Origin of the sequence: Mesorhizobium sp. M1399, assembly GCF_040317735.1 — a bacterium.
GTDB lineage: Bacteria > Pseudomonadota > Alphaproteobacteria > Rhizobiales > Rhizobiaceae > Mesorhizobium.
The window spans coordinates 281,767-337,009 of record NZ_JAMYKZ010000006.1; the positions used below are offsets into that span (position 1 = coordinate 281,767).

A 55,243-nucleotide genomic window follows, 5' to 3' on the forward strand; every position below is an offset into this window, starting at 1 on the left:
TTTATTGCCGGGTTACATCGTTTTGTGACGTCAAGCTTCTGCTTCGTGCCACCCTTGCCCGACGTCGTACAGCGTATATATGCTGCATCCAGCCATCAGTTATTAAAGGCAGTCGAACAATTGCAGCTAAGCGTCCAGGAGCGCCGCGAAAAACAAAAGGCCGAACTGCGTTCCGAACTTGTCGACGCCGCGCACAAGCTTGTCCAGGAAGAAGGCTATGACGGCCTCACTATCCGCAAGCTCGCCAAGCGCGTCGGCTATGCGCCGATGTCGGTCTATTCCTATTTCGCCGACAAGCAGGACATCCTGTTCGCGTTAGCCGAAAACGCCTTCGAGACCCTGGCCAGGCGCATCGCAAATCATACGGCCGACGACCCGATCGAGGCGCTCAAGGCGGTGCTGGTCGAATATGCCGCCTTCGGGCTCGAGAATCCCAACGAATACCGCACCGTCTTCATGACCGAAAAAGTCAGGCCGCCGGCCGGCAAGACGTTCGCCGAAATGCAGAGCGGCAATCCGGCGATGAAAGTGCTGATCGAGAGGGTCGAGGCCTGCGTTGCCGCCGGCAGGCTCAAGGGCGATCCGCGCGCCATCGCCACCATGCTGTGGGCGGTCGGCCACGGCGCCATCTCGCTGCTGATCACCTTCCCGTTCTATCCGTTCGGCGACCAGACGACATTCATCACACGGATCGGCGACATCATGCTCGAAGCCATCGCCGCGCACGAGATTGCGCCGCTCGGCCCGCCGGTCAACTGCTGAGGAGCGGCGTTCCTCCCGATCTGTAGAATCTTTCTCCGAACGATCCGCGCTCCGGTGCCGAGCGTTCGGCAATTCCTGCGCCTAATTTCTCCGTACGCGTACGATTTTCGCTTGAACTCCCTCAGTCCTGGGCGTATCTGTACGCAATACCGTACATGTACGAATGCTGGAACCGGAGACAGATCATGAAGAAGGCAATTCTCACGCTCGCCGCCCTGCTGGCGCTCTCTGGCGCGGCATTTGCCGGCAGCAGTCAGCCAGCCAAGCAAGAAGCGGCCTGCATCGACACCAAGACCGATGTGAAGCTCGATTGCGCGCCGACCGGATCGCTTGAAAACGCCGATGCCGCGACCCACAAGGCCGGCAGCAAGGGCCTGAGGCTCGGCATCGGCATCGACCCGTGGATCGTGCCCAGCAGCTTCTGAGCCGACCGGCGATAATATGCGGCGATGAACCGAAAGGGCGGCAGGAATTTCCGCCCGCCCATCTTGCCGGCCTCAGCCCTGCTTATCGCGCCGTGCAGATCACTTCTTACGCTTCTGTCCCGCCACCCTCTTCGCCTTGCCGGGTCTTGCCGGCGCGCCAGGAATGGCCGTTCCGGTGATCGACACCGGATCGCTGGCCGGAAACGTATCCTCGAGGCCTTCCTCGAGTTCCTCTTCGACATCCGCCTCAGTGCGCTGCTCGTGTTCGAAAGAGCGCACGGCCGGCGTCTTGGCCGGCAACTTCGGCGCGGAGTTCGACGGCATTTGCATTCTCCCTCGGCTCGCTGTCGCAGAACTGCTGGGCGCGGCGAACATTGCTATGCTGCCGCGTCGCGCGCTGCCTCCGACAGAAAAGTAAAGACATAGTCGGAGAAGGAACGCCAGCATTCGACGCGGAACGCGTCGGCCGCCGTGCGCAACAGCACGATTTCGACCTTGCCGAGAATGGTGCGCGATGCCGCCCCGATCGGAAAGGCGTCGAGCGACAAATCCTGCGGGCAGCCGGCATTGATCGTCGTCGCGGCAGCCGGTCCGGTGACCGATACGGCGACGTTGCGGTGCGAGATGCCGACCGCCGAATGCAGCGCGGAAATCTTGGCGCAATCGGCGAGTGGATCTTTGCCGCTTTCATCGATGACCAGCCATTCGTCCGGCCCGAGCCACAAGGCGGTCCGTCCAGCCTTTGCCGCCGAGGTTTTCGGCCTTAGCGGCAGGGCGATGCCAAGTGCTTTCGAAAGTGCCGCGATCGAGGCGTCCGGCGCGCGCAGCGATATGCGTTCGGCCGGCGGCAGCACGACAAGTGTGACGCCGGTGGCGGAAAGCGACTGGCCGGCGACAGCCGGACGGCGTTCGACCGACGGCCCGGCGACGGCGGTTTTCACAGCGGCCTTAGCCATTGAGGCGCTCCCCCTTCTCGTCGAAGAACACCATACCGGTGACCTCCACCTCAATCACCCCGTTCGGCATCGGTACATAGAGCGTCTCGCCCATGCGATCGCGGCCGCCGGCGACCAGCCCCAGTGCGATCGAGCGGCCGCAATTTTGCGACCAATAGCTCGACGTGACATGGCCGATCATCTTCATCGGGATTGCCTGCTTCGGGTCCGCGACGATCTGCGCTCCCTCCTCCAGCACCACCTTGGGATCCCTGGTCTTCAGGCCGACAAGCTGCTTGCGGCCCTTGGCGACCAGATCCGGCCGCGCCATGCCGCGAATGCCGACGAAGTCGGCCTTCTTCTTGCCGACCGCCCAGTCGAGCCCGGCGTCGTTCGGCGTCACTGTGCCGTCGGTATCCTGGCCGACGATGATGTAGCCCTTTTCGGCGCGCAGCACATGCATCGACTCGGTGCCGTAGGCACAGGCGCCATGCTTCTGGCCCTCGGCCCATAGCGCTTCCCAGACCGCCTCGCCGTAATCGGCCGGCACATTGACCTCGAAGCCGCGCTCGCCGCTGAACGACATGCGAAACAGCCTGGTCGGTACGCCGCAGATCCGGCCTTCGCGCACCGACATATGCGGCAGCGCCTCATCCGACATGTCGATGCCCTCGACCAGCGGTGCGATGATGTCGCGAGACTTCGGCCCCTGCACGGCAATGACCGCCCACTGCTCGGTGATCGAGGTCAGCCAGACGTTGAGATGCGGGAACTCGGTTTGGAGATAGTCCTCCATATGGTTCATGACGCGCGGCGCGCCGCCGGTCGTCGTCGTCACGTGGAAACGGTCGGGTGCAAGCCTGCCAACGACACCGTCGTCATATATGAAACCGTCCTCGCGCAGCATGATGCCGTAGCGGCAGCGGCCGGGCTCGAGCTTCTCCCATGGATTGGTGTAGAGCAGTTCCATGAATTTGGCCGCATCCGGCCCGACCACCTCGATCTTGCCCAGCGTCGAGGCGTCGAACAGGCCGGCCGTCTTGCGCACCGTGACGCATTCGCGGTCGACGGCCGCATGTATGTCCTCGCCCGGCTTCGGGAAATACCAGGCGCGCTTCCACTGGCCGACATCCTCGAACATCGCGCCTTGACGCTCTGCCCAGGGATGGATCGCCGTCTTGCGGGTCGGGTCGAACAGGGGACCCCGCGCATGCCCGACGATCGAGCCGAACGTCACCGGCGTATAGGGCGCACGGAACGTCGTCAGCCCGACCTGCGGGATCGGCTTGCCCAACGTCTCGGCGGCAATCGCCAGGCCGTGCATGTTGGAGGTCTTGCCCTGGTCGGTCGCCATGCCGTTGGTGGTGAAGCGCTTGACGTGCTCGATCGAGCGCATGCCCTCATGCACCGCCTGGCGGATGTCCTTGGCGGTGACGTCGTTCTGGAAGTCGACGAACGCCTTTACCGTCGTTTCTGCCCCGGCGCCGGGCGCCGCACCCAGCATGCCGCGCGACCAGCTCTCGCTGGCATCGACTTTCGGCTTGGTTCCCTTGGCTGGCTTGCTGCCGGCGTCCTTGGCGCCCGCTGCATAAGCCTCGTCGATCGTCGCCGACAGCCCGTCGGTGCCGTTGCAGGCGCCGACCGATACGCAGTCCTGCGCATAAATTCCGGGCACGAAGCGCTTGGTCTCGTCGTTGAAGGCGACCTTGCCGCGCGATTGCGAGAACAGATGCACCGATGGCGTCCAGCCGGCCGACATCAGAATCGCGTCAACCGGGATGGTGCGTTCGCCGCCGCCATTCTTCGGCTGCACAGTCATTGACGACACCCGCAGCTTGCCGCCGGCGCGGATCACCGCGCGACCGAAATTAACCTCGATGCCAAGCGCCCTCGCCTCGTCGATCGCCGGCCCGGTCGGATTGTCGCGCAGATCGACGATCGCCGCCACGTTGATGCCGGCCTTCTTCAGGTCGATCGCCGCCGCATAGGCGGAATCGTTCGCCGTATAGACGCCGATATTCCTGCCGACCGCGACGCCGTAATGGTTGAGATAGGTGCGCGCCGCCGACGCCAGCATGACGCCGGGACGGTCGTTGTCGGCAAACACCATGTGGCGCTCGATGGCGCCGGTCGCCAACACCACGCGTTTGGCGCGAACCTGCCACAGCCGCTCGCGCGGCAGGTCGCGGCCGGGGCTCTGCAGATGGTCGCTGACGCGCTCAACCAGTCCGACGAAATTCTGCGCGTAATAGCCGAAGGCCGTGGTGCGCGGCAGTACGCGGACATTGTCCATCGCGCTCAACTTGGCGAGAGCGGATTGCGCCCAGGAAAAGCCGTCCTGGCCTTCGATCTTCGCCCCGCTCTCGAAGCGAAGGCTGCCGCCGAATTCCGCCTGCTCGTCGGCAAGGATGACGCGCACGCCGGTTTCGGCGGCAGCCAATGCCGCGGCAATACCCGCCGCACCACCGCCAAGCACCAGCACCTCGCAATGGGCGAAGCGCGCCGAATAATGGTCGGGATCCGGCTGGTCGGGGGCGACGCCGAGACCGGCCGCGGCCCGGATCTTAGGCTCGTAGAGGTTCTTCCACGCAGCCTTCGGCCACATGAAGGTCTTGTAGTAGAAGCCGGCCGAAAGCATCGGCGAGGCGATGCTGCTGACCGCACCGATGTCGAAGGCGAGCGACGGCCAGCGGTTCTGCGACTGTGCCGTCAGCCCGTCATAGAGTTCCTGTACCGTGGCGCGGACGTTCGGCGTCTTGCGTGCCGCGTCGCGCTTGATCTCGACCAGCGCGTTCGGCTCTTCGGCGCCGGCCGACAGGAAGCCGCGCGGCCGGTGGTATTTGAACGAGCGGCCGACGAGATGGACGCCATTGGCAAGCAGCGCCGAGGCCAGCGTGTCGCCCTCGATGCCGGTATAGGGGCGGCCGTCGAAGCTGAAGCCAGCTATCTTTGCCTGCTTGAGCCGCCCGGCGCCGGCAATGCGGAACGTCGCGCTCATTTGGCGGCTCCCGGCAGCTTCGCCGGCTTTGGCTCGCCGGCCTTGTAGGTCATCAGGAACCTGTCGCTGACGGTGTCGCGCACGGCGTTGAAGAACCGCGCGCAGCCATGCATGTGCCGCCACCGCTCATAGATGATCCCCTTGGGATTGGAGCGGATGAAGAAGAACTTTTCGAAGTCGTCGTCGCTCTCGCCGGCGATGTTTGGGGAACGCGCAATATGCGCCTCACCGGCGTTGCGGAATTCGAGCTCGGGACGCTCTTCCTCGCAATAGGGGCAGCGGATGAGAAGCATGGTTGGTCCTACAGTTCGCCGTGGCCGACGCGAGCGCCGGCAGGTTGGTCGCAAAGCCTCTGACCCATCGTGACGAAAGGCGCGACGAGCCGGATGCGCTCCTCGATGCTTGCCGCAGGGCGAAACAGAGCGCGATTGGCCATGTTGCCGATGGTCAGTTGGATTGGATCGGTGGTGACGATGACGCCGCGCGGCTGGAAAGGCTCGTCCGGATCCAGATCGGAAGGACGGGCCTCGAAGAAGAGGACGATCTTTCGCCCGCCGCTCCAGACGCAGGTCAGCATGCCGTCATCGATGGAAAACGGCCAGTCGGCCTCGTTCCCGGCGCGACTGATCGGCTGCGTGCGCACCTCGTCCGGTGACGGAAAATGAAACAGGCCTTGCTCGCCGGCGAGCATCAGCGGCATGGCGACGGCCATCTCGGTCATCATCAGTGCGCCACCGCCGCCGCCGCCGCCTCGTCGATGAGGCGGCCGGTGCGGAAGCGCTCGATGGTGAAGGGTGCGTTGATCGGGTGCGGATCGTCCCTGGCGATCGTATGGGCAAAGACGTGGCCCGAACCCGGCGTCGCCTTGAAGCCGCCCGTGCCCCAGCCGCAATTGACGTAGAGGCCGGGCACCGGCGTCTTGGCCAGGATCGGCGAACGGTCCGGCGTCACGTCGACAATGCCGCCCCATGAGCGCAGCATCTTCATGCGGGTGAAGATCGGGAACATCTCGCAGATCGCGTCGAGCGTGTGCTGCAGGATGTGCAGCCCGCCGGTCTGCGAATAGGAGACATATTGGTCGGTGCCGGCGCCGATGACCAGCTCGCCCTTGTCGGATTGCGAGATATAGGCATGCACCGTGTTCGACATCACCACGCAAGGCACCACCGGCTTGACCGGCTCCGACACCAGCGCCTGCAGCGGATAGCTTTCCAGCGGCATGCGCACGCCGGCCATGTTCATGATCACCGAGGAGTGGCCGGCGGCGACCACGCCGACCTTCCTGGCGCCAATGAAGCCGCGCGTCGTCTCGACACCGGTAACCGCGCCGTTCGGCGCCCGTTTGACGCCGGTGACCTCGCAATTCTGGATGATGTGGACGCCGCGCGCCGAGGCGCCGCGCGCATAGCCCCAGGCGACAGCATCGTGCCGCGCCGTGCCGCCACGGCGCTGCAGCGCGGCACCCATCACGGGATAACGGGCATCGCGCGAAATGTTGAGCGGCGGGCAGAATTCCTTGGCCTGTTCCGGCGTCAGCCATTCATTGTCGATGCCGTTCAGCCGGTTAGCATGGACGTGGCGCTTCAGCACCTGAATGTCGTGGATGTTGTGGGCGAGCATCATGACGCCGCGCGGCGAATACATGACGTTGTAGTTGAGCTCCTGGCTGAGCCCGTCCCACAGCTTCAGCGCATGGTCGTAGATGCCGGCGCTCTCGTCATAGAGATAGTTCGAGCGGATGATGGTGGTATTGCGGCCGGTATTGCCGCCGCCGAGCCAGCCTTTTTCCAATACCGCGACGTTGGTGATGCCATGCACGGTGGCGAGGTAATAGGCTGTGGCCAGGCCGTGGCCGCCGGCGCCGACGATGACGACGTCATACTCCTTCTTCGGCTCCGGCGAGGACCACTGTTCCTCCCAGCCCTTGTGGCCGCGCATGGCCTCGCGGGCGATAGCGAATACCGAGTATTTCTTCAACGTTGCAGGCCTCGCAAATGGCGGCCGGGCAGATCAGCCAACCCCGGCGCGCGAGCTGTATCACTAGCGAAACCGCACTGCCAGCCTTGCACTGTTTGCGACGGCGCTTGCCGTTTTGCGCCGTGACGAAAAAGAGGTATGCGACGTGACGGGCGATCAAACCAAATCCGAAGCACCTCGCGGGTATCGGGTGGCCCGCGCCGCCTCGATCTGCGACCAAGCATCCCGATTGCCGGCAAGGGCTGGCGCGAAGAAAAGGATGCAGAAAATGTTCGCACTTACCGACAAAGTCGCCATCGTCACCGGCGCCAGCTCCGGCATCGGCCGCGCCACGGCCAAGGTGTTTGCGGAGGAAGGCGCCAAGGTGGTCGTCGCAGCCCGCCGCCAGGCGGAGCTCGATGCGCTGGTTGCCGAAATCGAAGACGCCGACGGCACCGCCGTCGCTCTTGCCGGCGATGTCCGCGACGAAGCCTACGCAAAAGCCCTCGTCGACCTGGCGGTCGGGAAATTCGGCGGGCTCGACATCGCCTTCAACAATGCCGGCTCGGTCGGTAGGATGGGGCCGGTTTCGGAGCTGTCGCTGGAGGGCTGGCGCGAGACGCTCGATACCAATCTGACCAGCGCCTTTCTCGGCGCGAAATACCAGGTGCCGGCGATGATCGATCGCGGCGGCGGCTCGCTGATCTTCACCTCCACCTTCGTCGGCCACACCGTCGGCATGCCGGGCATGACCAGCTATGCCGCAAGCAAGGCCGGACTGATCGGGTTGACGCAGGTGCTGGCCGCCGAATATGGCGCCAAGGGCATTCGAGTCAACGCGCTGCTGCCGGGCGGCACCGACACGCCTTCGGCGACGTTCAAGACACCTGAATCGCGAGCCTTCGTCGAAAACCTGCATGCCTTGAAGCGCGTCGCCGAGCCTGAGGAGATCGCCCGCTCGGCGCTCTACCTGGCGTCCGACGCATCGAGCTTCACCACCGGCGCGGCGCTGTTCGCCGACGGCGGCGTCTCGATCACCCGGACGTGAGGGTTCGGAGGGCGCAACGCATGCCCGCCAGCCGAAATGTCGCGAACCGGCCCTTGATTTTTTCGGCGATTTGACGATTCCGTCTTCTCCTCGAAGACGGGTTGGAAACATGTTGCTGATCAGGACCTATATCGCTGCAAGCGCAATCGAAGGCGTCGGCGTGTTCGCCGCCGAGCCGGTCCGGAAAGGCGCGCAGATCTGGCGTCTCGATCCGGACTTCGACCGGCTGATCCCGATGGAAAAATACGAGACGGCGCCGCCGCACCTCAAGGAATTGCTCGACAGATATGCCTATCCCAGCCAGGACCGGCCGGGCTTCATGGTCTATGAGGTCGACAATGGCCGCTTCATGAACCATGCCGACAAGCCGAACACCGATTTTTCGCAATATGGCGGGGCCACGGCGATCCGCGATATCGCCGCCGGCGAGGAGATAACCTGCGACTACGGCGAGTTCTTCGAGGGTTTCGAGCAGCTCCACCTGGCCACGGCCCTGGCCACGGCATAGCGGCGTCTATCTGGCCCAAGGCGAATTTTGTTCTTGCTTTGTGCCGGCAGCTATGCTACTAAACTGCGTATGGTGCTGATTCACACCAGAGACCCGCCGCCGAGGCGGGTTTTTCGTTTCGTGATCGGCACCGCCTCTCAATCGGCTGTGGACAGCGCCCCTTGATTCTGCTATCAGCCGCCCCAATTCGTGGTGTAACGCGCCGCGGAGGCTTGTGGCTATGGCCGCTTGCCTGTTGATTTCAAACCGAAAGACAGGATTGCACGTGCAGGTACTCGTCCGCGACAACAATGTTGATCAGGCGCTTCGCGCGCTCAAGAAAAAGATGCAGCGCGAAGGCATCTTCCGCGAAATGAAGATGCGCGGACATTACGAGAAGCCTTCCGAGAAGCGCGCCCGTGAAAAGGCGGAAGCCGTGCGCCGCGCCCGCAAGCTGGCCCGCAAGCGCGCCCAGCGCGAAGGCCTGCTGCCGATGACGCCACGTCCGGTCGCAGCCGGTGCTGCCGGTGCCGGTGCTCCGCGTCCGCCGCGGTTCTGACGTCAATTTTTCGTCCTTTTCCAAGGATATCCAAGGTGGCGCGATGCGGAATCGCCGCCACCTTTTTGTTGTGATTTCGATCCGGTCCGAGAGGACCGGTTGGGAGAGATGCCGGTTCGGAGGGGGAACGGACCAGACGGCGCAGTAAGGACAGGGCAGACATGGACGCAATCACCGTAAAGCGCAGAACCGCGTGGCGCGGCCTCGCCCTGACGGCAGCCCTGCTCTCCGGGTTGGCGCTTGCCGGCTGCCAGAGCGTTCCGACCGGCGAGTTCAACAACATCGACAAGGCGCAAGCCTCGACCGAGAACATCTCCTCGCTGTCGGCGGTGATCCAGCGCAACCCCCAGGATCCGGAAGCCTACAATGTGCGCGGCTCGGCCTATGGCCGCGGCGGCCAGTACCAGGCGGCGCTGAAGGACTTCAACACCGCCATCCAGCTCAATCCGAATTTCTACCAGGCCTATTCCAACCGGGCGCTCATCCAGCGCTTCCTCGGTGATCAGGCAAGCGCGCTTGCCGACTACAACCGCTCGATCCAGATCAATTCCAATTATGACGCCGCCTATATCGGCCGCGGCAATCTCTACCGCAAGGCAGGCCGGGTCCAGGAGGCGTTCAACGATTTCCAGAAAGCGATCCAGCTCGACACGACCGACGCGCGCGCCTATCACAATCGCGGCCTGATCTACCAGAGCCAGGGCCAGCACGCCTTTGCCATCGAGGATTTCTCGACCGCCATTTCGCTGGCGCCGGATGCTTCCGAGCCTTACAACGGACGCGGCCTCTCCTACCTTGCCATGAACGACGAGGACAATGCCTTCGCCGACTTCAACATGGCCATCAAGCTCGACGGCAAGAACGCCGAGGCCTGGTCCAACCAGGCGCTGATCTACGAGCGGCGCGGCGACAAGGTCAGGGCCGCGAAATCCTACCGCGAGGCAGTGCACCTCAATCCGACCTACCAACCCGCCAAGGACGGTCTGGCCCGCACCAGCGCCGCCTGACCGGGCCGGTTTTATCGGGCCTCCGTTCCGCACTCCGACAACCCTGCGTTTAGTCTGCCTTGCTGGCGCCAAGTTTTCGGCGGAACGCTCGGCGTGCTCAGCCGTTGTTCAAAGCCATTTGGAAAGGACCCTCCCATGATCAAGCAACTTGCCTGTGCCGCCGCACTCGCCACAACCGTCGTTGCCGCTCCCGCCAGCGCCGGCAAGCTCCAGCTCGGCGTGCTCGACTGCACCATCGACGGCGGCACGGCCTATCTGGTCACCTCCAACAAGGGTGTTTCCTGTGTCTTTCGTCCGCATCGTGGCGGCCCACCCGAAGTCTATACCGGGGTAATTTCCAAGCTCGGCGTCGACGTCGGCCGGACGCATCAGGGCCAACTGGCATGGGCGGTTCTGGCAGCAACCCGCAACCACGATGAAGGCGATCTTGCCGGCAGCTACTATGGCGTGAATGCCGAGGCGAGCGTGGTCACCGGTGGCGGCGCCAATCTTCTGGTCGGCGGCCTTGGCAGCGCCTTCTCGCTGCAGCCGCTCAGTGTCCAGGCGCAGACCGGCGTCAACCTGGCGGTCGCCGTCACCTCGCTGGACTTGATCCATTCATTCAAATAGCGGCGTAGCATGGCTCCCCGAGCAGCCGGGCAGCGTAGGTGTCGGCCTGCGAATAGCTGCCGAAAGCTCATGGATTCCGGCAGGCCCGCTCCGCAGAGGATGGGCCGCCCTGATGTTCAAAGTTGCAGCGCTCGAAGATCACGGCATGGATCCTAGGATCCATGCCGTTACCGTGACCGAAGATTGCGGCGATCCAATATTGCTTGCATCTTCGGCCTGACCAGGATCTCGACATCTCGTGACTGTCTCGCGCCGCATGATCTTTGGCATCCGCCGCGCTAACGGCGATCAAAAAACCGCTTGAGCTCAACCGCAGTTGAGGTTTTACAAACCGCACGCGAACAAGGCGTGCATCGCGCCTGAAGTGCCAAAGATGCTCTGGCTCGGCAGGGAATTCGGGGGTGGACTTGACCAAAACAAGCACAAACAGGGTCGACTGGCGTGCGCTGTGGGCGAGCGGCGATCTGGCGCGCTTCTGCTTCATCAGCCTCGGCATCCTGTTGCACGCCACCAACGAAACGATGGTGGCAACGGTCATGCCGGCCATGGTCGGCGAGCTCGCCGGCGTGCAGCTGGTCGGCTGGTCGCTGGCGATCTACGAGCTCGGCGCCATCGTCGCAGGTGCTGCCGCCGGACGGCTGGTGAGCTATGTCGCGCTGCGCACCAACATGACGGCCGCCGCCCTGCTCTATGCCGCCGGCGCGCTGGTCTGCGCCACCGCGCCGTCGATGCCGCTGTTCCTCTCCGGCCGCCTGATCGAAGGGCTTGGCGGTGGCGCGCTGGTGTCGCTGGCCTTCGTCTCGGTCGAGCGGCTGTTTGCCCGCGCGATCTGGCCGCAGCTTTTCGGCGTTATGTCGGCGATCTGGGGCGTCGCCGCCTTCAGCGGGCCGGTGCTCGGCGCGGTCATGACCGAATTGCTGTCCTGGCGCTGGGCCTTCGGCGTCTTCACCCTCGGCGGCACGGCCATGGCGCTGGCAAGCTTCCTCGTGCTCGATACACCTAAAGCAACAAGGCCGCAGGCGACCGGCGGGTCGGCGCCGCCCTTCCCGTTTGCGGCACTTGGCTGTCTTGCCGTCAGCGTCGTGCTGATCGCCACCGCCGGCGTCGACATCGCCCTGCTGCGCTCGTCGCTGCTGCTCACCCTCGGCATGATCGGCCTGGCGCTGTTCGTCTATATCGACGCGCTGAAGCCGCGCTCGCGGCTGTTCCCGTCGCGGCTGTTTTCATGGCGCTCGCCGGTCGGCGCGGGCATGACCATGGTCGCGGCGTTTTCGGTGGCGACCTGCTCGTTTGCGGTCTACGGGCCACTGCTCCTGACCAGCCTGCACGACATTCCGATCCTCACCACCGGCTACATCATCGCCGCCGAATCGATCGCCTGGTCGATCCTGTCGATCCTCGTCGCCAATGCCCCGCCGGAGCGCGAGCGGCTGATCATCGTCGGCGGGGCGCTGATGATCGCCACGGGCGTCGCGGGTTTCGCCTATACGGTGCCGGCGGGCTCGATCCCGTTGATCCTGCTTTGTGCCTTGCTGCAAGGCGGCGGTTTCGGCATCGCCTGGCCGTTTGTCACGCGTGTCATCGTGGCATCGGCCAAGGAAGGCGAGCAGACGATCGCCTCGGCCGCCGTGCCGACCATGCAGCGCATCGGCTATGCCGTGGGTGCGGCACTGACCGGCATCGTCGCCAACGCCAGCGGCTTTTCCGAAGGCCTGAACCGCGAGGCCGCGGCAAATGTCGCCGCCTGGCTGTTCCTCGCCTTCATCCCGCTCGGCATCCTGGGATGCCTTGCCGCCTTGCGGATTTCGGGCGCGAGCGACGACGCGCGGCTGGCGAAGCTGCCAATCTCCCCCACGAGAGGTGAGATCGGCTAAACACCCGAGGGGAGATCGCTAAACCACGACCGTCTTCAGCCGGCCGGCGATCAGTGCCGCGAGCCGCGTCGCCACCTCTTCCTTGCTCATCTCCGGCCATTCCTCGACGCCGGCCTTCGAGACGATCCGCACCTTGTTGCGGTCGCCGCCCATCACGCCCGGGGAACCATCTTCATGCGAGACATCATTGGCGACGATAAGATCGGCACCCTTTTTCGCAAGCTTGGCCTCGGCATTCCTGACCAGGTCCTGCGTCTCCGCGGCGAAACCGACCACCAGCATCGGCCGCTTTTTGTGATGCCCGACGCCGGCAAGAATATCGGGATTTTCCACCATCTGCAGCGCCGGCGGCCCCTCGCCCGCCACCTTCTTGATCTTTTCCCCGGCCGAACTTTGAGTGCGCCAGTCGGCGACAGCCGCGACGAACACTGCCGCGTCGGCCGGCAGCAGCTGTTCGACCGCATCCTTCATCTCGACGGCCGTTTCGACATGCATCGTGGCGACGCCGGCCGGATCCGCAATGCCGACCGGACCGGAGACGAGACGCACGTCGGCGCCGAGCCTGGCCAGCGCCGCCGCGATGGCATGGCCCTGCTTGCCCGACGAACGGTTGGCGATGTAGCGCACCGGGTCGATCGGTTCATGCGTCGGCCCGGAAGTGACAATGATCTTCCTGCCCGCCAGCGGCTTTGGCCGACTGTCGAGCAGCGCCTCGATCGCGGCGACGATCTCCAGCGGCTCGGCCATGCGGCCCTCGCCCGCCTCGTTGCTTTCGGCCATCTCGCCCTTCGCCGGGCCGACGAATGCGACGCCGTCCTTACCCAGCATCGAGCGGTTGCGCCGGACCGCCGGGTGCGTCCACATTTTCGGGTTCATAGCCGGAGCCATCAAAACCTGCTTGTCGGTGGCGATGAGCACCGTCGAGGCAAGGTCGTTGGCGTGGCCGTTGGCGAGCTTTGCCATCAGGTCGGCGGTGGCCGGCGCCACGACCACAAGGTCGGCCTCGCGCGACAGCCTGATGTGGCCGATGTCGTGCTCGTCCTGCCGGTCGAACAGCTCGGTGAAGACATGATCGGCGGACAGTGCTCCGGCCGACAGCATGGTGACGAATTCCTGCGCCGCGGCGGTCATCACCACGCGCACCGAAGCACCGCGCTCGCGCAGCCGGCGGATCAGGTCGAGCGCCTTGTAGGCGGCGATACCGCCGCCGATGATCAGCAGGATGCGCTTGCCGGAGAGGACACCTTGCGCGACTTGGCTGGGGACCGCGACCACCGGAGCTGCAGGATTCTGCAAGCTTGTCAGTTCGCGCAACGTTTTCTCGATCTGGTCGATGCGGCCGGACGAACCGAGTTGACCTTCGACCGCTGCGCGGATCATGACCCGCGCCTGGTCTTCCATTGACCGGCCATTCTCCGCAGCCAATCGGCGCAGCATATCCTTGACCTCGTCATCAAGGTTGCGGATCGTGATGCTGGCCATGTGATTGCACTTTGCCCGAGATCGCTGCAAGCAATGATATCAATGCAATCAGGCGACAACAAGGCGTTAGAGCAGCTTCCAGGCGATATACAGCAGCGTCAGAGCGATCACCCACAGCGCCAGCCGGCCGGAGCGGGTGTAGCGCGCCTCGGCCTTGCCGATCGCGCGCGCGGTCCTTTCGTCGAAACGCAGGCCGTTTTCGGCCATCAGGTCGATCTCGCGCGACAGCCGCTCGGTGCGGGCGGCGAGGTCCGGCGCCTGGCGGGCCAGCGCCAGCAGCGCGTTGGCGCCGTCGCGCGCATCGGCCAGCAAAGCGCGCGGGCCGAGATTGCGGGCAATCCAGCCGCTGACCACAGGTTCCGACGTCTTCCACATGTTGAAGGCCGGGTCGAGGGTGCGGGCGACGCCCTCGACAACGACCATGGTCTTCTGCAGCAGCACCAGCTCGGATCGCGTCGCCATGTCGAAGAGCTCGGTCACCTCGAACAGCAGCGTCAGCAGCTTGGCCATCGAGATGGTCTCGGCCGGCTGGCCGTGGATCGGTTCGCCGATCGCCCGGATCGCCTGGGCGAAAGCTGCGACATTGTGCTGGCGCGGCACGTAGCCAGCCTCGAAATGCACCTCGGCGACGCGCTGGTAATCGCGCGTGATGAAGCCGTAGAGGATTTCGGCGAGGAAGCGGCGCTCCTTCCTGCCGAGCCGGCCGGCAATGCCGAGATCGACGGCGACGATGGTGCCATCGGCCTCGACGAAGAGGTTGCCCGGATGCATGTCGGCATGGAAGAAACCGTCACGCAGCGTATGGCGCAGGAACGACTGGACCAGGTTGGCGGCAATCGCCTTCAGGTCGTGGCCGGCGGCGGCGAGGCCGGCAATATCGTTCAACTTGATGCCGTCGACCCATTCCATGGTCAGCACGTCGCGGCCGGTGCGCTCCCAGTCGACCGACGGCACGCGAAAGCCGGGATCGTCCTTGGTGTTCTCGCCGAGTTCCGAAAAAGCCGCCGCCTCCAGCCTCAAATCCATTTCGATCTTGGTGGTCTGGGCCAGCGTCTCCGTCACCTCGACCGGCCGCAGCCGGCGCGACGACGGGATATATTTTTCCTGCAGCCGGGCGGCGAGGAAATAGCTCTCGAGATCGCGAAAGAAGCGGCGGCGCACGCCCGGCCGGATGACCTTCACCGCCACCCGGGTAACGACGCCGTCCTGCAGGGTTTCGGCGGTATGGACCTGGGCGATCGAGGCGGCGGCGACGGCCTCGCCAAAACTGGCATAGAGCTCGCCGACCTTGCGTCCGAGCGAGGCCTCTATTGCCGCTATGGCTTCGGCCTTCGGAAATGTCTGCATCTTGTCCTGCAGCATGGCGAGATCGAGCGCTATGTCGTTGCCGACGACGTCCGGCCGCGTCGCCAGGAACTGGCCGAGCTTGACGTAGGATGGGCCGAGCCGCACGACCGCCTTGGCCAGCCGGTCGCCGCGCTCGTAGGCAAGCGCGCGGCGACGGGTGAACAGCCGGGCCATGCGCCAGCCGAATTTCGGCAGGCCGAAGAGTTCGTCGCCGGGCAACGCCGCGATGACACCCTCGCGGACCAGCACCCAGCCGGCCCGCACGAGCCTGAAACCAGCGCCTATGCTGCTCATGGCTGGCTTTGCCTTGCCGGTTTCCTGAACTGGCGAAAGGCACGTCGGGCTATGAAAATGCGGGCCAGCCTCAAAGCTTCCAGCCCGAATGAAGCGCGGCGATGCCGCCGGAATAGTTGCGGAATGAGGCGCGCTCGAAGCCCGCGCGCGAGATCATCGCCGCGAAATTCTGCTGATTGGGAAATTTGCGGATCGATTCGACCAGATAGGAGTAGGGCTCGCCGTCGCCGGTCACCGCCTTGCCGATCCGCGGGATGGCGTTGAACGACCATGCCTCATAGACCTTGTCGAGCAGCGGCATCTCGACCTCGGAAAATTCAAGGCAGAGAAAGCGCCCGCCAGGCTTCAGCACGCGATAGGCTTCGGCAAGCGCCACATCGATACGCGGCACGTTGCGGATGCCGAAAGCAATGGTGTAGGCATCGAAAGTAGCGTCGGCAAAAGGCAGTTCCTCGGCATTGGCCTCGACGAAATCGGTATTTGCCGACAGGCCCTTTTTCTCGGCTCGGTCGCGGCCGACGGCGAGCATCGAGCCGTTGATGTCGAGAACCGTTGCATGGGCATGCCTGCCGCTCGCCTCGACGATGCGGAAGGCGACGTCGCCGGTGCCGCCGGCAACGTCGAGAACGCGCCAGCCCGGCCGCTTCGGTGGATTGAGCCAGGCGACCATGGCGTCCTTCCACAACCGATGCAACCCGGCCGACATCAGGTCGTTCATCAGGTCGTAGCGGTTCGCCACCTTGTGGAAAACATCATTGACCAGGGGCTGCTTGTCGCCTGGCCCTACCCGCTTGAAACCATAGGAGGTTTCCATGCCGCCCGCAGCCGTGGTTCTTTCAACCGACATCGTTTTGATCCGCCATAAAATCGGCGGGACCATAGCCGATCGATGGTGCGGGCGCTATTGTTTAAGGCGCGGTGTTCGGCCGCGCTTCGAAGCAGGTTCCGGAAAAGCGTCGCACGGTTTTCCGACAAGAACCTGCGTCATAAGAAAAAGCCTGACGGGATAATTGAATGCCTTTGAAAGCAGAACTGCACTGCCACATCGAAGGGGCAGCGGCGCCTGAACTCGTCCTCCGCCAGGCCGAGAAATACGGCAGGGATGCCTCGCCCTACATCCGGGACGGCTCCTTCGCCTGGCACGATTTCACCTCCTTCCTCGCCGCCTACGACTTCTCCTCCGACCTGTTCCGCACCGAAGAAGATTATGCGCGGCTGGCCGATCACTACCTGACCAGCCTCGCCCGCGACGGCGCCATCTATTCCGAGGTTTTCACCTCGCCGGACCATGCCAGCAAGGCCGGGCTGTCGCCGAAGGCCTATACCGACGCGCTCGGCGAAGGCATGGCCCGCGCCAAGGCGAAGACCGGCATCGAAGGCCGCATGATCGTCACCGGCGTGCGCAATTTCGGTGTCGAATCGATCGAGCGGGCTGCGCGTTTCGCCGCCCGCAGCGGGCATCCGCTGGTCACCGGCTTCGGCGTCGCCGGCGACGAGCGGATTGGCGATCTGGAAGATTATGTCAGGGCCTTCGAGATCGCCCGCGAGGCCGGCCTCGGCATTACCGTGCATGCCGGCGAATTGATGGGCTGGGAGAGCGTCGAGGCGGCACTCGACCACATCCGCCCGTCTCGCATCGGCCACGGCGTGCGCGCCATCGAGAACCCCGATCTCGTGCGGCGCATCGCCGACGAAGGCGTCGTGCTCGAATGCTGCCCTGGCTCCAACATCGCGCTCAAGGTCTTCGACAGTTTCGCCGACCACCCATTTCCCGCATTAAGGGCAGCGGGCTGCAAGGTGACGCTCAACTCCGACGACCCACCCTATTTCTGGACCTCGCTGAAGCGCGAATACGACATCGCCGCCGAGCATTTTGCGATGGACGACAAGGCGCTCACCGCCGTCACCAGGACGGCCATCGAGGCAGCTTTCGTCGACAGGAAGACCAGGGCGGCGCTGCTGGGCAGGCTCGGCGTCAAGGGCAGGTGAATGCTGAATTGCGAACCTGGCGCTTCGGTCGGTCAACCGCGAGTTCTTCCGCGCAACCAAGGACTCGCAAACCAGTTCACTATTCACCATTCACCATTCACCATTCACTATTCACCTGCGCAGTTCGGAGAACACCATGAAGGGCGTCACCGTCGTCGACCATCCGCTTGTCCAGCACAAGCTGACCATCATGCGCAAGAAGGAAACCTCGACGGCCGGGTTCCGGCGGCTGCTGCGCGAGATCTCGCTACTGCTCGGCTATGAGGTCACCCGCAACCTCGAACTGACCACGACGACGATCGAGACGCCGATCGAGACGATGGAGGCGCCGACGCTGGAGGGCAAGAAACTCGTCTTCGCCTCCGTGCTGCGCGCCGGCAACGGCTTGCTCGAAGGCCTGCTCGATCTGGTGCCGGCGGCGCGTGTCGCCCATATCGGCCTCTACCGCGACCATGAGACGCTGGAAGCGGTCGAATATTTCTTCAAGGCGCCGGGCGACCTCGCCGACCGGCTGGTGATCGTCGTCGATCCGATGCTGGCGACCGCCAATTCGGCGATCGCGGCGATCGACAAGCTGAAAGGCCGCGGCGCCACCAACATCCGCTTCCTCTGCCTGTTGGCGGCACCAGAGGGCCTCGAGCGTTTTACCCAGGCGCATCCCGATGTTCCGGTCTTCACCGCTTCCATCGACCGCCAACTCAACGAGAAGGGCTACATCATGCCCGGCCTCGGCGATGCCGGCGACCGTATGTACGGCACCAAATAGGTCCGTTTACCGATTGTTTACGCAAACGGCTGGTTTCCGCATTCGTTAAAGCGGCAAACACCTTGTCGGACTAAGGATCGGCAACCACAAAGGCCGGTCCATGCTGCGCAAGCTTCTCATCCTTGGCGTGTTTGCCGGAACGTCGGCATCGCTGCCGATCGTCTATCAGTCGAATCCACAGACGATCGAGCGGCTGTTGAAATCCGCCATCGGAGCCAAGCCGGCCGACACCCAAACCGACCTGAACCTCGCCGCCGTCCCGGACAGGCCGGCGACGCCGCAGCCGCTCGGCCGCAAGGTCGTCGTCACCGCGGACGCGCGCGGGCATTTCATGTCGGTCTTCAAGTTGAACGGCCGCCAGATCGAAGGCATGATCGATACCGGTGCGACGCTCGTCGCCATCAACAGCTCGACTGCGCGCAGGATCGGCATCTCGCTCAATTCGACGGATTTCAGCCATCAGGTCAACACCGCCAATGGTGCGATCAAGGCCGCCGTGGTGACGATCGACCGCCTGCAGATCGGCAGGATCACCGTTGAGGGCGTCGAGGCCGTCGTGCTCGACGACAGGGCGCTGCACACCAACCTGATCGGCATGAGCTTTCTGCAGCGGCTCGAAAAATACCAGGTCGAAGACGGCACGCTGCTGCTGGTTCAGTGACTATCAGCGCGGCAGGATCCGCCGGATGACGGTTTTCTCCGCGGCCGGTTTGGAAGTCCCGATCGTATAGGCCGAAAGCACGGCGGCCGCGGCCGCCTCGGCATCCCCGGCATTGCGGGCATGGACCAGCGCCAGCGCCTCGCCGGTCCGCACTTCAGCGCCGACCGGCAGCAGCCTGGTGATGCCGACGGCGTGATCGATCCTGTCGTCCGGCCGCGTCCGCCCGCCGCCAAGCCCGACCACCGCAAGCCCGATCTCGCGGGTTGCGATGCCGGTGACGAAGCCGTTCGCGCTCGCCTTGACGGCGAATTCCGTTGCCGCTTTCGGCAGATATTTTTCCGGATTCTCGATGAAATCGGCGGGACCGCCAAGTGCCGCCACCATGCGCGCGAAGATGGCAGCGGCGCGACCGCCGGCCAGCGTCTCGGCGGCGCGGCGTAGGCCGTCCTGGTTGGACGACACCAGGCCTGCCGATTGCAGCATCTCGGCGGCCAGCGCCAGCGTCACATCCTCCAGCCGCCGGTCGCGAAAGCGGCCGGTGAGAAAATCGACGGCGTTGCGCACCTCGACCGCATTGCCGGCAGCGGACGCCAGCGGCTCGTTCATGCCGGTGACCAGCGCCGAGGCCTTCAGGCCGGCGCCATTGGCGACGTCGACCAGGCTGTTGGCCAGCGTGGTTGCGTCGCGCGATTTCTCCATGAACGCGCCGTTGCCGACCTTGACGTCGAGCACCAGCGAATGGAGGCCGGCCGCCAGTTTCTTCGACAGAATCGAGGCGGTGATCAGCGGCACCGATTCCACCGTTCCCGTCACATCGCGGATGGCGTAGAGCCTGGCGTCGCCGGGTGCGAGATCGGCGGTCTGGCCGATGATGGCGCAGCCGGTTTCGAGCACGGTTTTGCGCAAGCGCGCAACATCCGGCTGGCTGATATAGCCGGGGATGGCATCCATCTTGTCCAGCGTGCCGCCGGTATGGCCGAGGCCCCTGCCGGAAATCATCGGCACATAGGCGCCGCAGGCAGCGACGATCGGTGCCAGCATCAAGGAGACATTGTCGCCGACGCCGCCCGTCGAATGCTTGTCGGTGACCGGGCCGGGCAGATCCGACCAGTCGAGCACATCGCCGGAATCGCGCATCGCCATAGTCAGCGCCACCACCTCGTCGCGGCTCATGCCGTTGAAGAACACCGCCATGGCGAAGGCGCCGACCTGCGCGTCGGTAACGGTGCGGGCGGTCAGGCCCTCGATGAAAGCCGATATCTCCTCAGCCGAGAGTTTTTGACCGTCGCGCTTGCGGCGGATGATTTCCTGGGGAAGCATCAGGCGTCTACCCTGTGCTCCGGAAGCCCGTCCTGAAAAACACGCTGCAGAATGGTCGCCAGCCGCGCGCCGCCGACCGGCGCCATGTCCTTGGTCTCCTGGTGCGACAGCTCGGCTCCGGTCATGCCGGCGGCAAGGTTGGTGACGACCGAACAGGCTGCGACGCGCAGCCCGAGGAAGCGGGCGAGAATGACCTCCGGCACCGTCGACATGCCGACCGCGTTGGCGCCCATGATGCGAGCCATGCGGATCTCGGCCGGCGTCTCGAAGCATGGGCCGGAGAACCACATGTAGACGCCCTTGTGCAGCCTGGTACCGGTGGCCTTCGCGGCTTGCTCGATGGCGGAGCGGAGACCGGCGTCGTATGCTTCGGTCAGGCCGACGAAGCGGCGGTCGCTCGGCTCGCCGATCAGCGGGTTGGAGCCTGAGAAATTGATGTGGTCGGTGATCAGCATCACCGAGCCCGGGCCCATCCCGGGATCGACCGAACCGGCGGCGTTGGTGAGGATCAGCCTGGAGATGCCGAGGCCGGCGAGCACCTCGAGTGCCGGCCGCATCGCCGCCGCGTTGCCGTGCTCGTAATAGTGTGCGCGACCGGACAGCATCAGCACCGGCGTGCCGGCAAAGAGCCCCGCCACCACCTCGCCGGCATGGCCGCTGACGCCGCTTCTGGGGAAGCCCTGCAAGTCGGCATAGGAAATGCGCACCGCATCCTCGACCTTGTCGACAAGCCCGCCAAGCCCCGATCCCAGCACCAGCGCAGTGGTCGGCGCCAGCCCGTCCAGCCTTTCGACGAGGTGATCGAGTGCTTCCTTCATTTCAACACATCGCCCTGGAAGCCGTATGGCAGCAACTCGCCCATGGTCACGGTCTCGACCACGCCGCTATCATCGCAGAGATAGAACTTCGTTTCCGGCCGGCAGAATTCAGCCAGCCGCTGCCGGCAGCCGCCGCAGGGCGAGCATTTTGCCACGCGTTCGGCGATCACGGCGATTTCCGTAATCTTGCCGCCGCCACCCATGATGTAGTGGCCGAGCGCGGTGGTTTCGGCGCACCAGCCCTCCGGATAGGACGCGATCTCGACATTGGCGCCGGTGAAGACACGGCCGTCCTCGGTGCGCAACGCCGCGCCGACCGGAAATTTCGAATAGGGCGCATAGGCCTTGGCCATGGCGGCTTTCGCCGCTTCGAACAGATCACGAGCCATGATAAATCAGCGTTCCTTGACATAAGGCACGCCGCCGGCACGCGGCGGGATTGCCTTGCCGATGAAGCCTGCAAGCAGGATGACGGTCAGCACATAGGGCAGCGCCTGCATGAATTGCACCGGCACCTTGCCGATCAGCGGCAGCGGCGTGCCTTGCAGGCGGATCGACGCCGCGTCGAGGAAGCCGAACAGCAGGCAGGCGAACATGGCGTTGACCGGTTTCCATTTGGCGAAGATCAGCGCGGCCAGCGCGATGTAGCCCTTGCCGGCGGTCATGTCCTTCACGAAGCCGCCATTCTGCACCATCGACAGGTAGGCACCTGCAATGCCGGTGAGCACGCCGGTGCAGATCAGCGCCCGATAGCGCAGCCAGGCGACCGATATGCCGGCGGTATCGACCGCGGCCGGGTTCTCGCCGACGGCGCGCAGGCGCAAGCCGAAGCGGGTGCGGAACAGCACCCACCAGGTGAACGGCACGGCCAGGAAGGCGAGATAGACCAGCACTGAGTGGCCGGAGATGAGTTCCGAATAGATCGGCCCGAGGATCGGCATGCTCCTGAGCGCATCCGCGCCCGGCCAGATGATTGTCTCGAAGCGCTCGCCGGCGGCCAGCGCCGGCGTGCGCCCGCCTTGCTGGAACCAGGCCTGGCCGAGCATGATCGTCGATCCGGCGGCAATGAAATTGATCGCGACACCGGAAACGATCTGGTTGCCGCGGTGGGTGATCGAGGCAAAGCCATGGATCAGCGCGAAGGCGACCGAAATGAGGATGGCCATGCCGAGGCCGAGATAGGCCGAGTGGAAGACCGAGGCGGCGGCGGCACCGGCGAAGGCCCCAACCAGCATCTTGCCTTCGAGCCCGATGTCGAAGACGCCGGCCCGCTCTGAATAGAGGCCGGCGAGGCAGGCGAGCAGCAAGGGGACCGACAGACGGATGGTCGAGTCCAGGACCTGTACGATGGCGTTGAAGAAATCCATCTCAGGCGCCCTTCCCCTTGACCGCTTCCATGCCGACCGATCTCGGGCTGAGCGAGGCGAACAGCGCCTGGACATAGGGCCGGAACATATGCTCGAGCGCGCCGGCGAACAGGATGACCAGGCCCTGGATGATGACGATCATGTCGCGGCTGATCGCCGGCATCTCGAAGGCGAGCTCGGCGCCGCCCTGGTAGAGCATGCCGAACAGGATTGCGGCAAGCACGATGCCGACCGGGTGCAGTCGCCCCATCAGCGCCACCGCGATGCCGACGAAACCGGCGCCCGAAACGAATTCGAGCGCGACATTGTGCTGGTCGCCCATCGTCGGGTTGAGCGCCATCATGCCGGCCAGCGCGCCCGAGATCATCATCGCAATGATGATGATGCGGATTTCCGAAATCCCGGCATAGCGCGCCGCTTTCGGGCTGTGGCCGTAGGTACGCATCTCGTAGCCGAGCTTGGTGCGCCAGATCAGGACCCACACCAGAAAGGCCATGGCCAGCGCCAGCAGCGAGCTGACGTTGAACGGCGCCGAACGGATTTTGGCGCCGAACAATTCGATGATCCAGTTGAGCTTCGGCAATTGTGCGCCTTCGAGGAAGGTGCGCGTCTGCGGCGCCATCGAGCCGGGCGGCTTCAGCATGCCCACCAGCGCATAGACCATGACGCTGGCGGCGATGAAATTGAACATGATGGTGGTGATGACGATGTGCGAGCCGCGCTTGGCCTGCAGATAGGCCGGGATCAGCGCCCACAGCGCGCCCATCGCCGCGGCGGCGATAATGGCGATCGGGAAGGTCAGCCACCAAGGCAGCACGCTGTCGAAGGCCAGGCAAACGATGCCGATACCGAGACCGGCGATATAGCCCTGGCCCTCGCCACCGATGTTGAACAGGCCGCAATGCGCCGCAACCGCCACCGACAGCCCGCTGAAGATGAAGGTGGTGGCATAGAAAAGCGTGAACGCGATGCCTTGGCCGCGACCGAAGGCACCCTCGACCAGGATGACCGCAGCACGCAGCGGGTTCTCGCCGACCAATATGACGACGAAACCGGCAACGACGAAGGCGACGAACAGATTGATCAGCGGGATCAGCACATAATCGGCCCAGGCCGGCAGCTTGGCATAGGGAGTGCTCATTCCGCGGCCTCCCGGTGCTCGACGCCGGCCATCAGCAGGCCGAGTTCGCCCTCGGTCGCGTCGGGGCCGCGCTCGCCGACGATGCGGCCGGCAAACATCACCAGAATGCGGTCGGAAAGCGAGCGGATCTCGTCGAGCTCGACCGAAACCACCAGCACCGCCTTGCCCTGGTCGCGCATCGCGATTAGGCGCTTGTGGATGAATTCGATGGCGCCGACATCGACGCCGCGCGTCGGCTGGCCGACGATCAGCACGCCGGGATCCTGCTCCATTTCCCGCGCCAGCACGATCTTCTGCTGGTTGCCGCCGGAGAAATTGGCGGTCTTGAGGCGGCAGTCCGCCGGTCGGATGTCGTATTTGACGATCTTGTCCCTGGCATCGTTACGGATGGCGTCGATGTCGAGAAACGGCCCCTTCAGATAGCGCTCGTCGTCCTGGTAGCCGAGGATCGAATTCTCGTTCTCCTCGAAGGCCAGCACCAGGCCGACATGATGGCGGTCCTCCGGCACATGGGCAAGGCCGCGCTCGCGCAGTTCACCGGGATCGGCGGCGCCGGTGAGGTCGATCGGCTTGCCGTCCAACGTGACCGAACCCGAAACCGCGCGCCTGATGCCGGAAATCGCCTCGAGCAGTTCGGATTGTCCGTTGCCGGCGACGCCGGCAATGCCGACGATCTCGCCGGCATGGATATCGAAGGAGACGTCGTCGACCATGGTGACGCCGCGGGAATCCTTGACCGTCAGGTTCTTGACCGCGAGCTTGACGCCGCCGGCCTTCGCCTCGCCTTTCTCGACGCGCAGCAGCACGCGCCGGCCGACCATCAGCTCGGCCAGCTCCTCGACCGTGGTCTTCCTGGTTTCGCGTGTCGCCACCATGGTGCCCTGGCGCATCACCGAGACCGTGTCGGTGATCGCCATGATCTCGCGCAGCTTGTGGGTGATCAGCACGATCGTCTTGCCCTGCTCCTTCAGCTGCCTGAGGATACGGAACAGGTGGTCGGCCTCGGCCGGCGTGAGCACCCCCGTCGGCTCGTCGAGGATCAGGATCTCGGCGCCGCGATAGAGCGCCTTGAGGATTTCGACGCGTTGCTGCAGGCCGACTGGCAACTCCTCGATGATGGCGTCCGGATCGACTTCGAGCCCGTATTCGCGCTCGAGCCGCTCCAGCTCGGAACGCGCCTTGGCGATGCTTTTCTTCAGCAGCGCATCGCTTTCGGCGCCGAGAATGACATTTTCCAGCACCGAGAAATTGTCGACCAGCATGAAGTGCTGATGCACCATGCCGATGCCGAGCGCGATCGCATCGTTCGGTGTCTTGATCGATGCCGGCTGGCCGCCGACACGGATTTCGCCGCTGTCGGCCTGGTAGAAGCCGTAAAGGATCGACATCAGCGTCGACTTGCCGGCGCCGTTTTCGCCGACGATGCCATGGATGGTGCCGCGCGTAATTTCCAGATTGATGTCGCGGTTGGCGCGCACGGCGCCAAAGCTCTTGTCGATGCCGATCAGCTCGATTGCGGCTTGCGCCATGCAGCCTGTTCCCACTGTTATTTTTTTACCGCTTGGTCAAACGCCTAGCATGACGCCCAGTCTGTGCCAATTGGGTCTGTGCCAATTGGCCGGAGCACGGTTCACTCTCGACAAATCCCGTCATGCTTGTCAATTTCCAACGTGGCCGCACCCTGCACAATCGCCTGATCGAGGAATTCAAATGACCATGCCCGACGACCGGCTGACGACGCTGGAAATCCGCGCCGCCGAGCAGGAGAAGACCATCGAGGAACTGTCCGGCCAGATCGCCGAGCAGTGGAAGGTGATCGAGCGCATGCAGCGCAAGCTCGACGCGCTGGCCGAGCGCTTCCTGGCGCTGGAGGAACAGGCCGCACCCGACGTGCCGGTGACCAAGCCGCCGCACTGGTGAGCGGCCTGACAATGCAAAACCGCCGGGCTTTCACCCGACGGCTCGTCAGCTCAGCAATGTCTGTCGATCAATACGGGCAGGCATTGTCCGACATGTAGTCGTGCACCTTGATGGTGCCGGCGATGATGTCGGCCTTGGCCTTTTCGACCGCTGCCTTCATCGCATCGTCGACAAGCGCCTTGTTGTTGTCGTCCATGGCGTAGTCGACGCCGCCTTCCTTGAGGCCGAGATCATTGATGCCGGCCGTGAACTTGCCGTCCTTGGCATCCATGAAGGTGTTGTAGACGGCAACGTCGACACGCTTGACCATGGAGGTCAGCACCTTGCCGGGCTGCAAGCCGTTCTGGTTGGAATCGACACCGATGCCGAGCTTGCCCGCGTCGGCCGCCGCCTGCAGCACACCGACACCGGTGCCGCCAGCCGCAGCATAGATCACGTCGGCGCCCTGGTCGATCTGCGTCTTGGCGATCTCGCCGCCCTTGGCGGGATCGTTCCAGGCTGCGGGCGTATCGCCGGTCATGTTCTGGATGACGTCGGTGGCGCCGGCCGCTTTGGCGCCGCCGACAAAGCCGCAGCCGAATCTGCGGATCAGCGGAATATCCATGCCGCCGATAAAGCCGACCTTCTTCGACTTCGAAGCCATCGCCGCCATCACGCCGACGAGATAGGAGCCTTCCTGCTCTTTGTAGACGAGGGAGCGGACATTGGGCTTGTCGACGACCATGTCGATGATGGCGAATTTGGTCTCGGGGAATTCCGTGGCAATCTTGTCAAGCGCATCCGACCAGGAGAAGCCCGCCATGACGATCGGATTGCGGCCATCCTCGGCGAAGCGGCGCAGCGCCTGCTCGCGCTGGGTGGCGTTGCTGACCTCGAATTCCACATAGGGGATGCCGGTCTCGGTCTTGAACTTTTCGGCGCCGTTGAAGGACGCCTCGTTGAACGACTTGTCGAACTTGCCGCCGAGATCGTAGAGGATCGCGGGTTGAATGTCCGCGGCGAAGGCCGGAAGAACCATTGCAGCTGCGGCCATAAGGCCGAGAACGATACGTTTCATGTGATCCACACCCCTGTCGGTTATTTGTCCATTATGCACCGCATGCCGGCCCGGTTCTCCGGCAGGCATTCGGCGTCAGGCAGGAGTGTCTTCCTCCCGCTTCGGGCCAATCTGGCACGGCCCGAAACAAAATTCACGTGGAATTTTGACCTGTTGGAAAAGCGTGGCGCCCCCAAGCGGCGCCACAGCAAATTACTTGCGTCAGGGGCGTAAAAAAAGGGCGCGACCGCGGCCGGTATTGCGCAGGAGACGCCGGTTCCCTGCAGGCCGCAATAGCCGTAGGGGTTCTTCGCCAGATATTGCTGGTGGTCTTCCTCGGCGAAGTAGAATTCCGGCGCCGGCGCGATCTCGGTGGTGATCTTGCCGCGTCCGGCACCGCGCAGCGAAGCCTCGTAAGCATCGCGCGAAGCGAGCGCCGCCTGGTGTTGCGCGTCGTTGAACGTGTAGATCGCCGAACGGTAGGTGGTGCCGACATCATTGCCCTGGCGCATGCCTTGCGTCGGGTCGTGGCTTTCCCAGAACAGCTTCAAAAGCTCGGCATAGGACACGATCTTCGGATCGTAGACGACGAGCACGACTTCGGCATGGCCGGTGAGCCCGGTGCAGGTTTCCTGATAGGTCGGGTTGGGCGTGACGCCGCCAGCATAGCCGGCCGCCGTGACCCAGACGCCATCGACCTGCCAGAACAGGCGCTCGGCACCCCAGAAACAGCCCAGCCCGAACATCGCCGTCTCAAGCCCTTCGGGATAGGGACCCTTGAGCGGCCTGTTCGAGACGAAATGCTTCGATGCCGTCGGGATCGGCCGGTCGCGGCCGGGCAACGCCTCGGAGGGCTTCGGCAGGTTGAGCTTCTTGTTCAGCATATCGCTGAGAAACATGTGCGATTTCCTTTTCTTCTTGCTTGAGCCTTCCCCGATCCGGGGAACGCTGGATCCGGGAACGCAGGAATTTTAGGTCGCGGCGAACCGCCCGCTGGGGCGCTGCCGCCTGTAGCCGATGGCATAAAGAACGAAGGCCAGCACCGCGAACACGGCAAAGCCGGGCTGGCTGAGCACCCAGGCGATGGCGCCGTCCCACAGCAGCGGATTGAGCTTGTCGCGGACGAAGCTTTCAAAGGCGCTGCGCGTGTCCGGCGAGACGGCGAGCCAGCTGGTGTTGAGCGGGGTCATCACCAGCGCCGAAGCCGCCACCGACCGGGTCGCGTCGAGCACGGCCATGATGACCGAAACCGAAAGCGCGACCATTGCAGCGAGACGAAAGACGAAGCGAAACATCCAGACCCTTCCTCCCCAGGAGTTTATCGGAATGTCGTGTCGGACTGTTAAATAGGATTTACCTGCTTCGTCTGCAATCGCGACACGCGAAGTTGAACTTACGCCGGCGGCTTGCACCTGGGCCGGCTGACGAGCCAGACGGCGAAGACGCCGCGGCCGACTGGTTTGTAGGCGCCCAACGAGCACACTGATGCCATGGGCTGAGCATCCCTGTCCGGCAAAGCGAATAGAGTGTCTTGGCATTCGGCACCGGATCGACTAGATGAGCCCCGCGCCTGTTGCTTGACGGCTCGGGTGCGGGGAAAGGGTATCCGCTGGTTGACGGCGCCCACGGCCGGAATTCCGGGCCGGAATCCCAAAGGAGATGCATCTCCCCAACCCGCACGGCGAAACCGGCCGCGTCGAAGATGCTAAAAGGACGGAGAGGTGGCCGAGTGGTTGAAGGCGCACGCCTGGAAAGTGTGTTTACGGGAGACCGTAACGCGGGTTCGAATCCCGCTCTCTCCGCCAGCTAATCCCGAGAAACCCTTTATTTTCCGGGCGTTTGGTAAGGTTCGGTTAGTAGCCTACTAACCAGCCTACTAATCACTAGGGTCAAAACTCCGCCAATGGCCGAGATGGGTGGAAGACCGACGTTCGTTGACAGAAAGACATCACCGTCGCAGCGTCGTCTACAAACGGGGAGGTGTCTCAATGTCAGTGGAAATCCGGGCTGCCTCGGAGGCAGACTTTGACGCGCTCGTTCGGCTCAATCAGGTGGTTCAGAGTCTCCATGCTGAATTGCATCCAGACGTTTTCAAACAGGCAGCCGATCCGTCTGCGGTGAGGACATTTTTCGCAGCGAGGCTGGCTGATCCGAAGAGCTCGATCGCGATTGCTGAGATTGATCGTGCTCCAGTCGGCTACGTCTGGTTTGAAATTCAGTCGCTGCCAGAAACGCCGTTCACTTTCCCTCGGCCCCTGATCTATGTGCACCACATCTCGGTTATGCCGGAAGCTCGTCGTCGTGGAGTTGCCGCAGCTTTGATGTGCCATGTTGAACAGCGAGCTGCTTGCGAAGGTTTCGACGAAATTGCTATGGCATCTGGGCAGCCAATCTCGACGCGCGGCATTTCTTTGGGTCGCAAGGATGCGTTCCGTACAACATTGCACTTTGCAAGAAGCTTGTGAGAGTCAGCTAAGGGTCAGCAAGCGGACGTTTGAATTACGGTGACAGTGCACTTTGAATTACGGCGACAGAATTACGGTGACAGTGCACTATTTGTCATGTTTGCTCGGCTGTCGCTGTGCGTAAATTGAACGCATGGCTCGACTTGCATTACCGCGCCGCCGATGTCGTGCAACCGATGGGCAGCGAAGCACTTCTCGACCGTGATTGCCGAGCAAACCGGAAAGAGCAGTGAAATTGGGAAACGCGACAGGCGGGAAAAAGAAAATGGTGCACTGTCACCGTAATTCGTAATTTGCAGAGGGCGCGAAGGATCGCTACTGAGCGGCTCCATCTGCGCCGCACCCCTTACCCCAGATCAGCCCACAAGCCGAACGACCCGCGCTCCACCAGAGCGCGGGCTTCGACAGGTTCGTTAGTGTCGCTACGCGTCTAGCGCGGAACCGCTTGTATTCCCGAGACCGAGCGCTCTGTTTCGCCGGAGAAAACCACGAAGGCAAAGATCAGCACGGCGACAGCGACAATCATTGAGCCGGTGGCGACGATCGGCTCGAGCGCCGGATTTCCCTGCAGCATCAGGTAAAGCGCCGGCAACATCACGACCAGGCCGAGATTGTACACGCCATAGTGGATCATCGCCGTCCTGCGGGCAGCCTTCGCCGGGTTCAGCGCATAGTAGCCGCCGAATATTGCACTAGTGACCCATCCCAGCAGGTTGATGTGCGCGTGAGCCGGAAACGCGCCGTGATCGCCTGAAATTGCCATCTGCAGGCCAGCTGCAATTCCCAGAATAAGAAAGACGATGGCTGTCTTGAAAAAGAGCTCCGAAACCTTAGGCATGTCATTCTCCCAAACCCGTTTTGCCGCCGCATCATGCTTTGTTTCCGGCGACCTTGCCAAGGGGGGACGTCGGGCCTGCCGAACCATTTGTTGGCGGCCTGACGGCCCGTTGGCGGCCGGCCGCCGGGCCTGGCCGGTTGCGAGTCCAGCCGGTAAAAAATATGCGCTCACGCTAATTTGATTGCAATATCACCCGCCAGGCTTCCACGTCGTTCTCACAAGGGAAGTGTCCTGCACGATGGTGGTGCCATACGCGCCAAAGGTCAGCCCGTCAGTGTTGCAGCAAGGCCTCGCCAAACTTCTCCCACAGCTGTGTGCAATCTGTTGCTCTGAGGCTGGGGGTTCCGAGTGGGCCATATCGGATGACGGCGGCGTGAACATCATAGCCAACGATAGGTGCATTGGCGACAAAGTGGATAGCCTCGCCCAATCGGCGAGAGCCAATTGGCGCATCGGTTTTGTTGGTGATGTCGAAGACACCACAAATATCCACTTCCTGATTTCTGGCTGCCAACGCAGCTTCCATTACCTGTTCGTGCATCATCGAAATCTCTCCTAACGGTCTAAGTCTAAGAACCGCGGCTTTTGCCGGTCCGGCAGCTGACAACCGCCAAGTCGAAGTGCCTTTTGCAGCATCTCGATTGGCTCTTGCTGCGAGCCACTCCGCCCGCTCCCGCGGCAAGCCGATAAGGCAACTGCCCGCGAAATCCGCAGGCACGTCCACGGTCGCATCAAACACGGCCCACGTGCCAGTCGGCTCCTGAACGGGCAAAAACCTCATAACAGCGCCTGCTAATATACCATACCGACTGTGAGGACGGAGCTTTGTTCCTGCATCGATCAAACGAATGAGAGATGTTGTCGAAATGTCAGGCGACGCTCGCCGAAAACAATCGTCGGCGACATCGCCAGGATCGAAGGCTGAGCAGCGATCCGGCCGCATTCGGGACAAGCACAAGATGCGGGAGACAAGCGCGGTCAGAATGTTCAGCCAGAATCGCGTTTTCGTTGCGGATGGATGGTCTCGCCGCGCTTCAGCATCTCCACGAACGCCGCGATCTTCTTCTTGCGTCCGGCTTCGGTCTTCATGTTGTGGGTGCGGAAGGCGAGCGCGAAGCGGTTTTGCTCGCTGAGCTTCGCCAGCATCTCTTTCGCCTTGGGCTCGGCGTCTATTGCCGCCTGGAGGTCGTCGGGGATCTTCATTTCCTTGCCGCTCCTATAGGCGCGCGCCCAGCGGCCGTCGGCCTTGGCTGCCTCGGCCTGCCTCAGCCCATGCTCGGTCATCCGGCCCTCCTCGATCAGCCGGGCGACATTGTCGACGTTGATCTGGCTCCAGGTGCTCTTCTTGCCGCGCGGGGTATAACGCTGCAAATAGCTTTTGCCGTCCAGGGCCTTGCGCACCGCATCGATCCAGCCCCAGCATAACGCCACGTCGATGGCTTGCTTCGGCGTGATCGATGGCAGCCCCGAATCGCGCTTATGGATCTTGATCCAGACTTCGTCCTCGCTGTCGTGATGCTCGCCAAGCCAGGCATGGAAGCTTTCGGCATCCCTGAACTCGCGCACCTTGGCCGGGTCGACCTTGACGGGCGCCATCAGCCGGTCCGCCCGTGACACAGGCGCGTAACGACGCCGAACCGCTTGCCGGCCGCGCGCGCGCTCATCTCAGCTCCAAGTCCGCAATCCGCAGGCCGGATGATTCCCGCTGGCACGCGTTCAGCCTGCGCGATTGGGCGTGCCGAGGACATGGGATTTCGGCGGCAGCATGACGTCGTCGAATGTCTGCGTGAACATCGCCGCCGCAAAGAAAGCGACGGCGCGCAGGGTTTCGGTGCCGGTGTTGACGAGGTCGTGCCGGACCGGCGTCGGAAGTACCAGGACGCTGCCGGGCCTGACCGGGTGGATGCTGCCGCCCTCGATGTGCAGCTCGCCGGTGCCGGCGATGATGTATTGCGTCTCCTCGGTGGCGTCGGTGTGCCAGCCGAGCCGCTTGCCGGGCTCGATCTCGTAGACAATGACTGAGGACTGGGTGGTGCCGTGCCCGCCGTAAACCGCGAAAGCGCCGGCCCATTTGACCGACGGATCGTCCTCTGCCCAAACCAGCGAACGTTCGAGCCTGTCGGATGCGACGACTGCTGTCATGGCTTCGTTCCTCTCAGCGAATGGCGAACACGAATCTAGATGATTTTTCTGGTCTGCGTCAGCAAATCTGGCTGCCAACCGTTTCCTCGCCCATTGCGCGTAACTATTTGTCGTGCCGCGATCTGACCATTCTACTCTGGGATCGGATCACTGAGCCGATTTTCACCATGCAACCAAGCCTTTACCTTTCAGCCAGTTTGGAGTTGCCCCTGCGTTGCGTTCGTGGTCCGGTACAACCAGGGCGCTCAATGCGAATTCGGCAACGGTCGCCTCACCGACCGTCAAGGCAACACACCGTGAAGGCAACCCAGGAGATAGCAATGGGCATTTTCGACAGTATCAAAGGTGCGATTTTCGGAAACGCGGTTGCGGCCGAAGCGCCGCCGGCGCAACCGTCTCCCGCGCCTGCTTCGAGCACGGCCACCCAGCCGACGGCGCCTACCCGACCCGACCCGGCTGCAACCCCGGCTCCGGCAACGCCATCCGCGCCGTCCTCTGCTCCTGACATCGCTGCCATTCTCGACAAGGCGGTGGCCGCGAAAGGGCAAAAGCTCAACTGGAAGAATTCGATCGTCGACCTGATGAAGGCTCTGAATATCGATAGCAGCCTCGGCGCCCGCAAGGAGCTTGCTCACGAGCTGAACTACACCGGCGACATGAACGACACCGTAACGATGAATCTGTGGCTGCATGATGCACTGATGAAAAAGCTGGTCGAGAATGGCGGCAAGCTTCCGAGCGATCTGGCCGCCTAGAGTCATAAGACAAGCAATTCCAGGAAAACGTGTGAACGGTTTTCCATCCGGAATTGCGTCAAACAAAAAAGACAGACCGGTGTTCCGTGAAACGAAGAACCGTCCTGGTCCTGCCCGCACCGTGGTTCTTGCTGCGCTGACTTCGACCGCAACCGAGCAGACCCGACTGCCAAGCAATCAAACTGCCAAGTAAATAAATTGAGACCCATCCCGGCCGCCGGGATGGGTCTGTGGCGAAGTCGCATGGCACAAAAGTGCTGCCGCCTCGCGCCTGGATTGCCTCACGCAAAACCGACGATTTCGGTCGCTGCCCCGCGCGCTGGTAGGACCACCATTTCGCTGGCGAAACCCGACGTTCGGCGTATCATTCTCGCGGGAGAGGGTTCATGGTGGGAGGAAGCCAATGAACGTGGTGCAGAGGGTGACTGTCGCCGACTTGACGGCCCAAGAGCTTGTTTCATCTGCGCTTTCAAGATTCGGCGCCGGCGACACCATATCGACGAGGGCGATGCTGGACATCGTTCGCCGGACGGCCCCGGCCTGCGGTGACAGTGACGACGATCTGGTCGAGATTATCGTCATGACGGCCGTTGGTAGGACCATGGGGGTCGTGTTCGACCATCGCTACCCTTAGCAATCCGCAACGAATACCAGGCTGCGCCCAGGAGCAGTGGCGGGCGGTTGGCAGCGCGCGGCGGAAATTTACTGGTGCGGCCAAGGAAGCGAGCCTTTTTGTGCGCGAAGGCCAGCCTGGCGCCGTGCCCTTGCTTTGAGCAAAAACCGCCGCTCATGTCGGGTCATGCCCGAGGGTAGGCAACTGGGCGACACGCTCGAAGGAACTCGCTGAAATCTTGCCCGTTATGCTCTCGTTGAGATGAGGAGAGCTGCCATGGCCGACGACAAAACCAGGACCGACAGTCGCGACCGCTCACGAGTGGCGGGCGGCGAAGACTATGAGGTACGCCATTTCGCCGAGGAAGCGGGCATTACCCCTGATCAGGCACGCACGCTGATCAAGCGCCACGGCACCGACCGCAAGGTGCTGAACGAAATCGCCGAGAGCATAAGAGCGTCGTAATGGCTAACAAGAAAACCGCAATGGCCGACCGCAAGACGCGCGATCCGGACGAAAAGAAGGCTCTGCACCTGGCCGAAACCACCGACGTTTCGCCGAAGCAGGCGAAGGATCTGATGCGCAAGCACGGCAAGGACAGCCCGAAAGTCGAGAAGGAAGCCAAGAACTTCAAGGCCGAGGGCTGAACGGCCGGAGGTCTGCCCCTCACCCGCAACTTAGTAGTCGCTGCTCAACGTGCCCAGCCGGTTAGACGCGCGGCACAGGGTTGTGGCCGCAATCCTGCAGCTTATCGGTTTTCTAACAAATTCGGGCTATCCCTTCCGCTATCGCGGCTCAGGGATGCCATATGCGCGGGATGTCTGGTGAGGCGAGGCCGTCGATAGACGACATACGGCATGTGAGGTTGGTGTTTTGCCTGCTGGCGGCCGTCGTGATGGCGACGGCGCTCCTCGCCTTTGCCACCTCCCTCCTGCAGGATCCCGATAGCTGGTGGCACATCAAGGTCGGCATGGATATGCTGGCAAGCCGCACATTCCCCTCCGTCGACATTTACTCCTACACTTTTGCCGGCCAGCCATGGATCGCCAAGGAATGGCTTAGCCAGGTTCTCCTTGCCCTTGCCTTCGAAGCCGGCGGCTGGAACGGCGTGGTACTGCTGGCGACTGCGGTAATCGCGCTGACGGCCTTCTTGACGTCGTGGTATCTCAGCGCGTCGTTGAAGCCGACGCTGGCGATAGCACTGACACTGGTGCTCGCGCTCTTGATCGGGCCAATCTATGTCGCCCGACCCCACATCTTTACCTTGCCCATTATCGTCGTCTGGACCGCCGGTCTTTTCCAAGCCGCACGCAACGAGAAAGCGCCGCCTCTATGGCTGCTGGCGCTGCTTTGCCTGTGGGCCAATCTCCATGCCACCTTCACCTTCGGTTTCATTATCGCCGCCTTCGCCGGCCTCGATCTCGTCATGCGCACGCGCTTGTCGAACTCCCGGCTGCTGGCCAAGTGGATCGCTTTCGGGCTGCTTTGCCCGCTGGTCAGCCTGCTCAATCCCTATGGCGTCAAGGCCATACTCGCCACATTCACCGTGGCCTATGGCAATGAGGCGGTGCCTTACATTGCGGAGTGGCAACCCTTCGACGCCTCGCGGCATACCCTCCAGGAGGTGGCCCTGCTGGTGGCGTTTTTCGGGCTGCTCGTGTCGAGATTGCGTATTGGCTGGGCCAAGGCGCTGTTCCTTGTCTTCACCTTGCACGTCTATCTCACCCACATACGGTTCATGTACCTGTTCTTTCTTCTTGTCCCGGTCGTCCTTGCCGTCGAGGTTGCGCAACAATATCCAGCGCTTTCAGCCCCTACATGGGCCGCGGAAAAGCGCGACGGACTTGAACAATTTTTCGCGCGGCAATTTTCCAGAATTTGCGCTGGACTTGCCGTTTTGCTGGTTTTGGCGGCCGCGGTCTTCCTGGCCTATCCGGTCGTGCCGAGCCAGAAGACTTCGGCGAGGGATGCGCTGGCCTTCGCCCAAGCCCATAATCTGTCAGGCAATCTGCTGAATTCCTACAATTTCGGCGGCACGCTGATTTTCCATGGCATCAAGACGTTTATCGACGGCCGGGCGGATCAGCTCTTCCTGAACGGCTTTACGGAAACGGATGAGCAGACTGGGCACAGCCGGGGCAAGCCGATCCTGAAAGCCCAGCTCGAGAAATATGCGATAGGCTGGGCATTGTTGACCGCCGACGACAGCCGCATTCCGTTCTTCGACGAACTGGGCTGGAAGCGGGCCTATGCGGACGATTACGCTCTGATCTATACCCGCGCAGACTGATCCCCGGCAGCTTCGCGCGCCGGTGCGCACCTCCCCCTGAAGCTGTGGCCAGCGCCGAGGCGGCGAAATCCTTATGGGATTTTGATTTCTTTGCTCCGCGTCCCGTCTCGAACCTTTATGGCACTTTGATCCATATTCGGCAGAGCGATGTATCCGGCCGCCGATGTGAAGCGGTGAGCGGGCTTGGACAGTTTTGTCCAAGTTGAAAAGAACAAACTCAATATAGGAAATTGCACGATGGACATCATTGTTGTCGGGATAGGAATCTCGTTCTTTGCTCTATGCTTCGGTTACATCAAAGCCTGCGACGGGCTGTAAGTTTAGGGGATCGAAACATGCTCTTCGACTATATCCTCGGCGGCGCCGTGACCCTGTTCCTTCTCGCTTACCTGACATACGCCCTCGTTCGCCCGGAACGCTTCTGATCTCCGCTGGCAAGGAGCCAACCCCATGACAATCAACGGATGGCTGCAGATCCTCGTCTATTGCGGGATCGTCGTTTTGCTGGCCAAGCCGCTCGGCGGCTACATGCATCGCGTTTTCAGCGGCGAGCGCACATTCCTGTCGCCAATTCTGGCCCCGCTCGAGCGCGGGCTCTACCGTATGTCCGGGACCAGCGAGCGCGAGGAGCAGCACTGGACCTCCTATGCGGCGGCCCTGCTGTTCGTTAACCTGGCCGGCTTCCTGGCGCTCTATTTCCTGCAGCGGCTGCAAGGCGGCCTGCCCTACAATCCGGCCGGCATGACCGCCGTCGAACCTGGGCTTGCCTTCAACACCGCCGCCAGCTTCATGACCAACACCAACTGGCAGAACTACGGCGGCGAAAGCACGATGTCCTATCTCGTGCAGATGGCCGGCTTGACCGTGCAGAACTTTCTGTCGGCCGCGACCGGCATCGCCATCGCGGTCGCACTGATCCGCGGTTTTGCTAGAGCCTCAGGCAAATCGATCGGCAATTTCTGGGTCGATATGACCCGCTGCACGCTCTATCTGCTTGTGCCGTTCTGCATCGTGTTGACGCTTGTCTATGTCTATCTCGGTATGCCGCAGACGGTTGGTGCTTACGTCAACGCGACGACGCTGGAAGGCGCGCAACAGACGATCGCGGTCGGGCCGGTCGCTTCGCAGGTTGCCATCAAGATGCTCGGCACCAATGGCGGCGGCTTCTTCAACGCCAATGCAGCGCATCCCTTCGAAAATCCCGACGCGATCTCGAACCTGATCCAGATGGTGACGATCTTCGCCTTCGGCGCGGCGCTAACCAATGTCTTCGGTCGCATGGTCGGCAACCAGCGCCAGGGCTGGGCAATTCTGTCGGCGATGGGCGTGCTGTTCATCGCCGGCGTTGCCGTCTGCTACTGGGCCGAGGCCGCCGGCAATCCGCTCGTCCATGCGCTGGGCATCGACGGCGGCAACATGGAGGGCAAGGAAAGCCGCTTCGGCATCGCTCTGTCGGCACTGTTTGCCGTCATCACCACCGCCGCGTCCTGCGGCGCGGTCAACGCCATGCATGACAGCTTCACCGCACTCGGCGGCATGATCCCCATCATCAACATGCAGCTCGGCGAGGTCATTGTCGGCGGCGTCGGGGCCGGCTTCTACGGTATCCTGATGTTCATCGTGATCGCCGTCTTCGTTGCCGGGCTGATGGTCGGACGCACGCCCGAATATCTCGGCAAGAAGATCGAGGCCAAGGAGGTCAAGATGGCGATGCTTGCCGTCCTCTGCCTGCCGCTGGCAATGCTGATCTTCACCGCTATCGCGGTGGTGCTGCCGACCGGTGTTGCTTCCATCGCCAACACCGGCCCGCACGGTTTCTCCGAAGTCCTCTATGCCTACACCTCGGCCGCGGCGAACAATGGCTCCGCCTTTGGCGGCCTCAGCGGCAACACGCCCTGGTACAATATGACGCTCGGCATCGGCATGCTGATGGGCCGCTTCCTGGTCATTATTCCGGCGCTGGCGATTGCTGGCTCGCTGGTGGCGAAGAAGACCGTCCCTGCCTCCGCCGGCACCTTCCCGACCGACGGGCCGCTCTTCGTCGGGCTGCTGGTCGGTGTCATCCTGATCGTCGGTGGCCTGACTTTCTTCCCGGCCCTCGCGGTCGGACCGATCGTCGAGCACCTGGCCATGATCAACGGTCAGACCTTCTGAAACGCTGAAACGGCCATGCCCAGGTTCAAGATCATGTCTCGAAAGGTCCGGCATCGTTCCGAGCCGGAGGGGGAGAAAACGCCCCCTCCTTTCCCGACCCTGTCCACATTCCTCGCTATTGCGGCAGCCTTGATCATGATCTGGCTGCTGGCTTACGGGCCGCCGCACCTTCGTTCGGCACACGATCGACCGGTCAACAACATCGACACTGGAGCCACCAAATGAGCCAGTCGAAATCCGTGAGCATCATCGATACCCGCATCCTGTGGCCCGCTATCGGCGGTTCCTTCAGAAAACTGAACCCGCGCACCTTGGTGCGAAACCCGGTGATGTTCGTCGTCGCCGTCGTCTCGGCGCTCACCACCGTGCTGTTCGTCAAGGATCTCGTTACCGGCGGCGGTGATCTCGGCTTCACGCTGCAGATCATCATCTGGCTGTGGTTCACCGTGCTTTTCGCCAATTTCGCCGAAGCGGTGGCCGAAGGCCGCGGCAAGGCGCAAGCAGACTCGCTGCGCCGGGCGCGCACCGAGACGCAGGCCAAGCTGTTGACCGGCGGCGATCGGAGCAAGTTCAAGCTGGTGCCCGGCACCAGCCTGAAGGTCGGCGACATCGTGCTCGTCGAAGCCGGCGACATCATCCCCTCGGACGGCGAGGTGGTCGAAGGCGTGGCTTCGGTCAACGAGGCGGCGATCACCGGCGAATCCGCACCGGTCATCCGCGAATCCGGCGGTGACCGTTCGGCGGTGACCGGCGGCACGCAGGTCTTGTCCGACTGGATCCGCGTGCGCATCACCGCGGCTGCCGGCCATACGTTCCTCGACCGCATGATCTCGTTGGTCGAGGGCGCCGAGCGCCAGAAGACACCCAACGAGATCGCGCTCAACATCCTGCTCGTCGGCATGACTCTGATCTTCGTGCTGGCCACCGCTACAATCCCAAGCTTTGCCTCCTATTCGGGCGGCTATATCTCGGTGACGGTGCTGGTCGCCCTGTTCGTCACCTTGATCCCGACCACGATCGGCGCGCTGCTGTCGGCCATCGGCATTGCCGGCATGGACCGCCTGGTGCGCTTCAATGTACTGGCCATGTCGGGCCGCGCCGTCGAAGCGGCCGGCGACGTCGACACGCTGCTGCTCGACAAGACCGGAACCATCACGCTGGGCAACCGCCAGGCGACGGCGTTCCGTCCGGTGAGGGGCGTCACCGAACAGGAACTGGCCGACGCCGCCCAGCTTGCTTCGCTTGCCGACGAAACACCGGAAGGCCGCTCGATTGTCGTGCTGGCGAAGGAGAAATACGCCATCCGCGCCCGCGACATGGCAAGCTTGCACGCGACTTTCGTGCCCTTCACCGCGCAAACCCGCATGAGCGGCGTCGACCTGGAGAGCTCCTCGGTCCGCAAAGGCGCCGTCGATGCGGTGCTCGCCCACGTCAACCTCTCGACCGTTGCCACGGGCGGTACTCGGCCCGGCAGCGACACAGTCCGCGACCTCCAGGCGATCGCCGACGAGATCGCCAAATCCGGTGGCACACCGCTGGCGGTCGAGCGCGACGGGCGCCTGCTCGGCGTCGTCCATCTGAAGGACATCGTCAAGGGCGGCATCAGCGAGCGTTTTGCCGAATTGCGCCGCATGGGTATCCGCACGGTGATGATCACCGGCGACAATCCGATGACCGCGGCGGCGATCGCGGCGGAAGCCGGCGTCGACGATTTCCTTGCCCAGGCGACGCCCGAGGACAAGCTGAAGCTGATCCGCGACGAGCAGGCCAAGGGCAAGCTGGTCGCCATGTGCGGCGACGGCACCAACGACGCGCCGGCCCTTGCGCAGGCCGATGTCGGCGTCGCCATGAACACCGGTACGGTCGCGGCGCGCGAGGCCGGCAACATGGTTGATCTCGACAGCGATCCGACCAAGCTGATCGAGATCGTCGAAATCGGCAAGGCGCTGCTGATGACGCGTGGCTCGCTGACCACTTTCTCCATAGCCAACGACGTGGCCAAGTATTTTGCCATTATCCCGGCAATATTCGCCGTCTTCTACATCGCCCCGGGCCAGACCGCCGGGCCGCTGCAAGCGCTCAATGTCATGCATCTGGCGACGCCGCAGAGCGCTATCCTCTCGGCCATCATCTTCAACGCGCTGATCATCATTGCACTGATCCCGCTGTCGCTGAGGGGCGTCAAATACCGCGCGGTCGGCGCCGGTGCGCTGCTCAGCCGCAACCTTCTTGTCTACGGCCTTGGCGGCGTCATCGTCCCCTTCGTCGGCATCAAGGTGATCGACATGGCCATCACTGCTCTCGGTCTCGCATAAGGAACCACGTCGATGCTCAATCAAATCAGGCCCGCTATCGTCATGATCGTCTTCTTCTCCGTTCTGACGGGTTTGGTCTATCCGATCGGCATGACCGGCATTGCCCAGGCGCTGTTTCCGGGCCAGGCCAATGGCAGCCTGATCGAGAGGAACGGCAAGGTCATCGGTTCCGAGCTGATCGGCCAGACTTTCACCAGCGATCGCTACTTCCATGGCCGTCCGTCAGCTGCCGGCGACGGTTACAATGCCGCCGCCTCGGGCGGCTCAAATCTCGGCCCGACTAACCCGAAGCTGATCGACCGTATCAAGAGCGACGCCGAAAAGTTGAGGGCCGAAAACCCGAACCAGCCGGTGCCGATGGATCTGGTCACCACGTCCGGCAGCGGCCTCGATCCGCATATCAGCCCCGATGCGGCCTATTTTCAGGTCACCAGGGTGGCCAGGGCCAGGAACGTCGATGAATCCAGGATCAAATCGCTTGTCGACAGCCATGTCGAGGATCGCGAATTGGGCTTTATAGGCGAGCCGGTGGTCAATGTGCTGGCCCTCAACCTTGCGCTGGACGATGCCACGAAACAATGATGGCGGGCGCCGGGATCGACACCGAAGCCGGCGCCGTTCATGATTGATCCTAATGCCAGACGACAGCCGCACCGCCGAAACCAGGCCCTCTCCCGACGCGCTGCTTGAGCATGCCGAGCGGGAGGAGCGAGGTCGCCTGAGGATATTTCTCGGCGCCGCTCCCGGTGTCGGCAAGACCTACGAGATGCTGATGTCAGGCCGCGCCAGGCTGGCCGACGGAGTCGACGTGGTGATCGGCATCGTCGAGACGCACGGCCGCAAGGAAACCCAGACGCTGGTCGAAGGCTACGAGGTCATTCCTCGCCTTGAGATCGATTACAAGGGGCGGATCCTGGAGGAGATGGATCTCGACGCCATCCTCGCCCGGCGCCCGGCGCTGGTTCTGGTCGACGAACTCGCCCACACCAACGTCGCCGGCAGCCGCCACCCCAAGCGCTACCTCGACGTCCAGGAAATCCTGACGCACGGGATCGATGTCTACACGACACTGAACATCCAGCACGTCGAAAGCCTGAACGACGTCGTGGCCCAGATCACACGCGTCAGGGTGCGTGAAACCGTCCCCGACTCCATCATCGATCAAGCCGACGATGTCGAGATCATCGACCTCACCCCCGACGACCTGATCAAGCGGCTGGAGGAAGGCAAGGTCTACTTCCCCAACACCGCCCAGCGCGCCATCGAGAACTATTTCTCGCCGGGCAATCTGACGGCGCTCAGGGAGTTGGCGCTTCGCCGCACCGCCCAGCGGGTCGATGAGCAGTTGCTCAACCATATGCAGGCACACGCGATCCCGGGACCGTGGGCGGCCGGAGAAAGGGTTCTCGTCTGCGTCGACGCGCGTCCTGGCGGAGCGGCTCGCATACGCTATGCGCGCAGGCTGGCCGACCGCCTCCGTGCCCCCTGGACGGCGCTTCATGTGGACACCCCTCGCTCAGCCGCCATGCCCGAGGAGGACAAGGATCGGCTGGCGACGCAGTTGCGCCTTGCCGAGCAGCTCGGTGCCGAGGTGACGACCATTCCGGGTCAGAATGTCGCGCAAGACATCGTTCGCCATGCGACGGCGAACAACTTCACCCATATCGTGATCGGCAGGCCGACCCGATCACGCTGGCGCGAATTGATCGAAGGCTCGCTCACCTATGATCTCATCCGCGACGCCGGCAACATCAGCGTCCATGTAATTTCGGGAACCGACCAGGGCACCGACGCACCCTCGAAAAATGTCAGCGCGGCAACCGAGCAGAAGCAGTTTCAGGTTAGGCCCTACCTGCTAGCTACAGCCTATGTCATGGGCTCGCTGGCCTTCAGCACTGTTCTCGACCAGTTTCTCGACGTTCGCAATCTGGCCATTGTCTTTCTGCTGGCGGTGCTCACATCGGCTGTAATGGGCGGGCTCTGGCCAGCGTTGTACGCCTGTGTCGTCAGCGCCCTTGCATTCAACTACTTTTTCCTAGAGCCGCGCTACACACTGACGATCAGGGATCCGGAGAGCATCGTTGCGCTTGCCGTCTTCCTTGTTGTCGCCGTTATCGCCAGCAATCTGACGGCGCGGGTGCAGCGTCAAGCGATCGCTGCCAGCTCACGGGCGCGCGCCACGGAAGACATCTATCAGTTTTCAAAGAAGCTCGCCGGCGCCGGTACCCTGGACGACGTGCTATGGGCCACTGCCTTCCAGATCGCCTTGATGCTGAAGCTGCGCGTAGTGCTGCTTTTGCCCGAGGACGGCACAATCGCGGTCAAAGCCGGCTACCCACCCGACGACACGCTGGCCGAGGCCGACATCGCAGCAGCCCGCTGGGCGTGGGAGCATAACCGCGCCGCCGGGCGCGGCGCCGACACGCTGCCCGGAGCAAAACGCCTCTATCTGCCCTTGCGGACCGGACGCACGGCGGTGGGCGTCGTCGGCCTCGACAACGACAAGCAAGGTCCGCTGCTGACACCCGAGCAGCAACGTCTGCTCGATGCGCTCGCCGACCAGGCGGCGGTCGCCATCGAGCGCATCCAGCTCGTCGCCGATGTTGACCGGGCCAAGCTTGCGGCCGAGGCAGACCGTCTGCGCTCGGCCTTGCTCACCTCCATTTCCCACGATTTGAAAACGCCGCTTGCCGCCATCATGGGCGCGGCCGGAACGCTCAGGGACTTCGAGGCCGCACTGCCCGAGCAGGACCGGGCGGAACTGCTGTCGACCGTGCTTGATGAATCGGAAAGGCTGAACCGCTTCATCGCCAATCTGCTCGACATGACCAAGATAGAATCCGGCACGATGGAGCCGAATTATGCATTCCACTATGTCGGCGACATTGTCGGCTCAGCCCTGCATCGGGCCCGCAAAATCGTCGGCGAGCATAAGACCGAGACCGATATTCCATCGGATCTGCCGATGTTGCGGCTCGACCCCGTTCTGTTCGAGCAGGTGCTGTTCAATCTCCTCGACAATGCTGCAAAATACGCGCCGCCAGGTTCGACGATCCGCCTGCAGGCCTGGGCCGACAATGGCAGCGTCATCCTGCAGATCATGGATGAGGGACCAGGCATTCCGCCAGCGGACCTGGAGCGCGTTTTCGACACTTTCTACCGTGTGCGCAAGGGTGACCAGGTGCGTGCCGGCACCGGGCTCGGATTGTCGATTTGCCGCGGCTTCATCGAAGCGATGGGCGGGACGCTCTCGGCGGCGAACAGGACCGACCGCTCGGGCGCGGTTTTCACCATAAGAATGCCGGTGCCGGCAGAACTCCCCGATGTCGGTGAACCCGATGCTGACGATCGAAACATGGACCACCTGTCATGACGAATTTGGACGTCAGGATATTGGTGGTCGACGACGAGCCGCCGATCCGGAAACTGCTTCGCGTCGGGCTCGGCAGCCAAGGCTATGCGATCAGCGAGGCGCCGAACGCCAGCGCGGCGATTGAACTCATGGAGACGGAAAAGCCGGACCTGGTCCTCCTCGATCTCGGCCTGCCCGGCATGAGCGGGCATGAGCTGCTGCGCAAATGGCGGGATGATGGCCTGGACATTCCCGTGGTTATTCTTTCGAGCCGCACTGATGAGGCCGGCATCGTCTCGGCCCTCGAACTCGGCGCCGACGATTATGTCACCAAGCCGTTCGGTATGAACGAGCTTGTGGCACGCATCCGCGTGGCGCTGCGCCACAAGTTCCAGCAGCAGGGTGAGAAACCGGTGTTCCACACCGGCGACCTCTCCGTCGATCTGGTGAAGCGCATCGTCAAGGTCGAGGACAAGGAGATAAAGCTCTCGCCGAAGGAATACGACATCCTCCGCATCCTCGTACAGCACGCCGGCAAGGTTCTCACCCACCAATTCCTGCTGAAGCAGGTCTGGGGCGATTCCACCGACGTTCAATATCTCAGGGTCTATGTCCGGCAACTCAGGCAAAAGATCGAAAAGATGCCCGACCAGCCCCGTTATATCACCACCGAGACCGGCGTCGGATATCGGCTGCGCGAAGTCGAGTGAAATGGGAGAGGCAGCCTCGCGTACCGCAATGCCTCCTCAAAGCCGGCAGGACGACGTAGCAATTCGCCGCGAATCAGCGGCGGCCATGGCATCGCCGGGCAAAACCCCTATATTAATCTGAGGTCGGTTTTGTGCGGGAATTAATGAATGTCACAGCTTCGTCTATTGACGTTTTTAGGGTCGGCAATGCTGGCAACGGTGATGCTGTCGGGCGTAAATCCTGCCGCATCGGCACAGATCGTCAGCCCCGCCGACCGCAACGCATTGATCCAGCAAAACCAGTTGCAGATGCTGGAGAACAGGCTGCAGCGGCAGCAATATCAGCAGCAGCAACAGCAATACCGTGCGCAGGACCGCCAAATCCCGGCGCCCCAACCGCAGGTGGTGCCGCAGATGAAGCCGACTTGTCAGTTGCTGCCGTCAGGGAGCGGCTTTGTCAGCACTTGCCGCTAACGTTTTCATTTATTTAGCCGACTTATTATGCTTGGATGCCGCCGCACCTGAGATAACATCGAAGGCGGTTTGGATTTAGCAATGCTGCCCTTCGTGCTTTGGGCACCGCTTCGACTGGATTTTTGAATGGCAGCCAGCAGAAAGAAGGTCGTCCGTAAGGCAAGGAAGGGCGCCCGGATTCGCCAGGTCGCGGCGATCCCCTTTCGGCTGAGCGAGCATGGCGATGTCGAGGTTATGCTCGTCACATCGCGAACGACGAGGCGCTTCATCGTGCCGAAAGGCTGGCCGATGAAGGGCAAGGGCGGTCGCAAGGCGGCCACCATCGAAGCACAGGAAGAAGCCGGCGTCCTCGGCAGGATATTGAAACAGCCGGCCGGCACCTATTGCTACTGGAAGCGGCTGGCGAACCGCTTCGTCCGCGTCGACGTCGTCGTCTATTTGCTGGAGGTAACCGAGGAACTTGCCGACTGGCAAGAAGCCAACAGGCGGCAGCGGGCATGGCTGGCACCGGCCGACGCGGCGCTGCTCATCGACGAGCCGGATCTTTCGACGCTGGTGAGGAACATCAGGAGTCCCGAGCTGGAGCATACCCCCAAAAAGCAGAATCCGGCTTTCGGAAAAGATCACGCTCAATAAAACATGGGGGTCTATCCCGACTCTATCGGGAATTGGCTCCAGCGCCCTCCGCTGTCGCTTGAACCGACATCTCACTGACTGCCTTCGTCTTCCTCGGGCAAAGGCCGCGCCGGCGTGCCGGTATAGGCCCACAGCCATTCGCGCGGCAGCGGCCCTTTGTTGCGGTCGCTTTCCTGCGACTGTTCCCATGCATGGGCCAGGATGCCGACCGAGCGCGACAGTACGAAAAGGCCTCGCGTCAGCGGCGGCGGGAAGCCGAGCTCTCCGTAGATGACGGCCGTGGCGCCGTCGATATTGAGCGGGATTTTTTTGCCCTTGCGCCGCGCAACTTCCGCCTCGACCATCTCGGCGATGTCGGCGAAGCGCCCGCTGACGACGCCGCGCGCGGCAAAGTCGCGGGTCAGTTCGATGAGGCGCGGCGCCCGCGGGTCGACCAGGTGGAAGCGGTGGCCCAGCCCCGGCACATAGCCGTCTTCCCCAGCAAGGACACGATCAACCCGCGCCGACACCGCGTCCGCGAGCGGCACGCCGGCGTCCAGTTCGGCGGCGATGTCTCCGTAGAAGGAGAGCGCCTGTTCGCCGGCGCCTCCATGCACGTCGCCAAGCACGTTGACGGCCGACGCCATGGCGCTGTTGATGCCGACACCGCACGTGATCGCCATGCGGGCGATGGCGATGGACGGCGCCTGCGGCCCATGGTCGACGGCGGCACCCAGCGCGATGCCAAGCAGCGCCGCCTGCTCCTCGCTCGGCAGTTCGCCGCGCAGCATCAGCCAGATCATTGCCGGAAAGCTGACGCGGCCGATCAGATCCTGGATCTCATAGCCGCGCAGCCGGATGACGCCGGGCCGCATCTCGATGATGCCGGTCTGCCACCATTCCTCGCCGCGCGCGCGGCCAGTCTTGTTTTCCGTGTCGCTCATGCCTTCTTTTCCGTGCCGCTCATGCCTTCGCTCTTTTCTTGGCGCGTGGCGGCAAACCGGCAAAAACCTCGTCCATATGCTCGCCGAGCCCCGGCGGCGGCCTGCTCGGCAAAGGTGCCTCGCCATCGACCATGAAGCCGCCGCGCACCACGATCAGCGGCCGGTCCATCCCGGACACAGCCTGGAAGCGCGCCGTCATGCCGCGCTCGACCACCTGCTGCTCCTGCAGTACCTGCGGTATCGTCAGCACCCGGCCTGCCGGCACGCCGGCGCGATTGAACGTCTCCTCCCAGGCGGCGGCAGAGCCGCTCGCCAAGGCATCCTCGATCAGCGCTTTCAATGCAATGCGGTTCTGCTTGCGCGTTTCGCGCTCGGCAAAGCGGACATCCGACGCCAGCTCCGGCCGACCGATCAACCGGCACAGTGTGACGAACTGCTCCTGCTTGTTGGCTGCGATGTTGAGCAAGCCGTCGCCGGTGCGAAACGCGCCAGACGGTGCGGCCGTCATGTTTTCATTGCCCATCGGCTGCGGCTCGACGTCCGCCGTCAGATAGTTCGACACCGGCCAGCCGAGCGCAGAAAGCGTGCATTCGAGCATCGAGACGTCGAGGAACGCACCCTCGCCTGTCGTCTTCTGCTTGACCAGCGCGGCGGTAATGGCGAACGCCCCGACCAGCCCGCCAAGCGTATCGGCGACGGGATAGCCGACACGCAGCGGCGCCGTTTCCGGTGTACCGGTGATGCTCATGATGCCGGAAAGACCCTGGATGATCTGGTCATAGGCTGGATTGTCGCGCATCGGCCCGGTCTGGCCGAAGCCCGATATCGCACAATAGACAAGGCTTGGCCGGACCTCCTTCAGCCTGGCATGGCCAAGCCCCAGCCGGTCCATGACGCCGGGGCGGAAATTCTCGACCAGCGCGTCGGCCGAAGCGACCAGATCGAGGAAGCGTTCGCGGTCGGCCTCCTGCTTGAGATCGAGCGCCACCGAGCGTTTGCCGGCATTCTGCGCCAGGAACGAAGCGCCCATGCCCACCCGGTTGAGCTCCGGCGAGGCGCCGAGCTGGCGCGCCAGATCACCGCCTTGCGGCGTCTCGACTTTGATGACGTCGGCCCCGAGCAATGCCAGCTGGTAGGCGCAATAGGGGCCGGCCAGCACATTGGTCAGGTCAAGGATGCGGATGCCGGAAAGCAGGTCTGTCATGACGTCACGAACAGCTCAGGCATCGCCCGGCACGTGCTCCGGTCCGTGCATGCGCCTGTGCTCGATGTAGGCCCAGATATGCGGTCCAACCAGCCCTATGAAGGCCAGCGTCAGCAGCGTCAGCGACAGCGGATGCTTGTAGAACACCGTCCAATCGCCGTTCGAGATGGTCATCGCGCGGCGGAACTGCGTTTCGGCAAGCGGCCCGAGAATCATGCCGATGATGACCGGCGCGGTCGGGAAATCGAAACGCCGCATCAGGAAGCCGGCGGCACCGAGCAGATAGAGGATGACGAGGTCGATCGGCGATTGCGAAATGCCGTAGGTGCCGACCGTGGCGAACACCAGAATGCCGGCATAGAGCTGCGGCGCCGGAATCTTCAGCAATCGCACCCAGAGCCCGATCAGCGGCAGGTTGAGGACGACGAGGATGACATTGGCGATGAACAGGCTGGCGATCAGCCCCCATACCAGATCGGCCTGCGTCGTCAGCAGCAGCGGCCCCGGATTGATGCCGTAGCTCTGGAATGCCGACAGCATGATCGCGGCCGTCGCCGAGGTCGGCAGGCCGAGCGTCAGCATCGGCACCAGCACGCCGGCGGCGGATGCATTGTTGGCCGCTTCCGGCCCGGCAACGCCCTCGATGGCGCCGACCGTGCCGAACTCCTCCTTGTGTCTGGAGAGTTTCTTCTCGATGGCATAGGAGAGGAAGGTCGGGATTTCGGCGCCGCCGGCCGGCATGGCGCCGATCGGGAAGCCGATCAGGGAGCCGCGCAGCCATGGCCTCCACGAGCGCGACCATTCAGCCGCGGTCATGTAGAGCGACCCTTTCAACGGCACGATGTCGTCCTTGCCGGCATAGCGGCGCGAGGCCATGTAAAGCGTCTCGCCAACGGCGAACAGGCCAACGGCGACGACGATGACGTCGACGCCGTCCAACAATTCGCTCATGCCGAAGGTGAAGCGCGGCTGCCCCGTCTGCAGGTCGACGCCTATCATGCCGACGACGAAGCCGACGAACAGGCTGGTCAGGCCGCGCACCGACGACGAGCCGAGCACCGCCGAAACCGTGATGAAGGCCAGCACCATCAGCGAGAAATATTCGGCCGGACCGAAGGCCAGCGCGAATTTGACGACGATCGGCGCCAGGAAGGCAACGCCGATCGTGCCCAGCGTGCCGGCGACGAAGGAGCCGATCGCCGAGGTCGCCAGGGCCGCACCGCCACGGCCGGAGCGGGCCATCCGGTTGCCTTCCAGCGCGGTGACGATAGTGGCGCTTTCGCCAGGCGTGTTGAGCAGGATCGATGTCGTCGAGCCGCCATACATGGCGCCGTAATAGATGCCGGCAAACAGGATGAACGACGCCTCCGGCGCCACCTGGTAGGTGATCGGCAACAGCAACGCGATGGTCAATGCCGGTCCGAGGCCGGGCAGCACGCCGATCGCAGTCCCCAGCGTGGTGCCGACCAGGCACCATATGAGATTGATCGGCGAGAAGGCGACCGAAAATCCGTGCGCGAGATGGCCGAGCGTTTCCATGGCGTCAGCCCCTCAGCACGGCAACGACCGAATCGACGATCGCGTTCAGCTGGTTTTCGATGAAGCCGGCGCCGATATTGACGCCGAGTGCCCTGGCAAAGCCGAAATAGGCGGCCAGCGCCAGGATCAGACCGAGCAGCACGTCACGCAGCGGACGCCGGCTGCCGAAACCGTGGCAGATGAGAACGAACATGATGACAGATGCGGCGGTAAAGCCGAGCGGCTGGATCAGCACGAGGTTGGCGATCAGTCCGAGGACGACGATGCCCATCGCCTTCCAGTCGGTCGGCGTCTCCTTTTCGTCCTCCGGCTGCCATCCGCCCCGCAAGGCGGCAATGATGAGCAGCAGCGACAGGATCACCATCCCCGTCATGGTGATGTAGGGAAAGACGGTCGGACCGACCTTGGAATAGAGCGGCGACACCGGGATTGCCAGCGTCTGCCAGGCAACCGCACCCGCACAGGCGAGGAGCCCAACGCCGATCAGCAGTTCGGGCACTGCAAGGCGCGGCGGCGCCTGCTGGTCGCTGGTGCTCATCATCGTCCTCCCAATATCGGTCCCTTGGGCCGGTTCTCCTTGGACCGGTCTCACTCGGCCGATCTCGGCGTAGTTTCACCTCCGGCGCCGCGTATGTCCATGCGGCTGGCGAAAGTCGGCAAGGGTTGGCGCAGGCCGCCCCTTGCCGAGAGCATCACGCCAGGCCGAGGTCCTTGAGGATCGTCCCGATGCGGGCCGTGTCTTCGGCGACGAATTTCGCATAGTCGTCACCGGTGAGCAGGATCTGCGTCCAGTTGCGGTTCTTGCATTCGGTGGCCCAGGCGTCGCTCTTGGCCATCGTCTCGATCAGCTTGATCATTGCTGCCTTGTCGGCGTCCGAGACGCCGGGCGGCGCGAAGACGCCGCGCCAGTTGAACAGCTCGACGTCGACGCCGGCTTCCTTCATGGTCGGAGCATCGATGCCCTCCTGGCGTTTGTCGGCAGATATCGCCAGCAGCCGCAGCGCGCCCGCCTTGACCTGTTCGGCGAACTCGCCATAGCCCGAGATGCCGGCCGCGACCTGGTTGCCGAGCAGCGCCGACAGCGCCTCGCCGCCGCCGGCGAACGGCACATAGGACAGGTTGGTTGCAGGAACACCGACGGTCTTGGCGATGAGGCCGAACAAGATGTGGTCCGAGCCGCCGGCCGAACCGCCGGCGACTGGAACCTGCGTCGGGTCGGCCTTGAGGGCGGCAACGAAGTCGGCCGCAGTCTTGAACGGCGAGGCGGCCGGCACCACAAGCGCCTCGAACTCGCCGGTAAGGCGGGCGATCGGCGTGACCTCGGTAAGGTTGTTGGCCGCCTTGTTGGCGATGATGGCGCCGACCATGACCATGCCAGCCACCATCAGCGCATTGCCCTTGCCCTTCCACTGGTTGACGAACTGCGGCAGGCCGACGGTGCCACCGGCGCCGCCGACATTGGTGATCTGCGAGCCGGAGATCAGCTTTTCACTGCGCAGCACCTGGTCCATGGCGCGCGCCGTCTGGTCCCAGCCGCCGCCCGGCGCCGCCGGCACGAAAATCTGCAGCTGCGGTGCGTCCTGCGCGAAAGCGGGGATAAAATGCGATGCCGCGAGCCCGGCAGCACCTGCCGCCGCGGTGCTCATCAAGAATCTGCGTCTGTTCAGCATGGGATTCCTCCAAATCGCGACACCTCCTCCGGTGCCTGCCAGAAACGTAGCCTGAATTCAGACCCGCTCGATAAAATTCATGCAGAGTTTGCGTCATCCTGTCAAAGACAGAACACGCTGCATGCGCCACAATCGGCCCGTGCGATGTTCAGGCTGGCGAACTCGACGCCCGACGACGGCAGGCAGTGCCCAGACAGCATCCGTCAGGGCTGCCGCTGCAGCAGGATGGTCGGCTTGTCTTGATAGACGGTTCGCAGCACTTCGCCATAACCGCATTTTGCCGCGACGTTCAGCGAGCCGGTGTTTTCCGGATCGATGATGCAGACGGTCTTCGCGGCTGCAAATGCCTCATCGCCCCAGGCAAGCACCCGTGCGACGACTTCGCTGGCCAACCCCTGGCCATGCACGCCCGAAACCAGAGCCCATCCGGCCTCCGGAATGCCCTCGATCGACGGCGTCATGTCGCGTTTCAGATCGTGGAAGCCGGCCTCGCCGATGAAGCGGCTGGTCGCCTTTTCCTCGACCGCCCAGAAGCCGTAGCCCAGAAGCGACCACAGGCCGGCATGGCGCAGGAAACGCATCCAGCTTTCCTCCCGCGTGCGCGGCTTGCCGCCGATAAAACGGGTGACGACGGGATCGGCCCACATTGCGACATAGGCGTCGAAATCGTCCAGCCGGTGCGGTCGCAGGACCGTGCGAGAGGTCTCAATCACTGGGGCGACAATTGTCTGCGGACTGGTCATGGTCATGCCTCGGTTGTGTTGCCGGTGTGCCTAATGCCGGTCATCCAACGGTTAGGACAGCGACATGCATGAAATGGGGAATCAAAATCCGTTGCGTAAAACAAGAACCAAGGCTGTGTAGATCATCTTCCAGGCTGATGTGAATCCCGCCAAGCGGTGTTAGTTTTTCGCCAGTATTTGGTTCACTGCGTTCGGTTTCGGCGCTGCCGTCCGACACAGGGGAAACAGCATGGACACCACCGACCTTGTGCTTGCCATCTTCCATCATCTGCTGGTGTTTTCGCTGGCAGGCATCATCGGCGCCGAATTCGTCCTGATCCGCAGCGACCTGTCCGCCGCGACGCTGAAGCGGCTTGTCGGTATCGATCGCCATTACGGCATCATTGCCATGCTGATCATCGTCGTCGGCATCGGCCGCGTCATCTATGGTCTCAAGGGCTGGGAATTCTACGTCTACAACTGGATGTTCTGGGCAAAGATGGCCGCTTTCGCAATTGTCGGCCTGTTGTCGATTATCCCGACCGTCCGATTCCTGTCCTGGAGCAGGCAGGCGAGCGCCAGTCCCGGCTTCCAGGTGCCTGCGGCGGAGCTAGCGTCCGTTCGCACCTATGTCCGCACCGAGGCATTCATCTTCCTGTTGATCCCGGTGTTCGCGGCGGCGATGGCGCGCGGCTACGGCTATTAAGATAGGTCGGAGGAAGGGCATCGCGCGGCCCGACCTTTCCACTCATTTGCGCGGACAAACGTGCAGTTTGCCGTTTGAGGCGATTGTCATTTGTCGGGTTGCGCTAGTTATTGCTCCATCTACATTCGGTTTGAGAGGAACTCCGCGCAGCGGTTGGTAATTCGTATTCTGGGAGGAAATCACGATGAGAAAATTCGTCGCCGCGCTGGCTGCCGTTGCGGTCGCCATGCTTTACCCGTTGGCCGCGGGCGCGCAGACGTACCCCGAACGCACCATCACCGTTGTCGTGCCGTTTTCGGCCGGCGGCCCAACCGACACCGTCACGCGTCTTGTCGCGGAAGCCATGTCGAAGGACCTCGGCCAGCAGGTCATCGTCGAGAATGTCGGCGGCGCCGGCGGCACGCTAGGCGCCGGCCGCGTCGCGAATGCCGATCCTGACGGCTATACGCTGCTCCTGCATCACATCGGCATGGCGACCAGCGCGACGCTGTATAGGAACCTCGCCTACGACACGCTGAACGCGTTCGAATATATCGGTCTCGTCACAGAAGTGCCGATGACCATCGTCGGCCGCAAGGATCTCGAGCCGACCGATCTGAAGGGACTGGTCGACTATGCCAAGGCCAACAAGGACACCGTCACCGTCGCCAATGCCGGGATAGGCGCGGCCTCGCATCTGTGCGGCATGCTGTTCATGAGCGCCATCGGCACGCCGCTGGTCACCGTTCCCTACAAAGGCACTGGCCCGGCCATGACCGACCTTCTCGGCGGCCAGGTCGACATCATGTGCGACCAGACGACCAACACCACCAAGCAGATCCAGGGCGGCACGATCAAGGGCTATGCCGTAACCTCGGCGCAACGCCTCGACGTGCTTCCGGACGTGCCGACAACGACGGAAGCCGGCCTTCCGCAGGTGCAGGTCGGCATCTGGCACGGAATCTATGCACCCAAGGGCACGCCGGCCGAGATCACCGAGCGCCTGTCGAAATCGCTGCAGGTGGCGCTGAAGGATCAGAACGTCGTCGCCCGCTTTGCCGAACTCGGCACCAAGCCGTCGCCCGAGGCCGACGCCACGCCGGCCGCGCTCAAGGCCAAGCTGGAAAGTGAGATCGCGCGGTGGAAGCCTATCATCGAAGCGGCCGGCCAGTACGCCGACTAAAGCTTGAACGGGGCGCCACCAGCGCCCCGTTTTTACACGGCATGGGCAAGCCCGCGGCGCGGCCCGGGAGGACGTCATGAAACCGTTCGCAATCGACAGAACCAACGGCATTTGCGCAGCGCTGTTCATCTTCCTCGGCGCATTTTTCGCGCTGCAGTCGCTCGGCCTCGAAATCGGCACCGCCTTCCGTATGGGACCGGGCTATTTCCCGCTGGTGCTGGCGATCGTGCTGATCCTGCTTGGCGCCGTCATCCTCGTCCAAGCGGTGCGTTTCGAGAGCGACCCGATCGGCCACATCGCGTGGCGCGGCATGCTGTTCATTCTGCCCGCTCCGATCTTCTTCGGCCTGACGGTGCGCGGCCTCGGCTTTATCCCCTCGATCTTCCTGACGGCGCTAATCGCATCGTTCGGCAGCGGCCGTATGAAGCCGCTGACCGCGCTCGTGCTGTCGGCCGGCCTGACGCTGTTCGCATTCGTCGTCTTCAGCTACGCACTCGGCCTGCCGTTCCGGCGTTTCGGCCCGTGGCTGCCCCTATCATTGTGAGGAGATGAAATGGAACTCCTCAACAATCTCGCACTCGGCTTTTCGACGGCCACATCTTTGGCAAACCTCGGTTTCTGCCTGATCGGCGTCCTTCTCGGCACGCTGATTGGTGTCCTGCCCGGCATCGGCGCCACCGCAACCATTGCCATGCTGTTGCCGATCACCTTCCAGATCGGCGATCCGGTTTCCTCCCTCATCATGCTCGCCGGCATCTATTACGGCGCGCAGTATGGCGGTTCGACTACCGCCATCCTCATCAACATGCCCGGCGAATCTTCGTCGGCCGTCACCGCCATCGACGGCTACCAAATGGCCAGGAACGGTCGCGCCGGGGCGGCACTGGCGACCGCGGCGATAGGCTCGTTCTTTGCCGGCACGGTGTCGACCTTCCTCGTCGCCATCTTTGCCCCACCGCTGACGGCGATAGCGCTGAGATTCGGCGCAGCCGAGTATTTTTCGCTGATGATTGTCGGCCTGGTCTCGTCCGTCGCGCTCGCCCACGGCTCGATCGTCAAGGCACTGGCCATGGTCGTGCTCGGCCTGCTGCTCGGACTTGTCGGCACGGATATCTACACCGGCACGCCCCGCTTCACGCTCGGCATCCGCGAATATGCCGACGGGCTGAATTTCGTCGCAGTGGCGGTCGGTGTCTTCGGCGTCGCCGAGATACTGCGCAACCTCGAAAACGAGCATGAGCGTTCCGTGCTGATCCGAAAGATCTCCGGCCTTATGCCGACCCGCGAAGATTTTCGGCGCATGGCGGCCCCCATCGTGCGCGGAACAATCATCGGTTCGGCGCTCGGCATCCTGCCGGGAGGCGGCGCGATCCTTGCCGCCTTTGCCTCCTAAACCGTCGAAAAACGTGTCTCGAAAAGTCCGGGGGAATTCGGCAAAGGCGCAATCGAAGGCGTCGCCGGACCGGAATCGGCCAACAATGCCGGCGCACAAACCTCCTTTATCCCGATGCTGACGCTCGGCATTCCGGCCAACCCGGTAATGGCGCTGATGATCGGCGCGATGATCATCCAGGGCATCGTACCCGGCCCCAATGTTGCGATCGAACAGCCTGCACTGTTTTGGGGTATCATCACCTCGATGTGGATCGGCAATCTGATGCTGATCGTCTTGAATCTGCCGCTAATCGGGCTTTGGGTGAAACTGCTTACGATCCCGTATTACGTGCTCTTCCCGATCATCATGGCGTTCTGCTCGATCGGCGTTTACAGCGTCAACACCAACGTCTACGACC

The 55,243-nt window shown here is 63.1% G+C and carries 56 protein-coding genes, 1 tRNA gene and 2 pseudogenes (1 of these 59 cut by a window edge); 31 read left to right on the forward strand and 28 right to left on the reverse strand.

Features of this window, described 5'->3' with window-relative positions:
• The first annotated feature begins 120 nt into the window (after positions 1–120).
• The gene (locus NKH05_RS12820; RefSeq protein WP_352845538.1) at positions 121–762 is read left to right on the forward strand and encodes a TetR/AcrR family transcriptional regulator; all 642 of its coding nucleotides are present in this window, start codon (positions 121–123) and stop codon (positions 760–762) included.
• Positions 763–947: 185 nt separating this feature from the next.
• Positions 948–1,187 carry a DUF680 domain-containing protein gene (locus NKH05_RS12825; RefSeq protein ID WP_353025488.1) on the forward strand — a complete coding sequence of 80 codons (240 nt, stop codon included), beginning with the start codon at positions 948–950 and terminating at the stop codon, positions 1,185–1,187.
• 99 nt (positions 1,188–1,286) lie between these two features.
• Here NKH05_RS12825 and NKH05_RS12830 read toward each other — a convergent pair whose 3' ends face one another.
• Genes NKH05_RS12830 through NKH05_RS12855 form a run of 6 tightly spaced genes read right to left on the reverse strand, consistent with a single transcriptional unit; the run spans position 1,287 to position 7,097 of the window.
• Positions 1,287–1,511 carry a hypothetical protein gene (locus NKH05_RS12830; RefSeq protein ID WP_023719028.1) on the reverse strand — a complete coding sequence of 75 codons (225 nt, stop codon included), beginning with the start codon at positions 1,509–1,511 and terminating at the stop codon, positions 1,287–1,289.
• 53 nt (positions 1,512–1,564) lie between these two features.
• Positions 1,565–2,143, reverse strand: coding sequence for a sarcosine oxidase subunit gamma (locus NKH05_RS12835; protein ID WP_023719027.1), 579 nt, complete (start codon positions 2,141–2,143; stop codon positions 1,565–1,567).
• Positions 2,136–5,120, reverse strand: a complete 2,985-nt coding sequence (locus NKH05_RS12840) for a sarcosine oxidase subunit alpha (protein ID WP_352484639.1) — start codon at positions 5,118–5,120, stop codon at positions 2,136–2,138. The genes NKH05_RS12835 and NKH05_RS12840 overlap by 8 nt, the downstream gene beginning before the upstream one ends.
• On the reverse strand, positions 5,117–5,413 hold the full coding sequence (locus NKH05_RS12845; protein WP_023719025.1) for a sarcosine oxidase subunit delta: 297 nt from the start codon (positions 5,411–5,413) through the stop codon (positions 5,117–5,119). Before NKH05_RS12845 ends, NKH05_RS12840 begins: the two co-directional genes overlap by 4 nt.
• 8 nt (positions 5,414–5,421) lie before the next feature.
• Complete coding sequence (locus tag NKH05_RS12850; RefSeq protein WP_352484640.1) at positions 5,422–5,844, reverse strand: hypothetical protein; 423 nt, start codon at positions 5,842–5,844, stop codon at positions 5,422–5,424.
• Positions 5,844–7,097: a sarcosine oxidase subunit beta gene (locus tag NKH05_RS12855; protein ID WP_352494681.1), complete on the reverse strand. Its 1,254-nt coding sequence runs from the start codon at positions 7,095–7,097 to the stop codon at positions 5,844–5,846. The genes NKH05_RS12850 and NKH05_RS12855 overlap by 1 nt, the downstream gene beginning before the upstream one ends.
• Before the next feature lie 268 nt (positions 7,098–7,365).
• Here NKH05_RS12855 and NKH05_RS12860 point away from each other — a divergent pair, with 268 nt between their 5' ends.
• From NKH05_RS12860 to NKH05_RS12885, 6 genes are all read left to right on the forward strand, one after another.
• Positions 7,366–8,124: an SDR family oxidoreductase gene (locus NKH05_RS12860; protein WP_352484642.1), complete on the forward strand. Its 759-nt coding sequence runs from the start codon at positions 7,366–7,368 to the stop codon at positions 8,122–8,124.
• Positions 8,125–8,233: 109 nt separating this feature from the next.
• A complete protein-coding gene (locus NKH05_RS12865; protein ID WP_023719021.1) occupies positions 8,234–8,632 on the forward strand; it encodes an SET domain-containing protein in 399 nt (132 codons plus the stop codon).
• Between the two features lie 265 nt (positions 8,633–8,897).
• Positions 8,898–9,170: a 30S ribosomal protein S21 gene (gene rpsU / locus NKH05_RS12870; protein ID WP_023675331.1), complete on the forward strand. Its 273-nt coding sequence runs from the start codon at positions 8,898–8,900 to the stop codon at positions 9,168–9,170.
• A gap of 161 nt (positions 9,171–9,331) precedes the next feature.
• Positions 9,332–10,177 carry a tetratricopeptide repeat protein gene (locus NKH05_RS12875; protein ID WP_352484643.1) on the forward strand — a complete coding sequence of 282 codons (846 nt, stop codon included), beginning with the start codon at positions 9,332–9,334 and terminating at the stop codon, positions 10,175–10,177.
• Between the two features lie 135 nt (positions 10,178–10,312).
• Positions 10,313–10,786, forward strand: coding sequence for a DUF992 domain-containing protein (locus tag NKH05_RS12880; RefSeq protein WP_023719019.1), 474 nt, complete (start codon positions 10,313–10,315; stop codon positions 10,784–10,786).
• A 407-nt stretch (positions 10,787–11,193) separates the two neighbouring features.
• Positions 11,194–12,660: an MFS transporter gene (locus NKH05_RS12885; RefSeq protein ID WP_352494677.1), complete on the forward strand. Its 1,467-nt coding sequence runs from the start codon at positions 11,194–11,196 to the stop codon at positions 12,658–12,660.
• 18 nt (positions 12,661–12,678) lie between these two features.
• On the opposite strand, the gene coaBC is transcribed toward NKH05_RS12885, so the two are convergent.
• From coaBC to ubiE, 3 genes are all read right to left on the reverse strand, one after another.
• Positions 12,679–14,142 carry a bifunctional phosphopantothenoylcysteine decarboxylase/phosphopantothenate--cysteine ligase CoaBC gene (gene coaBC / locus NKH05_RS12890; RefSeq protein WP_353025491.1) on the reverse strand — a complete coding sequence of 488 codons (1,464 nt, stop codon included), beginning with the start codon at positions 14,140–14,142 and terminating at the stop codon, positions 12,679–12,681.
• Between the two features lie 66 nt (positions 14,143–14,208).
• Positions 14,209–15,783: a 2-polyprenylphenol 6-hydroxylase gene (gene ubiB, locus NKH05_RS12895; RefSeq protein ID WP_353025492.1), complete on the reverse strand. Its 1,575-nt coding sequence runs from the start codon at positions 15,781–15,783 to the stop codon at positions 14,209–14,211.
• 70 nt (positions 15,784–15,853) lie between these two features.
• On the reverse strand, positions 15,854–16,630 hold the full coding sequence (gene ubiE, locus NKH05_RS12900; protein WP_352857410.1) for a bifunctional demethylmenaquinone methyltransferase/2-methoxy-6-polyprenyl-1,4-benzoquinol methylase UbiE: 777 nt from the start codon (positions 16,628–16,630) through the stop codon (positions 15,854–15,856).
• Positions 16,631–16,797: 167 nt separating this feature from the next.
• Here ubiE and NKH05_RS12905 point away from each other — a divergent pair, with 167 nt between their 5' ends.
• The 3 genes from NKH05_RS12905 to NKH05_RS12915 all read left to right on the forward strand — a co-directional run bounded on the left by NKH05_RS12905 (position 16,798) and on the right by NKH05_RS12915 (position 19,199).
• Positions 16,798–17,772 carry an adenosine deaminase gene (locus NKH05_RS12905; RefSeq protein ID WP_353025493.1) on the forward strand — a complete coding sequence of 325 codons (975 nt, stop codon included), beginning with the start codon at positions 16,798–16,800 and terminating at the stop codon, positions 17,770–17,772.
• A gap of 136 nt (positions 17,773–17,908) precedes the next feature.
• Entirely contained in the window at positions 17,909–18,538 is a 630-nt protein-coding gene (gene upp / locus NKH05_RS12910; RefSeq protein WP_023675320.1) for a uracil phosphoribosyltransferase, read from the forward strand.
• 100 nt (positions 18,539–18,638) lie between these two features.
• Positions 18,639–19,199 carry a TIGR02281 family clan AA aspartic protease gene (locus NKH05_RS12915; RefSeq protein ID WP_023719011.1) on the forward strand — a complete coding sequence of 187 codons (561 nt, stop codon included), beginning with the start codon at positions 18,639–18,641 and terminating at the stop codon, positions 19,197–19,199.
• A gap of 3 nt (positions 19,200–19,202) precedes the next feature.
• On the opposite strand, the gene deoA is transcribed toward NKH05_RS12915, so the two are convergent.
• The 6 genes from deoA to NKH05_RS12945 are packed head-to-tail and all read right to left on the reverse strand — an operon-like array spanning position 19,203 to position 25,374.
• Complete coding sequence (gene deoA / locus NKH05_RS12920; RefSeq protein WP_352857407.1) at positions 19,203–20,519, reverse strand: thymidine phosphorylase; 1,317 nt, start codon at positions 20,517–20,519, stop codon at positions 19,203–19,205.
• A complete protein-coding gene (locus NKH05_RS12925) occupies positions 20,519–21,337 on the reverse strand; it encodes a purine-nucleoside phosphorylase (RefSeq protein ID WP_023719009.1) in 819 nt (272 codons plus the stop codon). The genes deoA and NKH05_RS12925 overlap by 1 nt, the downstream gene beginning before the upstream one ends.
• Positions 21,334–21,726 (reverse strand): cytidine deaminase, encoded by a 393-nt coding sequence (cdd, locus tag NKH05_RS12930; RefSeq protein ID WP_023719008.1) that lies wholly within the window; start codon positions 21,724–21,726, stop codon positions 21,334–21,336. Before cdd ends, NKH05_RS12925 begins: the two co-directional genes overlap by 4 nt.
• Before the next feature lie 6 nt (positions 21,727–21,732).
• A complete protein-coding gene (locus NKH05_RS12935; RefSeq protein WP_352484652.1) occupies positions 21,733–22,704 on the reverse strand; it encodes an ABC transporter permease in 972 nt (323 codons plus the stop codon).
• Between the two features lies 1 nt (position 22,705).
• Complete coding sequence (locus NKH05_RS12940; RefSeq protein ID WP_352484653.1) at positions 22,706–23,845, reverse strand: ABC transporter permease; 1,140 nt, start codon at positions 23,843–23,845, stop codon at positions 22,706–22,708.
• Complete coding sequence (locus tag NKH05_RS12945) at positions 23,842–25,374, reverse strand: ABC transporter ATP-binding protein (RefSeq protein ID WP_023719006.1); 1,533 nt, start codon at positions 25,372–25,374, stop codon at positions 23,842–23,844. Before NKH05_RS12945 ends, NKH05_RS12940 begins: the two co-directional genes overlap by 4 nt.
• Before the next feature lie 181 nt (positions 25,375–25,555).
• Here NKH05_RS12945 and NKH05_RS12950 point away from each other — a divergent pair, with 181 nt between their 5' ends.
• A complete protein-coding gene (locus NKH05_RS12950) occupies positions 25,556–25,765 on the forward strand; it encodes a SlyX family protein (RefSeq protein WP_031194007.1) in 210 nt (69 codons plus the stop codon).
• A 67-nt stretch (positions 25,766–25,832) separates the two neighbouring features.
• Here NKH05_RS12950 and NKH05_RS12955 read toward each other — a convergent pair whose 3' ends face one another.
• The 3 genes and pseudogenes from NKH05_RS12955 to NKH05_RS12965 form a co-directional block, all read right to left on the reverse strand.
• Positions 25,833–26,822, reverse strand: coding sequence for a BMP family lipoprotein (locus tag NKH05_RS12955; RefSeq protein ID WP_352484655.1), 990 nt, complete (start codon positions 26,820–26,822; stop codon positions 25,833–25,835).
• A gap of 227 nt (positions 26,823–27,049) precedes the next feature.
• Positions 27,050–27,700 (reverse strand): annotated as a pseudogene (gene msrA, locus NKH05_RS12960) (peptide-methionine (S)-S-oxide reductase MsrA); the annotation flags it as partial.
• Between the two features lie 72 nt (positions 27,701–27,772).
• Positions 27,773–28,096: a hypothetical protein gene (locus NKH05_RS12965; RefSeq protein WP_023719002.1), complete on the reverse strand. Its 324-nt coding sequence runs from the start codon at positions 28,094–28,096 to the stop codon at positions 27,773–27,775.
• 420 nt (positions 28,097–28,516) lie between these two features.
• On the opposite strand from NKH05_RS12965, the gene NKH05_RS12970 reads away from it, so the two are divergent.
• Positions 28,517–28,606: transfer RNA gene (locus NKH05_RS12970), tRNA-Ser, on the forward strand.
• Between the two features lie 183 nt (positions 28,607–28,789).
• Positions 28,790–29,266 carry a GNAT family N-acetyltransferase gene (locus tag NKH05_RS12975; protein ID WP_353025494.1) on the forward strand — a complete coding sequence of 159 codons (477 nt, stop codon included), beginning with the start codon at positions 28,790–28,792 and terminating at the stop codon, positions 29,264–29,266.
• A 430-nt stretch (positions 29,267–29,696) separates the two neighbouring features.
• Here NKH05_RS12975 and NKH05_RS12980 read toward each other — a convergent pair whose 3' ends face one another.
• From NKH05_RS12980 to NKH05_RS12995, 4 genes are all read right to left on the reverse strand, one after another.
• Positions 29,697–30,104 carry a heme-copper oxidase family protein gene (locus NKH05_RS12980; RefSeq protein WP_023719001.1) on the reverse strand — a complete coding sequence of 136 codons (408 nt, stop codon included), beginning with the start codon at positions 30,102–30,104 and terminating at the stop codon, positions 29,697–29,699.
• A 271-nt stretch (positions 30,105–30,375) separates the two neighbouring features.
• Positions 30,376–30,648, reverse strand: coding sequence for a hypothetical protein (locus NKH05_RS12985; RefSeq protein ID WP_031194005.1), 273 nt, complete (start codon positions 30,646–30,648; stop codon positions 30,376–30,378).
• 443 nt (positions 30,649–31,091) lie between these two features.
• Positions 31,092–31,700: a YdeI/OmpD-associated family protein gene (locus NKH05_RS12990; protein WP_023718999.1), complete on the reverse strand. Its 609-nt coding sequence runs from the start codon at positions 31,698–31,700 to the stop codon at positions 31,092–31,094.
• 120 nt (positions 31,701–31,820) lie between these two features.
• Positions 31,821–32,246, reverse strand: coding sequence for a cupin domain-containing protein (locus NKH05_RS12995; RefSeq protein ID WP_031194003.1), 426 nt, complete (start codon positions 32,244–32,246; stop codon positions 31,821–31,823).
• Positions 32,247–32,566: 320 nt separating this feature from the next.
• On the opposite strand from NKH05_RS12995, the gene NKH05_RS13000 reads away from it, so the two are divergent.
• The 13 genes from NKH05_RS13000 to NKH05_RS13060 all read left to right on the forward strand — a co-directional run bounded on the left by NKH05_RS13000 (position 32,567) and on the right by NKH05_RS13060 (position 45,524).
• A complete protein-coding gene (locus tag NKH05_RS13000) occupies positions 32,567–33,001 on the forward strand; it encodes a DUF3597 domain-containing protein (RefSeq protein ID WP_352483570.1) in 435 nt (144 codons plus the stop codon).
• Positions 33,002–33,404: 403 nt separating this feature from the next.
• Positions 33,405–33,635 (forward strand): hypothetical protein, encoded by a 231-nt coding sequence (locus NKH05_RS13005; protein WP_023718996.1) that lies wholly within the window; start codon positions 33,405–33,407, stop codon positions 33,633–33,635.
• A 255-nt stretch (positions 33,636–33,890) separates the two neighbouring features.
• Complete coding sequence (locus NKH05_RS13010; protein WP_023718995.1) at positions 33,891–34,079, forward strand: DUF3606 domain-containing protein; 189 nt, start codon at positions 33,891–33,893, stop codon at positions 34,077–34,079.
• A complete protein-coding gene (locus NKH05_RS13015; protein WP_036244723.1) occupies positions 34,079–34,261 on the forward strand; it encodes a hypothetical protein in 183 nt (60 codons plus the stop codon). The genes NKH05_RS13010 and NKH05_RS13015 overlap by 1 nt, the downstream gene beginning before the upstream one ends.
• 161 nt (positions 34,262–34,422) lie before the next feature.
• Positions 34,423–35,904, forward strand: coding sequence for a hypothetical protein (locus NKH05_RS13020; RefSeq protein WP_352495474.1), 1,482 nt, complete (start codon positions 34,423–34,425; stop codon positions 35,902–35,904).
• A 335-nt stretch (positions 35,905–36,239) separates the two neighbouring features.
• A complete protein-coding gene (locus NKH05_RS13025) occupies positions 36,240–36,329 on the forward strand; it encodes a K(+)-transporting ATPase subunit F (RefSeq protein ID WP_023675300.1) in 90 nt (29 codons plus the stop codon).
• Positions 36,330–36,354: 25 nt separating this feature from the next.
• The gene (gene kdpA / locus NKH05_RS13030; protein WP_353025495.1) at positions 36,355–38,058 is read left to right on the forward strand and encodes a potassium-transporting ATPase subunit KdpA; all 1,704 of its coding nucleotides are present in this window, start codon (positions 36,355–36,357) and stop codon (positions 38,056–38,058) included.
• A 221-nt stretch (positions 38,059–38,279) separates the two neighbouring features.
• Entirely contained in the window at positions 38,280–40,373 is a 2,094-nt protein-coding gene (kdpB, locus tag NKH05_RS13035) for a potassium-transporting ATPase subunit KdpB (RefSeq protein WP_352483573.1), read from the forward strand.
• A 12-nt stretch (positions 40,374–40,385) separates the two neighbouring features.
• Positions 40,386–40,955 carry a potassium-transporting ATPase subunit KdpC gene (gene kdpC / locus NKH05_RS13040; RefSeq protein WP_023718989.1) on the forward strand — a complete coding sequence of 190 codons (570 nt, stop codon included), beginning with the start codon at positions 40,386–40,388 and terminating at the stop codon, positions 40,953–40,955.
• A gap of 52 nt (positions 40,956–41,007) precedes the next feature.
• Complete coding sequence (locus NKH05_RS13045) at positions 41,008–43,746, forward strand: DUF4118 domain-containing protein (RefSeq protein WP_353025498.1); 2,739 nt, start codon at positions 41,008–41,010, stop codon at positions 43,744–43,746.
• Positions 43,743–44,435: a response regulator transcription factor gene (locus NKH05_RS13050; RefSeq protein ID WP_023718987.1), complete on the forward strand. Its 693-nt coding sequence runs from the start codon at positions 43,743–43,745 to the stop codon at positions 44,433–44,435. Before NKH05_RS13045 ends, NKH05_RS13050 begins: the two co-directional genes overlap by 4 nt.
• 147 nt (positions 44,436–44,582) lie before the next feature.
• A complete protein-coding gene (locus NKH05_RS13055; RefSeq protein ID WP_023718986.1) occupies positions 44,583–44,888 on the forward strand; it encodes a hypothetical protein in 306 nt (101 codons plus the stop codon).
• A 126-nt stretch (positions 44,889–45,014) separates the two neighbouring features.
• On the forward strand, positions 45,015–45,524 hold the full coding sequence (locus NKH05_RS13060; RefSeq protein ID WP_352483576.1) for an NUDIX hydrolase: 510 nt from the start codon (positions 45,015–45,017) through the stop codon (positions 45,522–45,524).
• A gap of 71 nt (positions 45,525–45,595) precedes the next feature.
• Here the strand turns inward: NKH05_RS13060 and NKH05_RS13065 are convergent, their stop codons facing one another.
• The 6 genes from NKH05_RS13065 to NKH05_RS13090 form a co-directional block, all read right to left on the reverse strand.
• A complete protein-coding gene (locus NKH05_RS13065) occupies positions 45,596–46,447 on the reverse strand; it encodes a citryl-CoA lyase (RefSeq protein WP_352857521.1) in 852 nt (283 codons plus the stop codon).
• Between the two features lie 19 nt (positions 46,448–46,466).
• Complete coding sequence (locus NKH05_RS13070) at positions 46,467–47,651, reverse strand: CaiB/BaiF CoA transferase family protein (protein ID WP_352857523.1); 1,185 nt, start codon at positions 47,649–47,651, stop codon at positions 46,467–46,469.
• Between the two features lie 15 nt (positions 47,652–47,666).
• Positions 47,667–49,190: a tripartite tricarboxylate transporter permease gene (locus tag NKH05_RS13075; RefSeq protein ID WP_352857525.1), complete on the reverse strand. Its 1,524-nt coding sequence runs from the start codon at positions 49,188–49,190 to the stop codon at positions 47,667–47,669.
• A 4-nt stretch (positions 49,191–49,194) separates the two neighbouring features.
• Positions 49,195–49,728, reverse strand: a complete 534-nt coding sequence (locus tag NKH05_RS13080) for a tripartite tricarboxylate transporter TctB family protein (protein WP_023718981.1) — start codon at positions 49,726–49,728, stop codon at positions 49,195–49,197.
• A 154-nt stretch (positions 49,729–49,882) separates the two neighbouring features.
• Positions 49,883–50,860 (reverse strand): Bug family tripartite tricarboxylate transporter substrate binding protein, encoded by a 978-nt coding sequence (locus NKH05_RS13085; protein ID WP_352857527.1) that lies wholly within the window; start codon positions 50,858–50,860, stop codon positions 49,883–49,885.
• A 203-nt stretch (positions 50,861–51,063) separates the two neighbouring features.
• Positions 51,064–51,603, reverse strand: a complete 540-nt coding sequence (locus NKH05_RS13090; RefSeq protein ID WP_352483639.1) for a GNAT family N-acetyltransferase — start codon at positions 51,601–51,603, stop codon at positions 51,064–51,066.
• Between the two features lie 229 nt (positions 51,604–51,832).
• On the opposite strand from NKH05_RS13090, the gene NKH05_RS13095 reads away from it, so the two are divergent.
• From NKH05_RS13095 to NKH05_RS13110, 4 genes and pseudogenes are all read left to right on the forward strand, one after another.
• Positions 51,833–52,288 (forward strand): DUF2214 family protein, encoded by a 456-nt coding sequence (locus tag NKH05_RS13095; RefSeq protein WP_023718978.1) that lies wholly within the window; start codon positions 51,833–51,835, stop codon positions 52,286–52,288.
• Between the two features lie 184 nt (positions 52,289–52,472).
• Positions 52,473–53,450 (forward strand): tripartite tricarboxylate transporter substrate-binding protein, encoded by a 978-nt coding sequence (locus tag NKH05_RS13100; protein ID WP_023718977.1) that lies wholly within the window; start codon positions 52,473–52,475, stop codon positions 53,448–53,450.
• Between the two features lie 76 nt (positions 53,451–53,526).
• Positions 53,527–53,994: a tripartite tricarboxylate transporter TctB family protein gene (locus NKH05_RS13105; RefSeq protein WP_023718976.1), complete on the forward strand. Its 468-nt coding sequence runs from the start codon at positions 53,527–53,529 to the stop codon at positions 53,992–53,994.
• 9 nt (positions 53,995–54,003) lie between these two features.
• Positions 54,004–55,243 (forward strand): annotated as a pseudogene (locus NKH05_RS13110) (tripartite tricarboxylate transporter permease); it runs 272 nt beyond the window's last position.

Coding starts and splice junctions, on each gene's coding strand:
- NKH05_RS12825 (WP_353025488.1), top strand. CDS start 948: ATGAAGAAGGCAATTCTCACGCTCGCCGCCCTGCTGGCGCTCTCTGGC.
- NKH05_RS12830 (WP_023719028.1), bottom strand. CDS start 1,511: ATGCCGTCGAACTCCGCGCCGAAGTTGCCGGCCAAGACGCCGGCCGTG.
- NKH05_RS12835 (WP_023719027.1), bottom strand. CDS start 2,143: ATGGCTAAGGCCGCTGTGAAAACCGCCGTCGCCGGGCCGTCGGTCGAA.
- NKH05_RS12840 (WP_352484639.1), bottom strand. CDS start 5,120: ATGAGCGCGACGTTCCGCATTGCCGGCGCCGGGCGGCTCAAGCAGGCA.
- NKH05_RS12845 (WP_023719025.1), bottom strand. CDS start 5,413: ATGCTTCTCATCCGCTGCCCCTATTGCGAGGAAGAGCGTCCCGAGCTC.
- NKH05_RS12850 (WP_352484640.1), bottom strand. CDS start 5,844: ATGATGACCGAGATGGCCGTCGCCATGCCGCTGATGCTCGCCGGCGAG.
- NKH05_RS12860 (WP_352484642.1), top strand. CDS start 7,366: ATGTTCGCACTTACCGACAAAGTCGCCATCGTCACCGGCGCCAGCTCC.
- NKH05_RS12865 (WP_023719021.1), top strand. CDS start 8,234: ATGTTGCTGATCAGGACCTATATCGCTGCAAGCGCAATCGAAGGCGTC.
- NKH05_RS12875 (WP_352484643.1), top strand. CDS start 9,332: ATGGACGCAATCACCGTAAAGCGCAGAACCGCGTGGCGCGGCCTCGCC.
- NKH05_RS12880 (WP_023719019.1), top strand. CDS start 10,313: ATGATCAAGCAACTTGCCTGTGCCGCCGCACTCGCCACAACCGTCGTT.
- coaBC (WP_353025491.1), bottom strand. CDS start 14,142: ATGGCCAGCATCACGATCCGCAACCTTGATGACGAGGTCAAGGATATG.
- ubiB (WP_353025492.1), bottom strand. CDS start 15,783: ATGAGCAGCATAGGCGCTGGTTTCAGGCTCGTGCGGGCCGGCTGGGTG.
- ubiE (WP_352857410.1), bottom strand. CDS start 16,630: ATGTCGGTTGAAAGAACCACGGCTGCGGGCGGCATGGAAACCTCCTAT.
- NKH05_RS12905 (WP_353025493.1), top strand. CDS start 16,798: ATGCCTTTGAAAGCAGAACTGCACTGCCACATCGAAGGGGCAGCGGCG.
- upp (WP_023675320.1), top strand. CDS start 17,909: ATGAAGGGCGTCACCGTCGTCGACCATCCGCTTGTCCAGCACAAGCTG.
- NKH05_RS12915 (WP_023719011.1), top strand. CDS start 18,639: ATGCTGCGCAAGCTTCTCATCCTTGGCGTGTTTGCCGGAACGTCGGCA.
- deoA (WP_352857407.1), bottom strand. CDS start 20,519: ATGCTTCCCCAGGAAATCATCCGCCGCAAGCGCGACGGTCAAAAACTC.
- NKH05_RS12925 (WP_023719009.1), bottom strand. CDS start 21,337: ATGAAGGAAGCACTCGATCACCTCGTCGAAAGGCTGGACGGGCTGGCG.
- cdd (WP_023719008.1), bottom strand. CDS start 21,726: ATGGCTCGTGATCTGTTCGAAGCGGCGAAAGCCGCCATGGCCAAGGCC.
- NKH05_RS12935 (WP_352484652.1), bottom strand. CDS start 22,704: ATGGATTTCTTCAACGCCATCGTACAGGTCCTGGACTCGACCATCCGT.
- NKH05_RS12940 (WP_352484653.1), bottom strand. CDS start 23,845: ATGAGCACTCCCTATGCCAAGCTGCCGGCCTGGGCCGATTATGTGCTG.
- NKH05_RS12945 (WP_023719006.1), bottom strand. CDS start 25,374: ATGGCGCAAGCCGCAATCGAGCTGATCGGCATCGACAAGAGCTTTGGC.
- NKH05_RS12950 (WP_031194007.1), top strand. CDS start 25,556: ATGACCATGCCCGACGACCGGCTGACGACGCTGGAAATCCGCGCCGCC.
- NKH05_RS12955 (WP_352484655.1), bottom strand. CDS start 26,822: ATGAAACGTATCGTTCTCGGCCTTATGGCCGCAGCTGCAATGGTTCTT.
- NKH05_RS12965 (WP_023719002.1), bottom strand. CDS start 28,096: ATGTTTCGCTTCGTCTTTCGTCTCGCTGCAATGGTCGCGCTTTCGGTT.
- NKH05_RS12975 (WP_353025494.1), top strand. CDS start 28,790: ATGTCAGTGGAAATCCGGGCTGCCTCGGAGGCAGACTTTGACGCGCTC.
- NKH05_RS12980 (WP_023719001.1), bottom strand. CDS start 30,104: ATGCCTAAGGTTTCGGAGCTCTTTTTCAAGACAGCCATCGTCTTTCTT.
- NKH05_RS12985 (WP_031194005.1), bottom strand. CDS start 30,648: ATGATGCACGAACAGGTAATGGAAGCTGCGTTGGCAGCCAGAAATCAG.
- NKH05_RS12990 (WP_023718999.1), bottom strand. CDS start 31,700: ATGGCGCCCGTCAAGGTCGACCCGGCCAAGGTGCGCGAGTTCAGGGAT.
- NKH05_RS12995 (WP_031194003.1), bottom strand. CDS start 32,246: ATGACAGCAGTCGTCGCATCCGACAGGCTCGAACGTTCGCTGGTTTGG.
- NKH05_RS13000 (WP_352483570.1), top strand. CDS start 32,567: ATGGGCATTTTCGACAGTATCAAAGGTGCGATTTTCGGAAACGCGGTT.
- NKH05_RS13005 (WP_023718996.1), top strand. CDS start 33,405: ATGAACGTGGTGCAGAGGGTGACTGTCGCCGACTTGACGGCCCAAGAG.
- NKH05_RS13010 (WP_023718995.1), top strand. CDS start 33,891: ATGGCCGACGACAAAACCAGGACCGACAGTCGCGACCGCTCACGAGTG.
- NKH05_RS13015 (WP_036244723.1), top strand. CDS start 34,079: ATGGCTAACAAGAAAACCGCAATGGCCGACCGCAAGACGCGCGATCCG.
- NKH05_RS13020 (WP_352495474.1), top strand. CDS start 34,423: ATGCGCGGGATGTCTGGTGAGGCGAGGCCGTCGATAGACGACATACGG.
- NKH05_RS13025 (WP_023675300.1), top strand. CDS start 36,240: ATGCTCTTCGACTATATCCTCGGCGGCGCCGTGACCCTGTTCCTTCTC.
- kdpA (WP_353025495.1), top strand. CDS start 36,355: ATGACAATCAACGGATGGCTGCAGATCCTCGTCTATTGCGGGATCGTC.
- kdpB (WP_352483573.1), top strand. CDS start 38,280: ATGAGCCAGTCGAAATCCGTGAGCATCATCGATACCCGCATCCTGTGG.
- kdpC (WP_023718989.1), top strand. CDS start 40,386: ATGCTCAATCAAATCAGGCCCGCTATCGTCATGATCGTCTTCTTCTCC.
- NKH05_RS13045 (WP_353025498.1), top strand. CDS start 41,008: ATGCCAGACGACAGCCGCACCGCCGAAACCAGGCCCTCTCCCGACGCG.
- NKH05_RS13050 (WP_023718987.1), top strand. CDS start 43,743: ATGACGAATTTGGACGTCAGGATATTGGTGGTCGACGACGAGCCGCCG.
- NKH05_RS13055 (WP_023718986.1), top strand. CDS start 44,583: ATGTCACAGCTTCGTCTATTGACGTTTTTAGGGTCGGCAATGCTGGCA.
- NKH05_RS13060 (WP_352483576.1), top strand. CDS start 45,015: ATGGCAGCCAGCAGAAAGAAGGTCGTCCGTAAGGCAAGGAAGGGCGCC.
- NKH05_RS13065 (WP_352857521.1), bottom strand. CDS start 46,447: ATGAGCGACACGGAAAACAAGACTGGCCGCGCGCGCGGCGAGGAATGG.
- NKH05_RS13070 (WP_352857523.1), bottom strand. CDS start 47,651: ATGACAGACCTGCTTTCCGGCATCCGCATCCTTGACCTGACCAATGTG.
- NKH05_RS13075 (WP_352857525.1), bottom strand. CDS start 49,190: ATGGAAACGCTCGGCCATCTCGCGCACGGATTTTCGGTCGCCTTCTCG.
- NKH05_RS13080 (WP_023718981.1), bottom strand. CDS start 49,728: ATGAGCACCAGCGACCAGCAGGCGCCGCCGCGCCTTGCAGTGCCCGAA.
- NKH05_RS13085 (WP_352857527.1), bottom strand. CDS start 50,860: ATGCTGAACAGACGCAGATTCTTGATGAGCACCGCGGCGGCAGGTGCT.
- NKH05_RS13090 (WP_352483639.1), bottom strand. CDS start 51,603: ATGACCAGTCCGCAGACAATTGTCGCCCCAGTGATTGAGACCTCTCGC.
- NKH05_RS13095 (WP_023718978.1), top strand. CDS start 51,833: ATGGACACCACCGACCTTGTGCTTGCCATCTTCCATCATCTGCTGGTG.
- NKH05_RS13100 (WP_023718977.1), top strand. CDS start 52,473: ATGAGAAAATTCGTCGCCGCGCTGGCTGCCGTTGCGGTCGCCATGCTT.
- NKH05_RS13105 (WP_023718976.1), top strand. CDS start 53,527: ATGAAACCGTTCGCAATCGACAGAACCAACGGCATTTGCGCAGCGCTG.